Raw genomic sequence first — 54,988 nt, 5'->3', positions numbered from 1 at the left:
CGCCCATACGGTCAGCGCCATCCTGCATATGGCCGACGATCAACCTTATGAGTTCCAGCGCCTGCATGGCATGGGCGAAACTTTGCATCAGATCGTGATGAACAAACAGAACACCCGGTGCCGGATTTATGCGCCGGTCGGGGCGCATCGTGACCTGCTGGCATATCTAGTGCGACGCCTGTTGGAAAACGGAGCAAACTCGTCTTTCGTCAACCAGATCGTCGATGAAAACGTGCCCCCGGAAGAGGTCGCCGCAGATCCGTTTGTCACTGTACAGACGCCGCCGCCCGCCCTGCCGACAGGACCCGAGCTGTTTCAACCAGAACGCCCTAATTCCAAAGGGTTTGATCTGCACCACACGCCCACTCTGGATCGGATCGAGGCGGCGCGGGATGGGTTCCGGGCCTATCACTGGTTTGCTCAACCTCTATTGGCCGACAAGGCCAAACCAGAGGCCGAAGAACCTGTTACCAACCCGGCCAACCCGCAGGACCGGCCCGGTTCCGTTGCGCCAGCCAGCGCTGCGGATGCAGAGTTGGCCCTGGCCTCGGCCAACCCCTGGGACGCACCGGCTGCTGAGCGTTCGCGCGTTCTTAACGCTGCTGCCGATCTTTATGAAGCGAACTATGGCGAGCTTTTCGCCCTTCTTGCTCGCGAAGCCGGGAAATCCCTGCCTGACGCTGTGGCGGAACTGCGCGAGGCGGTGGACTTCCTACGGTATTACGCGGCCAACATTCCTGCGGCCAAGCCTGCGGGTATTTTCACCTGTATCAGCCCGTGGAACTTCCCTCTGGCCATTTTCTCAGGGCAGATCGCAGCGGCGCTGGCCACCGGAAATGCAGTGTTGGCCAAACCTGCGCCTCAGACGCCTTTGGTTGCACATCGCGCCATTCAATTGATGCACGAGGCGGGCGTACCGCGCGACGCACTGCAATTGCTGCCCGGTGGACCTGCTGTAGGCACGGCGCTGACGTCGGATGAACGCATTTCGGGTGTGGCCTTTACCGGGTCGACAGCCACCGCGCTAAAGATCAGGGCCGCGATGGCCGGGAACATGCGCCCCGGTACGCCGCTGATCGCGGAAACTGGCGGCTTGAACGCCATGATCATCGACAGCACGGCCCTGCCCGAACAAGCAGTACAATCAATCATCGAAAGCGCCTTTCAGTCGGCGGGTCAGCGTTGTTCAGCCCTGCGGTGTCTGTATCTGCAGGAAGACATCGCCGAAGACGTGCTGACAATGCTCAAAGGGGCAATGGACGCGCTGAGCATTGGAGATCCTTGGCTGATCTCAACCGATTGCGGCCCGGTCATCGACGAACAGGCCCGGCAAGGCATAGCTGATCACGTGGCCAAAGCGCGCAGCAAAGGGCGGGTTCTGAAAGAGCTTCCGCTGCCGCCCGAAGGCACTTTTGTTGCCCCTACCCTGATCGAGGTTTCTGGTATTGCCGCGCTGGAACGCGAGATTTTCGGTCCTGTGCTGCACGTGGCCCGATTCAAGGCGCAGGAGATCGACAAGGTCATCGCCGAAATAAACGCCACTGGATACGGGCTGACCTTTGGACTGCACACGCGCATCGACGACCGGGTGCAGCATGTGACCGAGGCGATCCATGCGGGCAACATCTATGTGAACCGCAACCAGATCGGCGCCATCGTTGGCTCTCAGCCCTTTGGGGGCGAAGGGCTTTCGGGCACCGGCCCCAAGGCGGGTGGGCCGAACTACATGGCCCGCTTCTGCGCGCCGGATCGTCAAAATACGGCGGATACCTGGGGTGCTGTAGCCGATTTGCCCGCCCCTCAAGGGCAGCCTGTGCCGGTCAAAACTCAATCCTTGCCCGGTCCCACAGGTGAATCAAACCGCCTGAGCGAATACCCACGCTCACCCTTGCTGTGTATGGGCCCTGGAGAGGCCGCCGCGCGTGCGCAGGCCGAGGCTGTTCAGGCGCTTGGCGGTACGGTCATTAAAGCGATCGGGATGCTGGACCTGCACCGGTTGGAAAACCTGACCGACATCTCAGGCGTGTTGTGGTGGGGGGATGACGAAACAGCCCGGCAGATCGAGCAGCATCTGGCGCGCCGCGACGGCCCAATTCTGCCGCTGATCCCCGGCAAGCCCGACCGTGCGCGGGTTCTGGGCGAACGTCATGTCTGCGTCGACACGACAGCTGCGGGCGGAAACGCTGCGTTGTTGGGAGGTGCGGCATAAGCTTGCATTGACGCTGGGCGCGCAAAAGCCCAGCGTCTCATCATGTTTCCGATCCGTGACCATAACCCTTCGGGGCGCACGCCTTACGTTGTATATGCCCTGATGGCCGCCAACATCCTGATCTTTCTCAGCTATGTGGGGATCATGGATGAAGGGCCGAAGATCAGCAGGCTGTTTTATGACTACGCCATCATCCCAGCGCGCGTCAGCGATGGGTTTGGGTTGGAAACCCTAGTAACATCCATGTTCCTGCACGGCGGCTGGATGCATCTGGCGGGAAACATGCTGTTCTTATGGATCTTCGGAGACAACCTGGAAGACGAGATGGGCCACCTGCCCTTCCTTCTGTTCTATCTGGCAGCTGGGATTGGCGCTGGCCTCATTCACATCATCACTGGGCCGGACTCTCAGGTGCCGACCGTCGGCGCCTCGGGCGCGATTGCAGGTGTGATGGGCGGGTATCTGCTGCTGTTTCCGAAAGCACGGGTGGATATCCTGCTGATCCTGATCGTCTATTTCAGGGTCTTCACCATTCCGGCCTTCATCATGCTGGGGATCTGGCTGGCGATACAGTTCTTTGGCAGCATCACCAGCAATCCAGACGAAGGCGGTATTGCCTATTGGGCCCATACCGGAGGCTTTGCCGTGGGTTTGATCCTGTGCATACCGCTTTGGCTGCGGCGTGGAGGCGCGCAGTTCTGGGACCGCACCCGCGGGCACCCGCCCCACCCGGAAGCGAAGTACAAGCTTTCGCGGTCACGTATTCCGCGTGTTCCGCGCCGGTAAAGTTAAGAGCGGCTCAGCCCCGGATCACTTTGGCGAACTGATCAAAGATCGGTTCGTTCGAGCAAATCACTTCACCATCCTCCAGCACATTGCCTTCGGGGTTCAGTGCCTGCACGAAGCCGCCTGCCTCTTTCACGATGATGATACCAGCCGCCAGATCCCATGCGTTCAGGCGGCGTTCCCAGAAACCTTCGTACCGGCCAGCGGCGACATACGCCATATCAAGCGCAGCAGCACCCCAGCGGCGCACACCGGCGCAAGCGGGCATCAAACGCGCCAGGTCTTGCAGGGTCGCGGGCAGATCCGAACGACCCCCAAAGGGCAGACCAGTCGCGAAGACCGACTCGATCATGCGGTGACGGCCCGACGCGCGAATGCGGGTGTCGTTCATCCATGCACCCTCGCCCTTCTCAGCAAAGAACATTTCATCCTTGGCAGCGTCATAGATCACACCGGCAACAATCTTGCCCTTGTGTTCAAGAGCGATTGAGATCGCCCAATGCGGCAGGCCGTGCAGGAAGTTGGTGGTGCCATCCAACGGATCGACAATCCAGCGGCGGGTCGGATCTTCGCCGTCAATCGCGCCACCTTCTTCGGCCAGCCAGCCATAGGTTGGACGCGCGCCCAGCAACTCTTCTTTCAGGATGGCTTCGGCTGCGATATCGGCCTTTGAGACGAAGTCTCCCGCGCCTTTCATCGACACCTGCAAATTCTCGACTTCACGGAAATCCTTGACCAAAGAACGCCCCGCTTTGCGCGCGGCTTTGATCATGATGTTGAGATTTGCACTGCCAACCATTGTCAAAAGGCTCCTGTCCGGTCAAACCGCGCGTATACTGCTGCAATGCGCCCTTGCCAAGAGGAATGATACGCATAACAGACCCCCGGAAAACGCCGTTACTGGGATTGCAGCTTGCGCGCCTCATCTCGGGCCAGTTTCACCAGTTCCTGAACGTAAGGTTTCTCAAGATCCTCCGACCGGATCGCAGCGTACAGGCGTCGCGTGATCCCTTCTTTTGTCAGGGGTCGGGTCACGTAATCCGAGTTATATTTCACCTCGCGCACAACCCAATCCGGCAGGACCGAAACCCCCCGGTTTGACGCGACCAGCAGCAGTATTACGGCGGTCAGTTCCACTTGGCGGATTATTGCGGGCTCAACCCGTGCAGGGATCAGCAACTGGCTGAACACATCCAGACGCGTGCGCTCGACCGGATAGGTGATCAGGGTTTGTCCCCGAAAATCTTCGGCCTCGATATACTCTTTTTCAGCCAGGGGATGGGTTGAAGCCGCCACAAAGACAGCGTTGTAGTCAAACAGCTCCACAAACTCGACACCCGGCAGGTCTTCGGGGTCGGACGAGACCACCAGATCTACCTCTTCCTTTTGCAAGGCCGGAAGCGCGTCAAAGGCCAGACCTGGGCGGATGTCCACATCGACATCGCCCCAAGACTTTCTGAAGGCTTCGAGCACCGGAAACAGCCATTCGAAACAGGCGTGGCATTCGATTGCGATATGCATCCGCCCGGTGCGCCCGTCCCTCAGCGAAGAAAATTCATGCTGAGCGGCCTCAACCTGCGGCAGGATCTGTTCAGCCAAGCGAAGCAAGCGCAACCCGGCGGCCGACAGTTTCATGGGTTTCGAGCGGCGCAGAAACAGTTCGACCCCCGCCTGATCCTCTAACCCTTTGATCTGATGGCTTAACGCAGACTGAGTGATGTTCAACTGGTCTGCTGCACGGGCCAGCCCACCGCATTCATGGATCGCTTTGATAGTACGCAGGTGCCGGAACTCAATGTGCATTTCGAACAGCATTCATGTTGTTGTTGAATAATATGAGTTTGTCTCACATTGCCCGCCATGGCACAAGAGGCTCAGATGATCCAGCGAGGCCGTTATGTCCAAACCTGAAATTTCCTTTGAGTTCTTTCCGCCCAAAACTCTGGAAGCCTCTTTTCGTCTTTGGGACACGGTTCAGACCTTGGCTCCATTGGACCCTCGCTTTGTTTCGGTCACCTATGGTGCAGGTGGCACGACACGTGAACTTACACGCGACGCGGTCTCGACCTTGCATAAGTCGTCAGGGTTGAACGTCGCTGCACATCTGACCTGCGTCGATGCCTCACGGCAGGAAACATTGGAGATCGCCGACACGTTTGCGCGCGCCGGTGTGCAGGACATTGTTGCCCTGCGCGGTGACCCGCCGAAGGGTCAGGACAAATTCGAACCCCACCCCGACGGATTTGCCAATTCGGTTGAGTTGATCGAAGCCCTGGCCGAAACCGAGATGTTCAGCATTCGCGTCGGCGCCTATCCAGACACTCACCCTGAGGCCGCAGATATGGCTGCGGATGTGGATTGGCTGAAGGCCAAGCTGGACGCTGGTGCTGATGAAGCTCTGACGCAGTTTTTCTTCGAGGCTGAAACCTTCTTTCGGTTCCGTGACGCCTGCGCCAAAGCGGGCATCGACAAGCCGATTGTGCCCGGCATTCTGCCGATCGAGAACTGGGCAGGTGCCCGCAATTTCGCCAAGCGCTGCGGTACACATATTCCTGTGTGGGTCGAAAACGCCTTTGAAAAAGCTGTGCGCGACGGGCGTGAAGATTTGCTGGCAACAGCGATCTGCACCGAGCTGTGTTCAGATTTGATCGATGGCGGCGTGGATAAGCTGCATTTCTACACCCTCAACCGCCCGGAACTGACGCGGGATGTATGTTTCGCACTCGGCATTACGCCGCAGGTTGAACTGGAAAACGTCGCCTAACATACCAAAATTTTCAATGATTCGCACGGGTTACGTTCACACTCAGGCGATTTTCATCCTACTTTGTGCAAACTGTTTCACACTCTCATAACCAAATTCACAGTTTTCGCGACAATTGAATCTCAAGATCCCAATTGTTATCCGCACCCCAGCAAATCCACCCCGAAATTTGACAAAACTATGTCCAGGGCGACACTTGGGGCGTGTAGTTTGTAATGAGTGTTTTGAGTATGGAACCTGTAGATAAAGTGCGTGCGCGCACCGATGCCCTTGCAGATTTGGGATTACCCCCATCTGCCAGTTCCCGCGAAATCCGAGAGGCGTGGCGACAGATCGCCTTTCATTCGCATCCCGATCACAGGGAAGGGGACAGTTCTGGGTTTTCACGCGCCAAGGCCGCCTATGACTTTCTGCGGAAAGAGGGTTTGGCAAAAAAAGGTGGGGGCAATGCTGGCCCGACTCAGCCGCGCCGTCCCCATTTGAAAAAGCGGATCATTGAACTTCCGCAGGAAGAAATTTCGGCCTGCAAGGCAATGCTAAGTCCCGATCAGGTGTTGTCACATCGACACGGCGAAGATGATACACCAGGCATACCCGAAGCGTGCGTATCGGACCATGTACCGGACGCAGTTGGCTGCTACGGTCGGCATTTGACCTACTTCGTCACCACGCCTGTGCATCATGGCGCAAATCGGGTGGCTCTACCGACCACGGTGCTAAGCGGTGCGCGACATACCGAGGCGGAGATCCTGAGCTTTCAGTCCAAGGATACCGGCGCCGGAGAGGTGGTGATCCCGGACACGATCCGTGAACGCAAATTTCCAGGGGCCAAGAGCGTGAAGATCCGGTTTGACGCCGATCAGGACATCCGGGATCTATTCTGGCTGGCGGGTTGATCGCAAAAAGCCCGGCTAAGGTAGCCGGGCTTTGAACTTTTCAAAGTCTCGTTGTCAGATCAGTTGGTAACAGGACCTTCCGAGGTGAATTTTGGGATAACATTGGTCGAGGCGTCCGAGGATTCGATGCCTGGCCAGTTGCCTTCTGCGATGTTGATGTTGCCCGGCACATCTTCTTCCCAGAAGCCAACAACCACATCGGTGATGTTAAGATAAAGCTTGTCATCGACGATGCGCCACAGGTTAGGGTTGGCTGGAACTTTACCGCCCTTGGACACACCATAAGCGCAGTGGCCATCATATTGCGGAGCATAATAGGCCGGGTTCTCAAGGAACTTGTCACGGTTTTCTTCAGTCGCGAAAGCCCAGGTTGCGCCGTTGTATTCTGCGGTTATATCAGCGTTTCCGCGCACACCTTCTGGCTGTGACTGGCCGATCGAAACCTGATCCAGGCTGCGATAGGCAACAACGTCATAGCCCGAAACCGCAAAACCGGTTCCATCAACATATTGAGGTCCGGCAAAAGCGGGTACCGCCAAGGCCATGGCTGCAGCGAAGGTCAATGCAAAGTGTTTCATGTGGTCTATCCTTTTCGTATCAACTGTGTCCGTGGAGCCGTCATGGCAGGTCTGCCAAGACAATATGCGATTCCCGCGCGGTTCGTAGTCCTCCTAACGCCCCTGTGACCCCGCACGGGAAAACGTGAGAGTTTGGTCGCGGATTGTTACAGAAAAAGCCTGAAGCACCGGGTTGGACTCGGCGATTTGCAATATTAGCTGTACGACAGCCATGGTATAGGCATGAAAGGCAAGAGATGAGCGACCAATCCCCCTACACCCCCCCAGCGGTCTGGACCTGGGACAGTAAAAGCGGCGGCCAGTTCGCCAATATCAACCGGCCGATTGCCGGTGCGACCCACGACAAAGACCTGCCTGTCGGACGCCACCCCCTGCAGCTGTATTCGCTGGCCACGCCCAACGGCGTGAAGGTCACTGTGATGCTGGAAGAGCTTTTGGCGCTAGGCCACGAGGGGGCCGAATACAACGCCTGGCTGATCAACATCGGTGAGGGTGATCAGTTTGGTTCGGGCTTTGTCGATGCCAACCCGAACTCAAAAATCCCCGCCCTTTGGGATCGGTCGGGCAAAGAGCCTGTTCGCGTGTTCGAAAGCGCCTCGATCCTGTTCCATCTGGCCGAAAAATTTGGAGCGTTCCTGCCCGCGTCCGGCCCTGAGCGGACCGAAGTGATGAATTGGGTGTTCTGGCAGATGGGCAGCGCGCCCTATCTGGGCGGCGGGTTCGGCCATTTCTACGCCTATGCACCCGAGAAATGGGAATACCCGATCAATCGTTTCGCGATGGAGACCAAGCGCCAGCTAGACGTTCTGGATCGGGAATTGGCGGATAAGACCTTCATCGCTGGAGACGAGTACACGATTGCCGACATGGCGATCTGGCCGTGGTATGGCCAGCTGGTTCTGGGTCGCCTCTACAGTTCTGCCGAGTTCCTGGATGTTGAATCATACAAGAACGTCATGCGTTGGGCCAAAGAGATTGACGCGCGTCCAGCAGTTCAGCGTGGTCGAATGGTCAACCGCGCCTTTGGCGAGCCGCACACGCAGCTTCACGAGCGCCATGACGCCAGCGATTTCGAAAACCGTACGCAGGACAAGTTGGAAGCGGCTGCGGAGTAACCGCATTCCAAGCGAAACACCACGCGGTGCAACGTGCGCCGCGTGTTTGCGTCTTGTCGGTTACTTCAGAATTGGCGGGTTGTCAGGGTTGCTGCCGGGGGCTTCCCGCATCGGCTCAGCCACCTGCGGCTGAGGCAGATCAAACCGAAGCCCCACTTTGGCCAGCAACGCGGCAGTGGGCGCACTGGCCGCGAAAAAACCAACATCCATTGCACCAGCCTCGATCCCGGAAAAGGTCAGCGCCTCGGACGCGGCCTTGGCCAACGCGGCCTCGGCCCCGTCAACTGCATCGACAAAGCCCAACATATGCCCCTGTGCGCCGGCCTCTGACTTGGTTGCAACCAAATAGGCGGCGCGCGCCAGCCCGCCCGCGGTTGCCAGTTTGGCATCCAAGGCGGTCAGCAAAGTATCGGGCAAGCCAGACGGCGGCATGAATTCAGCCAGCTTTTCCTCGACCTCTTGTGGATCGTGTTGCAGCGTTTCGGCCAGCCACTCCAATGCCTCTGCCGGCACCAGCATCGATGAAGGCGCGGTTTCCAGGTTCAGGCCCAGCCCAATCACCTGCCCTGCCAGCATCCCGGAAAGCACCCGCCCTGAAAGCGCCACGTAAGGTACAGGGCGACCTGCGAACTGCGCCAACCGTTCCTCTCGGTCAAAGGCCAGCACATAGCGCCCATCCGCTACGTCGAACAATTCGGGCGAGATATTCTCGTCCTTCGCTTCCTCGGTCAGCATCAGGAACAGCTCGCTGTCGGCAAGCCGCTCAAAGAAACGTAGCCGGGCGGCATCGTTTCGCGGATCCGCCTGCATCGCGGCATGTGCTGCGTCCAACGCCGTGGTTTCAGTCATTCAACACCTCTTGGACCCGCGCGCGCAGAACCGGCAAAAGCTCGGTCTCGAACCACGGGTTTTTCTTCAACCATGCCGTATTGCGCCAGGACGGATGTGGCAAGGCAAAGACCCGCGGCGCATGGTCCTGCCAGCCTTGCACGGTGCTTGTGACCGAACCTCGCGCACCAAGGTGATACTTGTGCGCATGACCACCAACCAAAACGGTCAGCGGCACCTGGCCCAAAACGCTCATCACCCGATCATGCCAGGTCTTTCGGCACACGGCGGGCGGCGGAAGGTCCGCGCTGCGTGCATCGTAACCGGGAAAGCAGAACGCCATAGGTACAATCGACACGCGGTCACGATCATAGAAGATCGTCTCATCAATCCCCAACCATTGCCGAAGCCTGTCACCTGACGGATCAGTAAAGGGCCGCCCCGACTCGTGCACTTTCGCACCTGGGGCCTGCCCTGCGATCAAAATGGGCGTACCAACGCGGAACCAAACAACCGGGCGGGGTTCATGGGCTGTTTCAGTCTGCGCAAACTTATCAGCACACAGTCGGCAAGCGCGAATTTCCTCGGCAAGGCTGTCCATCGGAATTCAAAACCTCTTGCGGCCCAAGTGTCACGATGGGGAACATAGGGTCCACCAGCCACACCGCCAATGCAGTTGTCACAGGTTTTACCGCAATGCATTGATCATTTGTTTCATAATTCGACATAATGTAGCCAACATGGATTGGTAAAAATAACCCTTTGCAGCCGTCTCAAAGAACGGCAACGCCACGGAACACGAGCAGCAGGCCCCGAATGTTAGAATTCGACAATGTCAGCAAGTCCTTCTGGACCGGAACACGCCGCAAGGTGATTCTGGATCAGGTCTCGTTCCGGGTCGAACTGGGTACGTCGCTGGGCGTTCTGGCCCCGAACGGCACCGGAAAAACCACGCTGATCAACATGATGGCCGGTTTGGAAAAACCTGACGAAGGCGTGATCCGTCGCGAATGTCGTGTGTCGTTTCCCATGGGGTTCACCGGTGGTGTGTCGGGAAAACTGTCCGCGCTGGAGAACGCGCGCTATATCGCCAAGATCTATGGCATGGACCCGGACTATGTCGAAGCCTATTGCAAATGGCTCTGCGGGTTGGGTGAGTATTTCGATCAGCCGCTTGCGACCTATTCTGCCGGGATGCGATCCCGGTTCACCTTTTCACTGATGCTGGCGCTGGATTTCGACATGTATCTGATCGACGAAGGGATGCCTGCGTCGACGGATGTCGAATTCAACGAAAAGGCCGGATCAATCCTGAAAGAAAAACTAAGGACCACAACGCTGGTCATCGTTTCGCACAGCTCGTCTGTGTTGGAAAAGTTTGCCCAGCAAGCCGCCGTTTTGCTGAACGGTCAATTGTACATGTTTGAATCCTTGGAAGAGGCTAAGCAGCTATATGACTACGAATCCCAAGGTTAGAAAGTATAGCGGGCACCGCAACCGGCCAAGCGAAGGTTCGGCTGAGGCGCGGGCCGATGCGATCTCGCGCATTCGCAATGCAACGCAAGGCCAGCCTTCTGTAGATGAAGCCCAGCCGGGCGCGCAGCTGGACGACATCAAACGTGAGGGCCTGACTGGCCGACAATTGCGCATCGCGCGCAGGCTGGCGCAGAAACATGGGCTGGCTGCGACCTCGGATTACGATGCCGTGCGCCTGCTGCGTCAGAAAGGCATCGACCCTTTCCAACGCACAAATCTTCTGGATCTTGCTGCGGCCAAGCCCTCTGCTCAGAACGAGAACAAGAACGCCAAAGACAAGGTCAGTATAAAACTGCCGCAGGCCGTAGGCGCGGAAAAATCCAACCTACCCGGACCCGAGCTCAGCCCCACTGAACGCCGCAACCTTGAGATTGGGGAAATACAGAAAGACATTGCCCGCAGACGTCGGCGCAAGCTGTTTGCCTTATTTGCGCGTCTGGCCGTTTTTGTTTTTCTGCCGACCTTTGTCGTGGGCTTCTATTTCTACCGCATCGCTACTCCGATGTACGCCAGCGATTCCGAGTTTTTGATCCTACAGGCCGATGGCGGGCCAGGCAGCGTCGGCGGCTTGTTGGCGGGAACCCAGTTTGCCACAACACAGGATTCGATTTCGGTACAGTCTTTCCTTGAATCGAAAGAGGCGCTGCTGCTGCTGGATCAGGACGCAGGATTTTCTGATGTCTTCAAACAAGATTGGATCGACCCGATCCAGAGACTGGCGCCCGATGCCTCGTTGGAAGACGCATACAAACTGTTCAAACGTATGATCACCATCGGCTATGACCCAACAGAAGGGGTCATCCGGATGGAAGTCGCCGCCCCGGATCCACAAACCTCTACCGAGTTTTCGGAACGTTTGATCTCCTATGCGGAAAACCGGGTGAACGCGCTGTCTGGGAAAAAGCGCGAAGACCAGATGCGCGACGCCATCCAAAGCTTTGAGTCCGCGCAGGAGGCGCGCAAACAAGCGCAGGAAGAACTGATTGAGCTTCAGCTTCAGGGCGCGGTTCTGGACCCAGAAAACGTGATCGCCAGCCTGAGAAGCCGAATTACCGAAATCGAAATATTGGTTCAAGACAAAGAGCTTGAGCTTGCCGCCCTGCTGGACAACCTTCGACCAAACAAAGCCAAAGTTGACGGGGTTGAGGCCGATATCGCCCGGTTGGAAAAAGTGCTGGAAGACCTGAATGCCGAAATGCTGGATGCCTCAGCCGGCGAAAACTCGCTGGCAAGGCTGAGCGTGCGCATACAGATCGCCCAGGCTGATCTGGCCGCCCGTGACATGATGCTGCAAACGGCAATGCAGCAAATGGAATCGACCCGATCCGAAGCCAACCGGCAAGTTCGGTACCTGACCGTTTCGGTGAACCCTATTCCCAGTCAGGAACCCACCTATCCGCGCAAGTTCGAAAATACGATTTTGGCATTCCTGTTATTTGCTGGTATCTACCTGATGATCTCGCTTACCGCGTCGGTCCTTCGTGAACAGGTATCCTCATAAGACCCATGAAACATGTAAAAATCTCCGACCTGACAGTCGGCAATGACCTTCCGCTGACCATCATCGCAGGCCCCTGCCAGCTTGAAACGGCAGACCACGCGCAAATGATTGCGGGCAAGATGAAAGAAGCCTGTGATGCGGCTGGGGCGCAATATGTGTTCAAGGCGTCTTATGACAAAGCGAACCGGACGTCACTGTCAGGCAAGCGTGGCATGGGAATCGATGCGGGCCTGCAGGTTCTGGATGACATTCGCAAAACGATGGGCATCCCGGTCCTGACAGATGTTCACACCGAAGCACAATGCGCTATCGCCGCCGAGGCGGTGGACGTCCTGCAAATCCCAGCCTTCCTGTGCCGTCAGACAGACATGCTGCTGGCCGCTGGTGAAACCGGCAGGGCCGTCAATGTCAAGAAAGGTCAATTCCTGGCCCCTTGGGAGATGACGAATATCGTCGACAAGGTCGAAAGCACGGGAAACCAGAACATTCTGCTGACCGAGCGTGGCACGTCGTTTGGATACAACACCTTGGTCGCAGACATGCGCGGCCTGCCCCAAATGGCAAAAACCGGCTATCCGGTTGTCATGGATGCGACCCATTCGGTCCAGCAACCCGGTGGAAAAGGCGGTTCGTCCGGCGGACAGCGCGAGTTCGCGCCCGTGATGGCCCGGGCGGCTGTTTCATTGGGAATTGGCGCAGTTTTTATTGAAACGCATCAAGAACCTGACACAGCGCCGTCTGACGGCCCAAACATGATCCCATTGGACCAAATGCCCCAACTTATTGACACATTGATGCGTTTTGATGCGCTGGCCAAAGCGAATCCTATTCAGATTTAACGATTGAGACCTGTTATGACCAAACCCCTCCCCGAGGTGACACCCAACACCTGGAGCTTTCTGCGCGACGCGATGATCAAACCCACCGGGTTTCGCGAATATGATGCCCGCTGGAAATACCCCGAAGAGATCAACTTGCCCGGCATGACTGCACTGGGCTTAGGGCTGGGCACCCAGATACGCAGGCGCGGCATTGAGCCCGTGATCGCCGTTGGCAACGACTATCGCGATTATTCGTTGGCGATCAAAAATGCTTTGATCCTTGGCCTGATGCAGGCCGGTATCCGCGTTAAGGATATTGGCCCCGCGCTCAGCCCGATGGCTTATTTCGCGCAGTTTCATCTTGATGTGCCTGCCGTTGCGATGGTCACGGCCAGCCACAACCCAAACGGCTGGACCGGTGTGAAAATGGGTTTTGATCGCCCTCTGACCCATGGCCCGGACGAAATGTCGGAACTGCGCGATATCGTGCTGAACGGTGAAGGCCAACAGCACGAAGGTGGATCATACGAATTCGTCGAAGGCGTGAAGGAAGCTTACATCGATGACCTCGTCGGTGATTTCAAAATGTCCCGCCCGCTGAAGGTGGTCTGTGCCACTGGTAATGGCACCGCCTCGGCCTTTGCGCCTGAGATTTTCGAGCGGATCGGGGTCGAGGTCGTACCCAGCCACAACCGGCTGGACTATACCTTCCCTCATTACAACCCGAACCCCGAAGCGATGGAGATGTTGCACGACATGTCCGCCAGGGTGAAATCCAGCGGTGCCGATCTGGCGCTTGGGTTTGACGGGGACGGCGACCGTTGCGGTGTCGTCGATGACGAGGGTGAAGAGATTTTCGCAGACAAGGTGGGCGTGATCATGGCCCGCGATCTGGCCAAGCTGTATCCGGGATCGACTTTTGTCGCGGATGTGAAATCCACCGGCTTGTTTGCCAGTGACCCCGAATTGAAGGCTTTGGATGTCAAAGCGGATTACTGGAAAACCGGCCACAGCCACATGAAACGACGCGTTAAAGAAATTGGCGCATTGGCCGGGTTCGAAAAGTCCGGCCACTACTTTCTGGCCGAGCCCGTTGGGCGTGGCTATGACTGCGGTATGCGCGTGGCGGTCGAGATCTGCAAGCTAATGGACCGCAACCCGGATCAAAGCATGTCGGACCTGCGCAAAGCGCTGCCAAAAACCTGGTCAACCCCGACCATGTCACCTTATGCCTCTGACACCGAGAAATACGATATCCTTCAGCGCTTGGTCGACAAGCTGGTTGCCAAAGGCGAAGCGAGCGAAACCTTTGCGGGCCGCGCTATCAAGGAGGTTGTTACAGTCAACGGCGCGCGCGTTATTCTGGACAACGGCAGTTGGGGGTTGGTGCGGGCATCGTCCAACACCCCCAATCTGGTGGTTGTTTGCGAAAGCAGCGAAAGCGAAGCTGAGATGCGCGCGATCTTTGCCGATATCGATGCCGTCATCCGAACCGAGCCGGGTGTTGGTGATTACGACCAGACCATCTGAATGTATCGGCTTGGAGCATCATCGTGCTCCAAGCCAAGCAAGCTCAATCTCCGCCAAGCAGCTTGAGCAGACCTTTCTTCGCCTCGTCTTCCAGCTTCTTCTTAAGCGCATCTTCGATTTGATTGCTGTCGGTGATGGTTGTATCCAACTCACTCCCAACCTTCTCAAATACCTTCTGCTTGGCATCGTCTTCCAGTTCCTTGACCTTCACATCTGCCGCCGCCTCGATGACCTTGGTCAGGTCCGGCTTGATCGACGGGTTGCTCCACGGACCAACAATACGAACCGGCACCGAGATACCCTGTCCGGAATTGGCCCGAAGCGCTACGGGCGTGAAAAGGTAATCAATATCCCGCGCGCCGAGCCCAACTTGGCCCGCCCCATCAGCGCGATAGTTCTTCAGCGACATCAGCAGGTCATTGTTCGTCAGAACACCCTGATCCATTGTGAAGCTGCCCGTCAGGCTGTTGAAAACTGTTGTTCCGCCCGATCCGGTTCCTCGCCCCATAAGCCGATCCAGATCGAATCCGGAAATCACCCCTGACCCGACATCCAGATTCCCCTTACCGCTGAGAGAGCGCATGATTTGATCCTCAGACTGGCCAACGCCCAGAAACTCCAGACTGCCCGCAGCCGAGCCGGACAGGCGTTCAACCCCGGCAAGCGTGGTCAGCGCCTGTTTCAGATCAATCCCGCTGGCCGTGATATTGCCGCCTACGGACAAGCCATTGCGATTGTTGGCAACCACCTGGCCGTTCAACTGACCTGCAAACAATGTGGCCGGATGCATTTCCAGAACTGCGCGTGATCGGTCCAAAGACAGGGTCAGATCACTTTTGCCAAAAGTCATTCCCGGAACTGCGATCGAGTTTGCAGTCAGACGGATCTTACCGTTCGCCAGCGCCAGAACGGATGCATCAATAGGCTCTTGCGACCACCCGTCCACTTCAGGTGCACTCGACTTAGACGTGCCGCCCTTGGTGGGTTCAGATTCAGAAATCCGCGAAAGATCAAAATCACCTGTAACGAGTCGCGCCACGATCTTTGGTGGATCCGAGATGGCGATGTCCGCCTCGCTTTTGAAACGGTTGTTATCCAGCTGTGCGGTCATATCCCACAAAGAAATCCGCCCATCTTGCGTATAGGTCATGTGCGCAACGATGTTGGCCTTTCGGCCCAGCCCCGGTGGAATATACACACCGGCCTGCCCAAATGCGGCAAACATCCTTTCGCTGTCCAGGGCCACAACTTTGGTGGTTCCGTCCATTTCACCAGCCAGATTGACGCGCCCGTCAAACCCGATCTCGCCCCCCGGCGCAGTCAAAGACAGTTCCAGCGCCGTAACGTCGCCATCGGAAAAGGCAGGCAGGTCCGGGATTTTCAAGTCTACTTCAACGGCTCCGCCAGGCACGGCCATTGTGGCTTGCATGATCATGGGAGATGTGACCTCGGGCCAGCTTGCGGCCAGTGTCACACCAGAAAAATCCATCTGGGTGGCGCCGTTCTCAACGTAAATTAGCCGCGCGTTGGTCAGCTCTAGCTGATCCAAAGTAACCTCACCTGTCGCCTCGTTGGTCCCGGCGGACTCGGTCTTATTTGTGGTCGAAGCAGGTGCAGAGGTGCCAAACTCCCAATTCACCTGGCCTTCAGATGTTTCCAGACGCAACACGGGATTGTCTGCAAAAACACGTTTGATTCGCAGATCGCCGTTCCACAACGCGGCGGCGTCCACGCCAACGGCAAGACTGTCGGCGCTCAGCATCGGCCCGGACTCTGCCCAGCTTGCGTTGCCGAACTGTACCGGACCTGTTTCCATCCCCAGCACAGGCCAAAAGGACAGACGCACGTCGCCGCTCAGCGTCAGGTCGCGCCCGGTTTGCGCCTTCACCTGCTCGGCCAGAATCGCACCCAGTTTGTCACCCGGCATCAGCAAAAGCGCGCCGATGACCAGGCCCAGAACTGCGACCACAACAAAAAGGATGCGCATCAGCCATTTCATAATCTGCTCTCCGCCTTTTGGCTTATCATTGCCGTGATCATTCAAATCACACGTCACATTTGCAAGGGGAAGCGTTCCCCACTATATGCCGCGCCATGACAACGAACCCGCCAAACCTCCGCCCCGACCTGGCGCCCGCCGCCCGGATCACCGAGACACCCCGTTCCGACCAGCCGACCATCGGCATGGTGTCGCTGGGTTGCCCCAAGGCATTGGTGGACAGCGAACGCATCCTGACCCGGCTTCGCGCCGAAGGATACGGCATTTCACCCGATTATGCCGGGGCTGATGCCGTCATTGTGAACACCTGCGGATTTCTGGACAGCGCCAAGGCAGAATCGCTGGACGCGATCGGAGAGGCCCTGGTCGAAAACGGTAAAGTCATCGTCACAGGATGCCTGGGGGCAGAACCGGATTACATCCGGGAACATCATCCCCGCATTATGGCCGTCACCGGACCGCATCAATACGAACAAGTATTGGATGCGGTGCATGTTGCGGTACCACCCGCGCCCGATCCTTTTGTCGATCTACTTCCAGCCAGCAGCGTGCAATTGACCCCGCGCCACTACAGCTATCTGAAGATCTCGGAAGGCTGTAACCATAAATGCAAGTTCTGCATCATCCCAGATATGCGCGGGAAACTGGCCAGCCGCCCGGCCCATGCGGTTATGCGCGAGGCGGAGAAGCTGGTCGATAACGGTGTGCGCGAGCTGCTGGTGATCTCGCAGGACACATCGGCCTATGGGCTGGACCGGAAATATGATGTGAACCCGTGGAAAGACCGCGATTTGCGCAGCCATATCACCGATCTGGCGCGGGAGTTGGGACAGTTGGAGGCATGGGTGCGCCTGCATTATGTTTACCCCTACCCGCATGTGCGCGAGTTGATCCCACTGATGGCGGATGCAGGCTGCAATGTGCTGCCCTATCTGGATATTCCCTTCCAGCACGCTCACCCAGACGTTTTGAAACGTATGGCCCGCCCGGCCGCCGCAGCCAAAACGCTGGACGAAATCCGGGCCTGGCGCGAGATTTGCCCGGACATCACCCTGCGGTCGACCTTTATTGTCGGTTATCCGGGTGAGACCGAAGCTGAATTCCAAACTCTGCTGGACTGGATGGACGAAGCGCAACTGGATCGCGTCGGCTGCTTTCAGTATGAAAATGTTGAGGGCGCGCGGTCGAACGACCTGCCCGATCACGTCCCGGCAGATATCAAGCAAGAGCGCTGGGATCGTTTCATGGAAAAGGCTCAGGCGATATCCGAGGCCAAACTAGCCGCCAAAGTCGGGCAGACGCTGCAGGTGATCGTGGACGACGTCGATGGCGAGGCCGCGACCTGCCGCACTAAAGCAGACGCACCAGAGATCGACGGAAACTTGTTCATTGACGAAGGTTTCGAAGACCTCAAACCAGGGGACATTGTCACAGTCGAAGTGGACGAAGCCGGGGAATACGATTTGTGGGGGAAACCTGTGTAACCCCTGAAACCTCAGTAGTCACACGCCACATGGGCAAAGCGTGAAGTGAGTTTATTGGCCTAATACGCCGCCACGCCCGATCTTAGACGGAAAGCCAAATACGGAGGTTTTCATGTCTTCTGCCTTTAGACTTAGCTTAAACAGCGTGGTTTTTCTGTTGGCTACGCAGTTTTTGGCGACGCCCGGTTATGCGCAGGCCATTTATGTCGGATCAATGAGCTTCATCGCGGCAGGCGGCAAGCAACCAAGCTTGCACAAACACGGTCAAATCAAGATCAAGCGGTATTACCTGGCCCCAAAAGCCAAGGTACGCCCCAAGGTTCATCGCAAAAGATCACGACCAACCCTTGGCAACTACACACCAAAGCGGCGCGTGTTCGGGCATATTCCCTACACGTCGATCAAGCGGCACAAATTAAAACCGCATCGGTTCAAATACCCCTACCGTTTCAAGAAGTACTGACCCACCGCGAAACGCGCGCCAACAGGCATATCGGTAGATACAGGCAAGAAAAAGCCGCCATGAAAGGCGGCGGCAAATGCAAAATGGTGCAGGCGGCCCGGTCTTGGACCGCCTGCGAATAGCTTATTGAGTAACCGGGTTACAGACAGTCTGGCCTGCTTCGGTTGTCGCCAGCTCATACCCACCTGGGCAGCTGGGGGTGCCGGCTTTGTCATAGCTGGGCTGGACGTATACAGGTGTCGGTTCTTCCTGCTGCGCGCAGGCAGTCAGGATCAGAGCAAATGCGCCAACGGCAGCGAGTTTCAGTTTCATGTCCGTCAATCCTCTATTACTTTTCTGATATTGCCCAACTTTTCGGGGCCGTATTCAGAATACGGGTAGAACCTCGATCTGGCAACTGAATCGATCACGACTTTGTGAGTCAGGGCGATTCCATGCCAGTTTTGCCTTTAGGAAAAGCAATTTACTGGGTCGAACCTACCTTTTTGACTGCACTGCTCTAAAGTGTGTCACAACATCAGCCAAAGACGGAGAAGCCACATGTCAGACGCCCCAAGCATTGCCCAGAAATCGCCGATTCCGGTCGAGGTTGTCGAAGGGAAGACCTATTTTTGGTGCTCATGTGGAAAGTCTTCTCGACAACCGTTTTGTGATGGATCCCACAAGGGCAGTGCGTTTGAACCCGTGAAATATACGGCGGATACCAGTAAAAAGGTCTTCTTTTGCGGCTGCAAACACAGCGCGAAACGACCTTTGTGCGACGGCAGCCACAGTAAGCTGTGATCAGGTTTTCAAACCATTCAAGGTGTTGGCATTTGCACAAAAATCCGGGGCGCTGTTGGCCAGCATCTGCTGCTCGGCCAGCCACAATGCACATTGGCCCTCGCAATTTGAAGCCCGGCACCTTGTGACAAGTTCCGAATAACCTTCTGGCGTCAGGCGACCGTCCGCCATTGCCTCGGTCAGTGAAATGCCCATGCATCGCGAGACAGATCGCGTCAGCCAAAAGTGCTTTTCAATCTCACCCAAGGGAACCTGTGCCATCATGCGTCCTCCAATTGCTGCGCTTTCAGTGCAGCGAATCGGTCCCGGTTAGGGCAGGTACTAGGCGCTTGATCGACTTGGTCCCGCTGCTCCAGCCACTCTGGGCAATCATGCGCCCAAGCACAGCCACGGCATTGTTGTACGATCTCAGCCCATTCTTCGTGGTTCAGATGGCCCTTGCGATAAGCCCCGACCAGGTCTGTGCCGGTGGCTTGCCCCATCCGCAGCACAAGCCGCAAATGAGTCATGATGTTGCCCAGACGTGACATGGCATGACCTCCGGGTTAAGGCATGAGTTTATGGAGCAATTCCTGGTTTCGGCAGTATTCGGGCGCCCGCCGCGCGGTTGTGGCCTGGCTCAACAGAGACCGGCAGTGTTGCGGGTTTGGGCAGTCGGTGCATCTTAGGACTGCTTCGGAAATCTGATCCACGGAAACCGAACCGCCAATGGCCGCTTCTTCAAGGTCGATGTCCAGCATTCTGGCCATATCGTCCACCAAACCGGCGTGCAGCCTCAAGGTGTTTCGAGTGGGCATGGTGTTTTCCTTTCCCTTTCGCGCTTTGCCAAAAAGGGTAGTGGAATTGCACCTTGAAACATTGACACAGGTCAAGATTGGACGCCGATGTGATCCAGATAGGCCCGGGTGGCATCCTGAACCCGGCGAAATCGATCCCCGCCCAGCTTCTTGCCGCCATACCACCGCGTGACGATGATCACGTGGTTCTGCAGGCCTGCCCGTTCGATCATACGCAGGATCACCATTCCAGCCCCGCTTTCCCCATCATCTGCCTTGAGCGCACCGGTCGGCAGAGTTGCCGCCCAGGTGTTGTGGGTTGCCTTGGCATAGCTTTTGTCCGACTTCAGGTCATCCAGCACGGCATCGATTTCAGCCCGAGATGCCACGGGCGCCCCTGAAACCGCATATTTCGAGCCTCGGTCTGTCAAGATCATCCCCAAACGCACAAGATCGGTCATTGTGTCAGGCCCAGCTTTGCCGCGGTTTCGATCACAATCTGAACACGCTGTGCATTTGGCGGGTGGGTTCCTAGGAACGTGTCGCCGGGATCTGGAATTCGTTCAAAGAACTTTGCCCCAATCAGAGGATTATACCCAGCATTATAGGTTATGATCGTACCCAACTGGTCTGCCTCTAGCTCGAAATCCTTCACGTAAGCCTGAATGCCGACCTTGGCCCCCTGCTTTTGCGCCGCTTCTATGGCCGCTGCATCGCCGCCGCGCAATCGCTCGCGCCTGCCAAACTCCGCGGCGCTGGCGCTGGCGTTTTCGCTTTGCCGGGCGATATGCCCCAGCACGTGATGGGCCGCTTCGTGGCCCATAACAAAGGCAAGTTCATCGGCGTTTTGCGCGGATCGGATCATAGACTGAGTGAAGATGATTACCGGCTGCCCATTCTCATCGAGTGTTTGGAACGCGTTGGCCTGCGCGCGCGGGTTAAGATCAACAAATATCCTGAACTCGCAATTCTTTCGTCCGGGTTGCTTTAGGCATTGATTACGCGCCTCGGCGCCGATGGCCTGACTGACCTGCTGAAAGGTCTGAACCTCGGCACGGGAACCAGGCTCGTCCCTCAGCCAATCTTCGGATGTTTGCACACGCAGTGTATCCTGCGCACAGGCCGCAAGCAGCAGGGACAACAGTAAAACAAAGCATCTGCGCATGGTGTTTCCTTTGGGCCATTCGGGCCGTCATTTCAACATAGTATGCCCCTTCAGCCGATGCCACAGCCCACAGCGGAAGGAACGGCTTGCATTGCATCCCGGTGGCTTGCACTGTGGTCACATGTTTTCGATTGAGCATGAATTCGACTCGACGGTCATTACGCTTGTGGACGAAGGTGAGAAACCTTTGCAGGAAGATGTCGTGATCAACAATTTCGCTGAATGTGTCACGCTGGAGCAGCTGGATCCACGCACCGAACAGGTTCAAAAGATCACGCTGTCACCGGAACAGGTACGTGACCTAGCTGCCGCGCTGGACTTGCCCGAAGGCGTTTATCAGATTCGCGAAACCGGACCTCAGGGGTCATAGACAAAGACCTTATTGCGCGCGGTCTGCCCCTGTTGCAGTCTCAACGTTGAAGGCGCAGCGCCAAGACAGCTGGCAAGCAACTGCAGAACCGCCTGGTTGGCTTTGCCGTGCTCGGGCGCAGCGGTCACGAATACCCTGATCTGATCATCTTCGCTGATCACCCGATCCCGCGCTGCCTTGGGCGTCACCTTCACGTTCAATGTTGCCCCGGCCTGTGCGAGCGACTTGAGATCAGGCAAGTCACGCAGGTTGGATTTCGCCATTGTCATCCCTTTTTCTTCAAAGTCTTGCATGACGGGCACCAGAATGAAAATGATCCACGCAACGCATCGGCGCACCCTTGAAACAGGCGAGTTGCCGACCAACATACAACGTCGTGATGTAAAGAAGGTTAACATATGTCCCTGAAGAACCCCGCCGCTCTGGAGTTTTTACAGGCGCGCCGGTCCCGGCCCGCCAAAACACTGATTGCACCGGCCCCGACACGGGACGAACTGCTGCCTCTGCTGACCGCCGCCGCGCGCAGCCCCGATCATGGCAAACTTGAGCCCTGGCGCTTTGTCGTTTTGGAAAAAGGTGCCATGTCACGCCTGGCGGCAATGACCGAGGCGTGTGGTCAAAAGCTGGGCAAAAGCAGCGAAGACATCGCCAAGGCACGCAGCCAGTTTGATATGGGGCACTTGGCGGTGGCCGTGATTGAAGTGCAAAAACCGTCCGAAAAAATCCCCGCTATTGAGCAAACCTATTCGGCTGGCGCAGTCTGTCTGGCCCTGCTGAATGCTGCGCTGGCGGCAGGTTGGGGCGCAAACTGGCTGTCTGGCTGGCAAACGCATGACCGCGACTTCTGCGCTGAAGCCTTTGGACTTGCCGAGAATGAACGTGTGGCCGGGCTGATCCATATCGCGACCGAAGGATCGGTACCGCCCGAACGTCCCCGACCCGACGTGGCTGCTTTGACGGAATGGATCACCGAATGATCATCCTGAATGCCTTTTTCAACGCACTCGGACAGATCGGCGATCCGAAGTTCCGGGGTGTTCTGCTGCGCGGCGTTGGTTTGACGATCCTGCTCCTGATTGCCGCCTGCGCTGGGGCGATCTGGTTGATCAACTGGTTGTCCGGAAATGAAATTTCCCTGCCCTTCATCGGCGCTGTGCCCTGGCTGAACGACGTTTTGAATTATTCCGGCATCGTATTGGTCCTGATTCTGCCGGTTTTCCTGATGGTACCTGTGGCCTCGGCGATCACCTCGATTTTTCTGGATGAGGTGGCACAGGCGGTCGAGGACAAGCATTTTCCATCCCTGCAGCCCGCACGGCGTATTCCGGTGTCGGAGGCGGTACTTGACGGTCTCAGCTTTCTTGGCGTGCTCATTGTCGCCAACCTGCTGGCGCTGATCCTCTATGCAATTTTCACACCGCTCGCGCCCTTTATCTTCTGGGCGATGAACGGGTTCCTGCTGGGTCGAGAGTATTTCACGCTGGCCGCTATTCGCAGGGTCGGGCGCGACGGAGCGCGCAAGCTACGTGCCAAACATGCAACAACCATCTGGGTGGCAGGCACCTTGATGGCAATTCCACTGTCCGTACCGCTGGTCAATCTGGTGATTCCAATTATAGGTGCAGCCACGTTCACCCACATTTATCACGCGGTGTCAGGCCCAAGGGCCTGACATTGGGTCAGCGGGGCTCTAGCTGGTTCAACCAGTCGAAATCCCGGACCGAGATCAATCCCGATAAAATAATACCCGCAATGATGGCCCACAAAACCACGGAAATGCCGGTTGTGATCCACATCTTTTTCTTCATGTGGTGCACTTCCGGCGCGCCAGCATGGGTGCCAGGGACAATATCACCCAGATCGCCTTGTGTTTTTATGCGAACGGGCAGAACGATCAGCAGCGTCAGAAACCAGATGACTGCGAAAAGTACAAGTGCGGCAGTAATGGTCATTTCAAACCCTCCGGGGTTTGGGGTGTTACACCTGCTCCAGCTCGACGAGGCAGCCGTTGAAATCCTTGGGATGCAGGAACAGCACGGGCTTGCCATGCGCACCGATCTTGGGCTCGCCTGATCCCAGAACACGGGCACCTGTTTCTTTCAGGTGGTCGCGCGCTGCGATAATGTCTTCGACCTCGTAACACACATGATGGATGCCGCCGGCAGGGTTCTTTTCCAGAAACCCGTTTATCGGGCTGTCATCACCCAGCGGGTAAAGCAGCTCGATCTTGGTATTGGGCAATTCGATAAACACAACCGTGACACCGTGATCCGGCTCATCTTGCGGTGCGCCGACCTTGGCGCCCAGTGCATTGCGGTATTGCTCGGACGCCGCCTCAAGATCCGGTACGGCGATGGCGACGTGGTTCAGGCGTCCAATCATGTCTCACTCCTATGTCCTGCTTTTCATGGGTTATGGGGGCTGTTTCGTGAAAGGACAAGTGCGCCAAATCGCGCGTTAACGTCGTGTTAGCCAGAAGTTCCTAGCGTGAAGCATCTGCTGGATAGGAGAGCTGCCATGGACGATTCGGGCCTACTTGCCACCACCACCGTCACGCCCACCGCAACGCGGCCTTTGCTGGGTCAGACCATTTTGGTTGTTGAAGACAGCCGCTACGCTTGCGACGCGATCCGCCTGATGTGCCTGCACAGCGGTGCACGCATTCGCCGCGCGGATTGTTTGAAATCGGCCCGACGACACCTTCAGATCTATCGCCCCTCGGTCATACTTATCGATATGGGCCTTCCAGATGGGTGCGGGGCCGACCTAATTTCTGAGCTGGCCGAAGCAACACCCCGTATCGGTGTCATTATGGGCCTGTCAGGCAACGATACCTACGAAAGTAGCGCTCTGGCCGCCGGAGCAGACGGGTTTTTGTCCAAGCCGATCAAATCAATGGCTTATTTTCAGAAATCCATTCTGGAACGCCTACCCGAAGACCGGCGACCAAGCGGCTTACATGCGATCCGGGATGAGGTTATCGAACCTGATCCAATGGCCTATCAGGACGACATGGCCCATATCGCCGATGTTCTGACAGGACCCAACGACCATCACACTCTGGATTATGCCGCCCAATTCCTGCAGGGCGTCGCACGGGAAGCCGGGGATAACCCTCTGGCAGAAGCTGCGCGTAAACTTGCTTGGTCCCGCGCAAACGGCGCGCCCTTTACCGTACAGGCGGCGCAAGTCGCTGGGATGGTTCAGTCTCGCCTGGAACAGCGAGAGGCGATCTGAAAATGGTGACGGCCTACTTCATAACCGCAACGCTCGTGTGCCTTTGGGCATATCTTCAGACACGTCATGCTGCCCGCAGTATTCGGGTCAACCGAGATCATCTGGAAAACCCACTGGACTAACAGACGGAACGTTTCCAATCGCCAAACGAAAACCGCCCGCTTGATGCGGGCGATTTTTCTTAGTCCTGAGGGATAATGCGTAGACCAAGCTCCATCAACTGATCCGAAGTAGGATCAGAGGGCGCATCCATCATCAGATCTTCGGCACGCTGGTTCATCGGGAACATCATGACTTCGCGGATATTGGCTTCGTCCGCCAACAGCATGACAATCCGGTCAATGCCCGCAGCACAGCCACCGTGCGGCGGTGCGCCGTAGTGGAAAGCGTTGAACAGAGCGCCGAAGCGGGATTTGACCTCATCCTCGCCGTACCCCGCCAGTTCAAAGGCTTTCAGCATGATTTCAGGCTTGTGGTTCCGGATCGCGCCGGACACCAGCTCGTACCCGTTACAGGCCAGATCGTACTGGTATCCGCGCACGTCCAGAGGATCACCATTCAGCGCATCCATGCCACCCTGCGGCATCGAGAACGGGTTATGTTCAAAATCGATCGCGCCGGTTTCTTCGTCCTGCTCGTAGATCGGGAAATCCACGATCCAGGCAAAAGCAAAGCGGTCTTTCTCGGTCAGGTTCAGTTCTTCACCGATCACATCGCGCGCTTTGCCAGCGACCTTTTCGAAGGCTTTCGGCTTGCCACCCAGGAAGAACGCGGCATCGCCCACGCCTAAACCCAGTTGCTGACGGATCGCTTCTGTACGCTCGGGGCCGATGTTCTTGGCCAGAGGACCAGCGGCTTCCATGCCTTCGCCCTGATCGCGCCAGAAGATATACCCCATCCCCGGCAGACCCTCTTTCTGGGCGAACGCGTTCATGCGGTCACAGAATTTACGGCTGCCGCCGGTCGGCGCGGGGATGGCGCGGATTTCGGTGCCGTCCTGCTCCAACAGTTTTGCGAAGATTGCAAAACCAGACCCGCGGAAGTGGTCCGAGACCACTTGCATTTTAATGGGGTTCCGCAGGTCGGGCTTGTCGGTGCCGTACCACAGCGCTGCGTCCTTGTAGGAAATCTGCGGCCACTCCTGATCGACTTTGCGGCCGCCTCCGAACTCTTCAAACACGCCGGTCAGAACGGGCTGGATCGTGTCGAACACATCCTGCTGCTCGACAAAGGACATCTCAAGATCCAGCTGGTAGAAATCGGTGGGCGAGCGGTCTGCGCGCGGGTCTTCGTCACGGAAGCAGGGCGCGATCTGGAAATACTTGTCGAAACCCGACACCATGATCAGCTGTTTGAACTGCTGCGGGGCCTGCGGCAGGGCGTAGAATTTGCCGGGATGCAGACGCGACGGTACCAGAAAGTCACGCGCGCCTTCGGGCGAGGATGCAGTGATGATCGGCGTCTGATACTCGCGGAAGCCCTGATCCCACATACGTTTACGCATGGATGCCACAACATCCGAACGCAGGGTCATGTTGCGCTGCATCGCCTCGCGGCGCAGGTCCAGATAGCGATAGCGCAGGCGCGTTTCCTCGGGGTATTCCTGATCGCCAAACACCATCAGCGGCAGTTCGTCGGCCGCACCCAGAACCTCTAGCTCTCGCACGTAAACCTCGATCTCACCGGTCGGCAGTTTCGGGTTCACCAATTCGACATCGCGCGCCTTGACGGTGCCATCAATGCGAATACACCACTCGGACCGGACCTTCTCCAGCTCGGCAAAGGCCGCGCTGTCGCCGTCGCACAGAACCTGAGTTACCCCGAAATGGTCGCGCAGGTCGATGAACAGCACGCCGCCGTGATCTCGAACCCGATGCACCCATCCGGACAGGCGGACAGTTTCACCGACATTTGCGGCGGTCAGAGCGGCGCAGGTGTGGCTGCGATAGGCGTGCATGGATCATATCCCTTCGGGCGCAGAATTCGTCGCGCCGATACACCCTGTCAGGCCCGGAAAGTCAAGGCGGGTCGCCTCGTCAAAACGGCCTTTGCACGTTGCCCGAGTAGAAATAGACACCCAGCCCAACCGCAAAGATGATATTGCCCGCAATCGCGTGCAGCAGAACTGCGTAGAAGAATGAGCCGCGCTGCCGGTAAGCCCATGTAAACAGAAGCCCGCCCGCTAAGGTCATGAAGGCAACAATCCAGCTCCAATACATAAGATGCGCGAACGAGAATATCGCCGCATTCAGCAGATAGGCCGCGCGCCCCTTTGGCAGGATCGCGTGGTACCGGCGAAAGAACAGAGGGCGGAACAACAGCTCTTGCGGCAAAGCCGACAAAAGCGGATAGCCAACCCAGATGAAGGCCAGCATATCAGGCCGATGGATTGCCAAGAAAAACGCGGCGTCCGGGCGCGTCATCTGGATTAGCCCTACGCAGAAAACCGTCACTACTACGGTGAACAGCAACACCTCGCGCAAAGACCAATTGGCCCATTCATAACGCAGTTCGGCCCAGTGAAAGCCAGGTGTCTGATGCAGCAAAACGATGCCCAGCCCGGTCAGCGCGAACAGCGCCGGAAACATCCAGTTAGGCGGAAAGAGTACGGCAATCAACAGTGGCAGTCCGATATAGAAAAGGCCAAATTCCAGCCTCAGCCGCGGCAGCGCAACCGGCGGTCCGATCATCGTGCTGTCTTTAGTCACGTGTCTATCAGCTCCACCCGGATCAGCCCGCGCAATGAATTGCCTACATAAACAGTTTGCGCGTTTTTCAGGTCGGTCAAGGTCAGCACGGCCTCGGTCACTGTTTCTTTATCCAGCAGTTCTTCGCGCAAAATGCCCGGCAACAGCCCGCAGGACAGCGTAGGTGTCTGGAACCGACCATCGGGCATCTTGGCAAACAGGTTCGTGATCGTCCCCTCGCACAGCTCGCCTAGTTCGTTCAGGAACAGCAACTCATCTATACCTGCCGGCAGAGCCGCCCGTGCCGAGTCGTAAAGCGCACGGTGGGTGGTCTTGTGCCGCAACCAAAGGTCGTTGGACGCCAAACGGTTCTCGGATACGGCCACGCGCCAAACCGGTGGATTCTCAGCCAAGGCACCAATGGTCAAGTCAAACGCACCAGCAGAGTCCAGCGTCAATCGGCAGCGCAGCGCGGTTTCGCCTTTTGCGGCGGTCAGCGCGGCTACGGCTTCTTCCAAGTCAAAAGGAAACCCAAAGACCCGTGCCGTGCGGGCCATACGAGCCAGATGGCGGCCCTGCCGCACGAATCCCTCGTCTGGCCGGAAGGCCAGGGTTTCGATCAGGCGGAAATCAGGCTCATTTGCCGGGCAAAGCGGGCTTTCCATAGCGCCTCCTCGTATTCTGAAGGGGCAGTACTGTCCCAAACGAGGCCACCACCCACATTCAGCGTGGCGCGATCATCCTCAAGCATCAGGGTGCGGATGGCCACGTTGAACTCGGACCGGCCATCCGGCGCGGCCCATCCAATGGTGCCACAATAGATGTCTCGCGGCCAGGGTTCCAGCTCGGCCAGAATTTCCATCGCGCGTATCTTGGGGGCGCCTGTAATCGATCCGCACGGGAACAACGCTGTCAGAATCTCACCCAGCCCCACGTATTTGTGCAACTGAGCACGCACCAGAGAGACCATCTGGTGCACAGTGGCGTAGGTCTCGACCTTGAACAGCTCGGGCACATGCACCGATCCGGGAAGCGCCACGCGGCTGATATCGTTGCGCAGCAGATCAACGATCATCAGATTCTCGGCACGGTTCTTTTCATCCGAGGTCAGAAAGGCCCGACGCAGTGCGTCTTCTTCCAGGTCATCGCTGCGCGGCTGTGTGCCCTTCATCGGACGGGTTTCAATCTTGCCACCTTCGTCCGTGCGGAAGAACAGTTCGGGCGACCGGCTGAGCAGATCCGGCAACCCGTCCTGCTGCACCAGCGCGCCATGCCCCACCGGTTGCCCGGCGACCAGCGCCGCATAAAGCGATTCACTTTCGCCTGAAACCGTCAGGTCAATGGGAAAGGTCAGGTTGGCCTGATAGATATCGCCTGCGCCGATAGCATCGTGCACGGCGCGGAATGCCTGAGTATAGCGCGCCTCATCCCAGCGCGGTTGAAAGTCGCTGACCTCGCCGCTGGACATTGGCAACGCTGCGCGATCCGGCGCGTCGTACACCCCAAAGCACAGCAAAGGCAGACGGCGGTCCTTGGGCAACAGGTTCAGCAGCCGGGGTTCCAACGCGTAACCAAGCTCATAGCTCGCATAGCCCGCCACCCAGGCACCGTTCACGCGCGCCTCATCCAGCGCCGCCAGAGCCTGGGGCACCTCTTCCGCCACATCCGCGCGGATGATCTGAGACGGGCGCTGAAACCGGGTGCCACGCCCGGCCGGTCCCTGATCGAAACGAATACGCACTTGCATCCTCAATTGCCGTAAGGGGCCGTATAGAGGATACTCCGCCAAGTGAAAGAGGGGAAAGCGGCAATTTCGCCCCTGTTTCCGATACCCCTTGAACCTTTTTGCGCGGTCCCTATAACGCAGGACAATTTGGGCACTGGGGCGGTGCCCTGACTCGCGGACAATCGAAGGAACAAGGCCAATGCCGAGAAGAACCGACATCCAGTCGATCATGATCATCGGGGCGGGCCCCATTGTTATCGGCCAGGCCTGCGAATTCGACTACTCCGGCGCTCAGGCGTGTAAAGCCCTGCGCGAGGAAGGCTACCGGGTCATTCTGGTGAATTCGAACCCTGCGACGATCATGACCGATCCCGGTCTGGCAGATGCCACCTATATCGAACCGATCACCCCCGAAGTTGTCGCTAAGATCATCGAAAAGGAACGCCCTGATGCTCTGCTGCCCACCATGGGTGGTCAGACCGGCCTGAACACATCGCTCGCACTGGAAGAGATGGGTGTGCTGGACAAGTTTGGTGTCGAGATGATCGGCGCCAAGCGTGACGCCATCGAAATGGCCGAAGACCGCAAACTGTTCCGCGAGGCAATGGACCGGCTGGGTCTTGAGAACCCCAAAGCGACGATCGTGACCGCACCTAAGAAAGAAGACGGTTCTGCCGATCTGGAGGCAGGTGTGCAAATGGCGCTGGACGAGCTGGAAGAGATCGGCTTGCCCGCGATCATCCGCCCTGCCTTTACCTTGGGCGGCACAGGTGGCGGTGTGGCCTATAACCGCGAGGATTACATCCATTTCTGCCGTTCGGGCATGGACGCCTCGCCGGTGAACCAAATTCTTGTCGATGAAAGCCTACTGGGCTGGAAAGAGTATGAGATGGAGGTGGTGCGCGACACCGCTGACAACGCCATCATCGTTTGCTCCATCGAAAACGTCGATCCGATGGGTGTGCATACCGGTGACTCGATCACCGTGGCCCCTGCCCTGACGCTGACCGACAAGGAATACCAGATCATGCGCAACGGCTCGATCGCCGTTCTGCGCGAGATTGGGGTCGAGACCGGCGGGTCGAACGTGCAATGGGCGATCAACCCTGATGACGGCCGCATGGTCGTAATCGAGATGAACCCGCGCGTGTCACGCTCTTCGGCGCTGGCGTCCAAGGCAACCGGTTTCCCGATTGCCAAGATCGCCGCGAAGCTGGCCGTCGGATATACTCTGGACGAGTTGGACAATGACATCACCAAGGTTACGCCAGCGTCGTTCGAGCCGACAATCGACTATGTCGTTACCAAGATCCCGAAATTCGCGTTCGAGAAGTTCCCGGGGTCCGAGCCCTACCTGACCACCGCCATGAAATCGGTGGGTGAAGCGATGTCCATCGGTCGCACCATCCACGAATCGATGCAAAAGGCGCTGGCTTCGATGGAATCAGGCCTGACAGGCTTTGACGAGATCGAAATCCCCGGCCTGAACGTGGGCGTGTGGGAGGAAGCCGACGACAAAGCCGCTGTGATCAAGGCGATCAGCCAGCAAACGCCAGACCGTCTGCGCACCATTGCACAAGCGATGCGTCATGGTCTGACTGACGACGAGATTTTCGGTGTGACCAAATTCGACCCCTGGTTCTTGGCCCGCATCCGCGAGATCATTGACGCCGAGCGTCAGGTTCGCAGGGACGGCCTGCCCGTCACCGAAGACGGTATCCGCAAGCTGAAAATGCTGGGCTTCACCGATGCCCGTTTGGGCAATCTGACCGGCCGTGACGAAGACAACGTCCGCCGCGCCCGCCGCAATCTGGGCGTCAACGCCGTGTTCAAACGCATCGACACCTGCGCCGCCGAATTCGAAGCTCAGACGCCTTACATGTACTCGACCTATGAGGCCCCGATGATGGGCGAGGTCGAATGCGAAGCTCGCCCGAGCGACCGTAAAAAGGTCGTCATTCTCGGCGGCGGCCCGAACCGTATCGGTCAGGGTATCGAGTTCGATTATTGCTGTTGTCACGCCTGTTTCGCGCTGACCGAGGCGGGCTATGAAACCATCATGGTCAACTGCAACCCCGAGACGGTCTCGACCGACTATGACACCTCGGACCGTCTGTATTTCGAGCCTCTGACGTTTGAGCACGTCATGGAAATCCTGACCAAAGAGCAGGAAAACGGCACGCTGCACGGTGTGATCGTTCAGTTCGGTGGTCAAACCCCGCTAAAACTGGCGAACGCGCTTGAGGCTGAAGGTATTCCGATTCTTGGCACCACCCCGGACGCCATCGACCTGGCCGAAGACCGCGAACGGTTCCAGGCGCTGGTCAACGAACTGGGCCTGAAGCAGCCCAAGAACGGCATCGCGGCGACTGACGAACAAGCGCTCGATATCGCTGAAGAAATCGGCTTCCCACTGGTCATTCGCCCCTCTTATGTCTTGGGTGGCCGAGCGATGGAAATCGTCCGCGATATGGATCAGCTGAAACGGTACATCAACGAGGCCGTAGTGGTTTCGGGTGACAGCCCCGTTCTGCTCGACAGTTATCTGGCTGGCGCGGTGGAGCTGGATGTCGACGCGCTGTGCGACGGTACTGACGTCCACGTCGCCGGCATCATGCAGCACATCGAAGAGGCAGGCGTTCACTCGGGTGACTCCGCCTGTTCACTGCCGCCCTATTCGCTGTCCAAAGAGATTATCGACCAGATCAAGGATCAGGCGTTCAAGCTGGCCAAAGCGTTGAACGTTGTTGGTCTGATGAATGTGCAGTTCGCGATCAAAGACGATGAGATCTATCTGATCGAAGTGAACCCGCGCGCTTCACGCACCGTGCCATTTGTCGCCAAGGCGACCGACAGCGCGATTGCCTCGATCGCAGCGCGCGTCATGGCAGGTGAGAAACTGGCCAACTTCCCGATGCGCCCTGCCTACAAGGAAGGTCAGGACACCAAGATCGCCGACCAGATGACGCTGGCCGACCCGGATATGCCGTGGTTCTCGGTGAAAGAGGCTGTGATGCCCTTCGCTCGCTTCCCTGGCGTAGACACCATTTTGGGCCCGGAAATGCGTTCGACCGGTGAAGTCATGGGCTGGGACCGCGACTTCCCGCGCGCTTTCCTGAAGGCGCAGATGGGCGCGGGGATGGTGCTGCCGTCGTCGGGCCGTGCGTTCATTTCAATCAAGGATGCCGACAAGGGCTACGCCATGCAGGAAGCGGCGCAGGTTCTGGTGGATCAGGGCTTTACCCTGGTGGCCACGCGTGGCACCCAAAGCTGGCTGGACGAGCAAGGCGTTGCCTGTGACGTTGTGAACAAGGTCTACGAAGGCCGCCCGGACGTTGTGGACATGCTGAAAGACGGTCAGGTGCAGTTGGTGATGAACACCACCGAAGGCGCGCAGGCGGTCGAAGACAGCAAGGCCATCCGGTCCATCGCGCTATATGACAAGATCCCTTATTTCACCACCGCCGCCGGAGCGAACGCCGCTGCGCTTGCGATCAAGGCGCAGGCCGAAGGGGATGTAGAGGTAAAGTCGCTGCAGGGCTGAAACTGCCCTGCGCACCCAGCCCTCACACGTTCAAAAACTTCAGCGCGTCAGCTTCGATCGAGTTTGTGCGGTTGGTCCAGCCTTTGCCGAATTTCGGGAAATGGGGCAGGCTCTGATAGTAGTTCAGCCGCAGTTCGCTAAAGCGTCGAATGATATGGGCGGGATCCACGGCCTTGACTGCGGCAAGCGTTATTGGGCCAACTTGGCCATCCTGTGCCACACCGACGATTCGCTGCAAGAGTTTGCCGGATCGGCTTGTTCCCGCATTCACGCCAAAGTCGAACGCAACCAGATCAACGCCCGCCGGAAGATCGTCGCAACTGAGTGCGTTCCAGTAGTTTGCCCGGTATATTTGTTTGGCTTCTTCGACGCTGAGATCCTTTACGTCTTTCTTGGTAATCGGTGCCTTCCGCCAGGATTTCAAAGTATCGAATGTAATGCCCATGTTCGTGGCGCCGCCGGGGTCGTCCGGATCATCGACATAGCCGCCTTCTTTGCTGAGGATGATATCCACGCAGCGGGGAAAATTGTTTTCATTGGCAAACTTCTTCTCTTCCTGCGGCGCAATCACGGTTGGAACTGCCGCGGGCTGATTTGACTTGACCGTATTGACCAGCATCCGGGTGCGCTGTTCTTCTGCTTCGAACTGCTGAGCCTGGGCCTTGAAGTTGTTGATGTCCTTCTGCTTGGACCCTTGCGACGACCCCAGCCAGAAACTGACAACCGTGGCAAAAGCAGCGGTGAGCGCGCCGATCACAATGTTGATTATCTGAAACAGGCGTTCCCCGAATGGGTTATCGGGCCCGCTACTGAACGCTGGCAGGTTCTTTCCCATCAGCAAAAGTCCAAGCACGACAAAGAAGCCCAGAATTATGACGATGGAAATTATGGGTTGCGCCCAGGCCAGCTTGCTTCCGGTTTCTGCAAGTTGGGCGAACCGCCCGCGCGCGTCCTGCGTATCTGCGATTTCCTCTTTGAACACGTTAAATTGCTGCTGCTGATCTTCTTTGTTTGCATCAAGCTTGGCTTGCATAACGCTCAGCGCATGAGTCTGGTTCTTCTCCAGTTGCGCAAGCTCGAAAGCGCGTTGCTCAGCTTCTTCTTTTGCCGCGATCTCGGCAAGCTTCATCCGCAGGTCTGCAGCAATTTGCGGATCCTTGGCCAGAATGTCCGCAACTTCTTCCGGGTCTTCTTTCTTTGTGGTTTCCTTGACTGCACTGATTACTGCGTCTGACACGGTATCAACTGACTGCCTGTGCTTCGCACTCAGCACAGATTTCAGGATTTCGGGCAGGATGTTGGACGCTAAAACGATTAAAGGGCTCATACCAAAACTTCCCCCAAAGTATGTGAATAAACTTATAAAAGGGAACTATAACACAACCGCGCGAAAAAGTCGCTTTCCAGCGCATGTTTACCCCGAATGCGCAGGTCCCAGACAATCTGCGGGGCTGGTCGCCTACCGGCTTCAAGTTGCAAACCCGCGTGGTTCAGGCGGCCTTGCCCAAAACCAACGTGTGGCTTTGGGCATGGACCAGATTATGCAGATTTAGGCCACGACGGTTTCCGATTTTGCCTCTTCCCGCTTAAAGAAAAGCAGGTAGAACACCGGCGCGGCGACCATGGTCAGGGCGGTGGCAAAGGCCAAACCGCCCATGATCGTCACCGCCATCGACACAAAGAACGCATCCGTCAGCAGCGGCGCCATGCCCAGAATGGTGGTGACCGCCGCCAGCATCACGGGGCGCAAACGGGATACCGACGCATCAACGATAGACTCGCGTAGGGGTTTGCCCGTGGCGCGGACAAGGTCAATCTCTTCCACCAAAACAATGCCGTTCTTGATCAGCATGCCCGACAGGCTGAGCAGGCCAAGAAGTGCGGTAAACGTAAAGGGCAAGCCGGTTCCCAACAGGCCAATCACCACGCCATTCACCGACATCGGCACCAGCAGCCAGATGATGATCGGCTGGCGGATTGCGTTGAACAGCAGGACCGAGATCAGCACCATGATCAGCAGGCTCAGCGGCAATTGCTTGCCCAGGCTTTCCTGCGCATCGCGTGAGTTTTCAAACTCCCCGCCCCATTCCATCTTGTATCCGGGGGGCAGCTCGATAGCCTCGATGGCGTCGCGGATTTCGGCATGGACCTGCGCGGCCGTCAGGTCGGGTGGGATGTCCGCGCCGACTGTGATGGTCAGAACCCGGTCACGACGATGCACCAGTGTATTGAGCGATTTGTACTCGAAGCCGTCGACCATCTGTTCGATGGGCACAAACTTCTCGGACTGATCCGAATACACCACCTGATCGACGATTGAATAATCCCCATCCGCCGGTCGGCGCAGGATGATCGGGATCAAACGGTCTCGTTCACGCAACACACCACCCGTGATGCCGTCGGTCGAGAATTGCAGCGTGGCGGCGATATCTTCGCGCGTGACACCTGCGGTCTGCGCCCGTTCCGTGGCATAGATCGGCTGCACCGCCAACTCTTGTTCACGCCAGTCGTGGTGAACAAGCAGCGCGTTGGGCGACGCCGCTGCCATACGCTGAACCGCCTCGTCGGCAAGCTGACGCAAAACAACCGGGTCACTGCCCGAGAACCGGGCCTGAATCGGGTCTCCACCACCGGGGCCAAAGACCAGACGCTTTGTGCCGAACTCACCTTCGGGGAACTCAACAGACCCGAACGCTTCCAGATCCGCTTGCAATGCCGGGATGTCATTCAGGCTTTCGGTGCGAATGATCATATGCCCATAACTCGGGTTCGGTTTCTCCGCCGAATAGGTCAGCATGAAACGTGTGGCTCCCTGTCCAACGAAAGTTGTGACGGAAACCACGTCTTCGCGTTCAGCCAACCATTCTTCGAACACCGCCATATCCTTTGCCGTACGCGCAATCGGTGTGCCCTGAGGCAGCTTGTAATGGACAAAGAACAAAGGCGTGTTCGAGTTGGGAAAGAACTGCTGTTTCATCAGCCCAAACCCGGCGTAACACACCACCGTTACTCCAATGAGACCTGCGACAACCAGCCAGCGGAAGCGCAGCGCAAATCGTAGGATCGCGCCGTAGACGCGGAACAGAATGCCTCCGTAAGCATCAATTTCACCTTCTTTGCCTTGCTTGAAGAAGTAGTGCCCAAGCAAAGGTGTCACGGTGATAGCCAGTATCCAGCTAAGCAGCAGCGAAATGCCGATCACCGCAAACAGCGAGAACAGAAATTCACCCGTTGCATCCGGGCTGAGGCCGATCCCTGCAAAGGCCATGATACCGATTACGGTGGCCCCCAGCAGCGGGATCTGGGTTTTCGATGCAACATCTTCGGCAGCATCGCGCGAGGATTTACCGCGCAACATCGCGATTTGCATCCCTTCGGCCACCACGATGGCGTTGTCCACCAGCATCCCCATGGCGATTATCAAGGCCCCAAGCGAAATGCGCTCCATCTCAATCGAGAAAAGCGACATGAACAAGAGCGTACCCACCACGGTCAGTAACAGGGTTGAGCCCACAACAATGGCCGCACGCCACCCCATGAAGATACCCAGCACGGCAACCACGATGGCCACCGACATGGCAAGGTTCACAAGGAAATCGTTCGAGGCCTGCTCGACCACAACGTGTTGCTGGTAGATCGGCAGGATATCGACACCGAAGGGGATATTGGTGTTCAGGTCGGCGAATTTGGCATCGACCCGCTTGCCAACTTCGACGATGTTTTCCGTTGAAAGCCCGGCGATGCCAAGGGTAAAGGCTTCGGTCCCGTTATAGCGGATCACGATATCGGGATCGTTTTGGCGGGCACGATACACGTCGGACATATCAAAGAGGTTGATCACCTGCCCCTGTGAGCCAACCGACAAACCGGCGATGGCCGACACGCTGTCGGACCCTTCAGCCGTCAAAATAGGTGTCCGACCGTTTTCCGAACGCAGGGAACCCGAAGAATTTACTGAATCCGCATTGGCAATGGCCTCGTTGATCGCTTGAAGCGGGACGTTCTGGTTTACCGAGATCGCCAGATCAGGTTCCACAAAAATCGCTTCGTTGGGCAGGCCCTGTACTTCAACATCCGCCACACCTTCCACGGCCAACAATTCTCGCCGCAGGAACGTGGCCAGATCATGCTTTTCGGCGTCCGAGAAGCCCTCTGCAGTGACGGCATAGAAAAGGCCAAAAACATCGCCAAATCCGTCATTTACAAAAGGCTGGCCAACGCCAGACGGCAAACTTCGGGCGGCGTCGCGCACCTTGGCCCGCAAGCGGGTCCAGATGTCTGGTAGTTCGGAGCCGTCATATGTTGACTTGATCTCAACCTCGATCAGCGATTGCTCGGGTTGGTTGACCGAGGTGATAACGTCCACCTCACCCATTTGCTGAATGGCGGATTCAAGCGGTTCCGAGACCTCCAGCGCCACCTGTTCCGCTGTGGCACCGGGGTATTGCGTGGCTATAACAGCGTTTTTGATCGTGAAGGCCGGGTCTTCCAACCGGCCCAGCGACAGAAAACCCCAAATGCCACCAAAGAGGGCTATGAGTATGATCAGCCATGTGTATAGCGGCCGATCAATCGAGGCACGAGCGATGTTCATCTGTCAGCACCTCAGTTCGCGAAACCAGTGAACCGGCGCACGGCCTGACCGTCTGCCAGTGCAGCGCCGCCAGCCACGACCACTTCGTCACCATCGGACAAGCCCGTTAGCACCCGAACATCGCCAGTTTGCGTGGGTTCAATGGTCACAAGAACGCGACGAACGGTGCCTTCGTCGGCGCCGGCCGGGGAAAATACCATAACGCTCAGCTCACCCGTCGCATCAGCGACTATTGCTGTCGCCGGCACGATGATGCCTGTACGCTCGTCCTGAACCTGTACGTTGACAGTGACCGACGAGCCAGGGAGGATTTGCAGCCCCTCGGGCGGGGTCAAACCAAACTGGATGCGGAAAGTTTGTCCAACGCTTGAGGTTTCAGCGTCGAATTCACGAATTTCCAGTGGGAAAACCTCGTCACTAACAGGGAATCTGGCGGTGATCGTGATATCGTCGTTCTGGCCTGAGCGCTGAAATAGAATTTCAGGAACATCCACCTCGATCCGTAGTTCGGACATGTCATGGATACGGACAATGGGGGTGCCTGCAGAGACGGTGGTGTAAGCCTCGACCGCACGGCTTGAAACCAGCGCGTCAAAGGGCGCGGTTAGTGTCGCGTGCTCAAGATCGTATTCCGCGTCGCGCAAAGTGATTGCGGCTAGTTGCGCTTCGGTTTCGGCGTCATCCACAGTCACTTGGCTGGCGGTTGTCCCCCTAAGGCGCGACAGGCGCGCGACGGTACGGTCGGCCTGTTCCTTTTGCAGCCGGGCCCGGTTGAGGCGCAGCTCAAATGGCTCCTGATCCAGTCGCGCGATCAGGCCATCCTTGGGGATCACAAAACCTTCGTTGATGGGCATCTCGACGATCTGGCCTGCCACCTGAAAGGCCAGATCAACAGTCTGACGCGCAGCGACGCGGCCAAAGAATTGGCGGGTGAACCCAGGAGCCGTTTCGCGCACCTCAATGAGTTTCACCGGTTTCGGGGTGTCTTGAGCGGCAATTGGGCTTGCCAGAACGGCCATTGCAAGGCCGATAGAGGTCAGGAGTTTCATTTCTTCAATCCCTCGGGAATTCCCGTTTTCAACACGTTGTCACGGATTTTGCGCGCCAGTCGCGCGAATTCGGCTGTTTCTTCTTTGTCCAGACCAGAGGCTCTGTGAAAAAGATCTCCGGCCTCGGCCACCAGCATGTTGCGGGCCTCTTCACCTTGCTCGGTCAACACCAGCAACCACGCCCGGCGGTCTTCGGGGTCACGTTTGCGCGTCAGATAGCCTGCTTTTTCAAGGGAATCCGCAGTGGCCGTGATCGTTGACGGCAGACTCAGCATGTCTGTGGCCAGCACCCCCATGCGCTTTGGCTGATCCAACTTGATCAGCATGTGGCATTCGGGATGGCTTAGGTCCGTTTCGATACATTCAAATGTCTCTTCCAGTTTCCAATACAAAGCATACACCCCCATGATCGCCTGGATCTCGGGGCTGAGACGGCCAAGTCTGGTGCTGATATCGTCTGTCATTAGGAATCTCCGCGCGCGTTACGGGGCGATATACTTCAATTTATGAACTATTCAAGATATGAAGCGGCTCTTCCCCGTGCATTCCCTTGGGTCAACATACCTTGATCAAATGACACCATGACTGCATTTTGGGCAGATCCGAAACATTCAGGGCCCGCCATGTATACCCCCGCCATCACCGGTACCGGTGTCTTCACGCCAGAAAACATCATCACCAACGCCGAGCTTGTCGAAGCATTCAACGCTTATGCCGACAAACAGAACGCGAAGAACGCCGAGGCCATCGCAGCAGGTCAGATCGAGCCGATGCAGCATTCGTCTGAGGAGTTCATCGTAAAGGCCTCGGGGATCGAGAACCGCTATGTGATGGACAAGGCCGGGGTGTTGGACCCCGATATAATGCACCCGTCGCTGCGTCAGCGCAGTGATGACGAGCCCGGGATCATGACCGAGATGGCGATCGATGCCTGCAACAAGGCGCTGGCGCAGGCGGGGCGCACGGCGGCGGATGTTGATCTGGTGATCTGCGCGGCTTCGAACCATGAGCGTGCCTATCCTGCGATTGCAATCGAGATCCAGCAAGAGATGGGCATCGACGGATTTGGCTTTGACATGAACGTTGCCTGCTCCTCGGCCACTTTTGGCATACAGGCGGCGGCGGACATGGTGAGGTCTGGATCGGTGCGAGCGGCGCTGGTGGTCAACCCCGAGATCTGCTCGGGTCATCTGGAATGGAGGGACCGCGATTGCCACTTCATTTTTGGCGACGTGGCGACGGCAACCCTGATCGAACGGATAGAAGAGGCGCAAGGCCCACATTTCGAAATCCTCTCGACCCGTTGCGCCACAGCGTTTTCCAACAATATCCGCAACAACAACGGCTTCCTGCGCCGCTCACGCCCGGATGGTCTGATCGACCGGCGCGACATGCAATTCATGCAGAACGGGCGAAAAGTGTTCAAAGAAGTTCTGCCGATGGTCAGCAAGCACATCAGTGACCACATGGAAGCGGAAGGGATCGAAAACACCGACCTGAAACGCCTTTGGTTGCATCAGGCCAACAAGACCATGAACGATTTCATTGGCAAGAAGGTTTTGGGCCGCACGCCCGAGACCGGTGAGCAACCAAACATCCTTCAGGATTACGCCAACACCTCTTCCGCCGGGTCGATCATCGCGTTCTCAAAATATTCCGATGACCTGCAAGAAGGTGACCTAGGTCTGATCTGTTCTTTTGGAGCCGGGTATTCGGTTGGATCGGTCATCGTGAAGCGCCACGCCTGACCAGCACCTATTTTTCGGCAGTCACTTTGAACATTCGGAACGCGTCGCTGGGCGCGCCCGGAATGCTGCTGAGGTAGTTCGGGACCTCGCCTTCAACCAGCCTGGTTTGCAAACCCTTGCTGCCCGACGCCCAGGCCCAGAACTCAGCCCGGGGCGCGGAAGCACAAAGCATAATGTAGTCGACGCCCAGCGCGCCCAATCGCGGCGCGATTTCAGACGCATTGGATCGGAACAGGTCGATCTGCGCCAGAATCCCTGCCTGATTCCGGTGATAATTTCCGCCCAGAACCGAATGATCCGTGTAGCGCAGAACATGCGCAGCAAAGTCGAAATCAACAAGAATCATGCCGCTGGGCAGATCTTGCAGGGCGGCGTAGGCTTGCGGTGCGCGACAAGACGCACCTGTATCAGATGTGTCCTGCCCTACGGCTGCGGCCGTGGCCGAATAAGCGGGCCCGGAAAGCGACCCGATCTGCCTTTCCAGACTGATACCCGCCTTGGGTGAGGCACAGATTACAAATGCCACCATTGCCAACCCTGTGATCACTCGGCGATCCTGCGCATAAGAACAATAAAGCACGCGAAGAATCTGCGCCTGAACCGCCACAAGCGAAACACTGAGGAAGGTCATCATTCGTGTCTGATAAAGGAAGACGAAGAACCCTACCGCAATCAAAACCAGAAACAAGGTATAGTCCAACCCAGCACGTGATTTGACGGCGAAAGCAAGTGCTGCACCCATCGTAAGCATAGACATGGCCATCAGAGCCAGGGCTTCACCCCTGTGCCGCTCTAACACAACCGAGATATTCTGGGCTTCGGCCACCTGGCTCAGCCAGTAGTCCCGCATGTCCTGAGGCAACGCGTCAATTGGATTGCTGAGGCAATGGGGCGCAAAGGCAAAGGCAACGGCCAGCGTCATGATGCCAACACCAAGACAGGCCCCGAACCGGCCCGGCATTGACCAGCCAGAGCCGATCCAGGCCGCAGCCAAAAGCCCAAGAGCAGCAGCAGTTGCAGGTAAGGCCACACTGAGGGTCAGAGCGTCGCAGCTTGGGTAAAGAAACCCGTCGCGCCCGGTCGTCGCCAGGCTGGTCAACGCAAGAGTAAAGACCAAGGCAACACCGAAGCTTATGGTGCGGTGGCGCGCGGAAGCACCGTTGCAAATCCAGTCGATGGCGCAAAACACCGCGATCAGGGCGATCTGAAGAATCGACTCGGTTCCAACGGACACTGAAAGGGCTAGGCAGACACCCAGCATCCAGGCGGCATAGCGCCTTTCTTTGCGTAAGACAAAAAACGCTAGTGCCACAGCAAAGAGAAGAATTTGTAGGTTGTGGTGATCGAACGAGAAATAGTCGAACTTCCGCGAATGTTCGAGCGTCAGCACTCCGATAACCAAGGCCGAGATTGCGCCCTCGCGCCGCCCTAGCACTCCGCCAGTGACCGCGAAGGCCCACAGGGTCAGGGCAGCCAACGAGGCGGGCCAGACAAATGCCGTGATCTGCAAGGCGGTTTCAGCTGGCAGGACCGCACGAAGCGCGACGTATAGCCCGGCAATCGGGGCATCGACCAGGCGGGACCAATGCATCAAGGTACCCTCGTCGGGACCCAGGCGATGCTGATACGTGTCGAACCAGCCTTGTCCGGCCAGCAAATCTCGCACACCGACCAAGCGCATCACATCATCAGACCCTTCGTAATAGCCGCTGAGCGTCATCAGGATCGCAAGTGCCGCACAGGCGCATAGAAAACCCCAACGAACCACCGGGTCCGTATGACTCCTGTAACGCTGTTGCGATGGGTGCATGCTTTTGGGTCCTCAACGGAATTGTCTGCGCGGTGAGCCTATCGCACGGACGTGACTTTATTGAGGCAGGCGGCGCGATCTGGAACCTTGCTCTGACCGCTGGTCTGTGTCGCGCCACACAAACGACCCGACCGGCGAAAATTAGCTGGAATTGGCCACGACGACAGCGGAAAAGTGACTTAACTGACGCTTTCTTCTTCCAGGTGAAGCTTCATCTCGATCAGGACCTGTTGCAACAAACTGGTTTCTTTCAACAGCCGCTTGGCCTCGTTAACGGTAATGATACCGTCTTCTATGGCCGCCTGATATTCAGTCATCAGCATCGCAAACCGCTGGCTGAGCGCGATCACGTCCGAGTTTACACCACCAGTGCGCGGTTCTTCCGAATTGCGGTCGGTATAAGACAAGGTGATGTTCTTCAGATCCGCCAAGGCCGACGTGACATGCGGATAAGTTGCCGCGTTTTCAAGACGGGCTACGGCGTCCACAGGCATGAACCTGTCTGCGTGTTCGGCATTGTCGGAATAGTACCGGCCCAATGTGGCTTTGGATTTCCCCGTAATTTCACATGCGGCTTCGATTCCGACGTCTTTGACCAATGCTTCTGTATGCTTTTTCAGATAGGCCCCAATATCTGCCATTGTTTTACCTTTGTTACCTGCAATCGCCTGCCCGGTGTCCAAACGGGGGAAAGCGCCGGGAAATTTCCCATAACAGATTCATAATTGAAATGTCATACATTGGCTATCCCTCAGATATGCGAGGGATTTCGTGAGTGAGTGGCGGCAGTTCATGCCGGTAATGAGTGATTGCGAGGTGGTATTGTTTGGGCCTCGCTCCGTTTTGGCCACATGTTGGCCGACGGCGTCGCTGTTGCAGATGTGGGGGTTCCATCCCCTAGAGCGTAGCTCGGCCCCTGCAAAAGCAACGGCGACGTCGCTTCCGTAAAAAGCGATTGCCGTCTTGTTCATAATCTCCAAGCGTTTTAGACCCCGGTCATGGCAAAGCTGTATTTCAACTATTCGACCATGAACGCGGGTAAATCGACCGTGTTGTTACAAGCCTCGCACAACTATCGCGAGCGCGGGATGCAGACTTATCTGATGACCGCCGCCATTGATGGGCGCGCAGGTGCCGGGCGGATTGCATCGCGCATCGGTATTTCTGAACAGGCTGATATGTTCCGGCCCGATGACGATGTCTTTGCCATGATCGAAAACCGCCTGAACCAGGGCCGGGTTGCTTGCGTTTTCATCGACGAAGCTCAGTTTTTGTCGGATGATCAGGTCTGGCAATTGGCACGTGCCGTGGATGATCTGGATGTACCGGTATTGGCCTACGGGCTGCGGGTGGATTTTCGTGGCAAACTTTTTCCCGGATCTGCCGCTCTGCTGGCCCTAGCCGACGAAATGCGCGAGGTGCGCACCATCTGCAAATGCGGCCGCAAAGCCACAATGGTGATTCGTCAGGACGAAAACGGCAATGCCATTACCGAAGGTGCCCAGGTGCAGATCGGCGGGAACGAAACCTATGTCTCGCTCTGCCGTAAGCATTGGCGCGAGGCCGTGGGCGACTAAACCGGGTTGGGCAGCGCCCTGCCCGCCACATGAGCCACCACGTTATCAAGCGCCATATGGCCCATACTGCTGCGCACTTCTTCGGTTGCTGTGCCGAGATGAGGCAGCAGGGTGACATTCTCCATATTACAGAGGGCCTGAGGTACTTTGGGTTCGAACTCGTAAACGTCCAGCCCGGCTCCTGCGATCTGACCCGATTGAAGCGCCGAGATCAGGGCCGCTTCGTCCACGACCTCGCCCCGCGCAATGTTGACCAGAATAGCCCCAGAGTTCATCGCCTTAAGAACTTGCGCATTTATCAAATGGCGAGTTTCCGCGCCGCCGGGAACCGCGAGCACGAGGAAATCGATGGAAGCCGCCAGTTTGTGCAGGTCAGGTGAGAACTCTGCCGGGAAGTCCAGATCTTTGACGCTGCGGGACTGATAGGCCACCTGCATGCCAAAGCCGAAATGACAACGACGCGCGATGGCTTGCCCGATGCGGCCCATACCAACGATACCAACACGCTTACCTGTCACGTGATGCCCAAGCATCTGCGTCGGGTGCCAACCCTGCCACTGGCCCGATCGGACCAGCCGCTCGCCTTCGCCTGCGCGACGCGCCGTGGTCAGCAGCAGGGTCATAGCGATATCTGCGGTTGCATCGGTGACCGCGCCAGGCGTGTTGGTCACCTCAATCCCTGCCGCGCGCGCGGCCTCGACGTCGATATGATTGTAACCAACGCCGAAATTGGCCAGTAGCTTGCAGCGCACTGTACCGACACCTGCAAAAACCTGCGCCGAGAACAAATCGCCCAGTGTTGGCACAACAACGTCAAATTCCGTCAAAGCAGACAACATTTCCCGCCGCGACATGGGCAGAGTGTTTTCACGTATCTCCACGTCGAACTCGGTACGGGCGCGGGCCTCGACCGCCGGTGTCATTGGGCGCGTGATCAGCAGTTTCATCAGTGCATCCGTCCGCCAGTTGGAACTTTGCCATCCGGTCCGATCAGAACGATCTCGCCGTTTTCATCAGGCAGGCCCAGCACCAGAACTTCAGACATGAACTTACCGATCTGGCGCGGCGGGAAATTGACAACCGCCATGACCTGCTTGCCCACCAGAGCCGACGGATCGTAATGCGCCGTGATCTGAGCCGAGGTTTTGCGCTCGCCAATTTCCTCACCGAAGTCGATCCACATCTTGATCGCGGGCTTGCGGGCCTCGGGATAGGGTTCGGCGCGGATCACCTCGCCCACACGGATGTCGACCTTGAGAAAGTCGTCGAATGAAATCTCACTCACGTGACAGCTCCTTGGATCGGTCGGTTGCCGCCTTTACGGCGCGGTGCAGCAGATCGGGGAATCCCTGCTCATCATGCATCAAAACTTCAAGAGCGGCCTGCGTGGTACCGTTTGGAGAGGTCACGTTGATGCGCAGTTGCGTTGGGTCATCCTCGGCGACCTTGGCCAATGCACCGGCCCCCGCCACCGTGGACTTTGCCAGTTTCATTGCCAGTTCCGCAGGCAAGCCCTGCGCCTGTCCGGCGGCGGCTAGCGTTTCAATCAGGTGGAAAACATAGGCCGGGCCAGAGCCGCTGAGGCCGGTCACGGCGTCCATCTGCGCCTCATTGTCCAGACGAACGGTCTCACCCACCGCCGACAGCAGGTTTTCAGCCAATGTCAGATCATCACCAGAAGCGTGGTTGTTGCCGATCAGTGCCGTGATACCCTGGCGGATCGCTGCTGGCGTGTTGGGCATCGCGCGAATGATGGGCGTGTCGCTGCCCAGAACGGATTCAAATGTGGCAATCGATGTGCCTGCGGCTACCGAAACAAACAGGCTTTTACCACCGCCCAGCGCCTGAATGGCTGGCAAAGCTTCACCCATCATTTGGGGTTTAACGGCGACAAGTACCACGGCGGGCGCTTCGGGCAGTGGGGTGTTGATGTTGACGCCTTGCGCTTTCAACCAGTCTGACGGGTACGGATCGATCACCCAAACGGACGCTGGCGGAAGGCCTTGTTCCAGCCATCCCGCCAGCATTGCGGACCCCATCTTTCCGCACCCCAGAAGCACAAGCCCCTGTTCGGCCACACGTGTAATGTCCATTTGCCCCTCCCGCGTTACATATCGGTTTGGGGCAAAGCTTTACGCCCGGCCGTAAGCCTCTGCAATGGCCACTTGCATGGCTTCTTCTGGCTCTCGATTACCCCAGGTCACCAGTTGGATCGCCGGATAATACCGCTCGGCGCTCATGACGGCGGCGGTGATCATCGTGTTGATCTGATCCGCGCTGGCTGTCTGTCCCCCTGCAAGAACCAGACCATAGCGGTAGACCATCAGCTTCTGGTTTGCCCAATAGGTAAAGGCACCTGCCCAGCACTGGTCATTCATCTTGTTGAGCAACTCATAGAGCTGCATTTCACGCTCTGTCGGCGGCTCCATCTCAAAAGAGCACACCATGCGCAGCGTTTCGTCATAGTTGGACCAGGCCAGAGTGATCGAATAGGTCCGCCACTGTCCTTCGACAGCCATGGCGATCTGATCGTCTCCTATACGATCAAAATCCCAGTCATGGTGTTCCGCCAGGTGTTCAACAATGTCGATCGGATGAATGTCTTCTTCGAGATACTGCTCGGAAAGGGCCATAATGCCACCTCACTAATCTCTAGCAATTTGGGGCTGGCAGCGCCCCAGCGCTAGTTGCCTGCTCTACAAGCCGGGCTTCCCCCGTGGGCCTGTACTAAATATGGTGCGATGTGGCGTGAGTTCTGGCAACCCTATTTCTTGGGGATAACAGCAATAAGTTGTGGACAGTCGGCAACGGCGATCAAAATATTGGCGCTCGCACCAGCTTTGTCTTGATTAAATTCTGCGATGCGTCAAAATACACATCACCGCACAATCCGGGCTGGATTGCGCGGCTTTAAGCTTTGCCCTGATAATTTGGAAACGGGAAACGCCGGGGCGTTATTTGTCCAGTTTCGCCTCAAGCGCTGCGATGCGGGCCTCAAGCGCTGCGTTTTCTTCGCGCGCTTTCTGGGCCATGGCGCGGACAGCGTCGAATTCTTCGCGGGTGACGAAATCGCGGTCGGCCAGCCAGCGGTCGATCATCGACTTCATCGCGTTCTCGGCCTCTTCCCGCGCGCCTTGCGCCACGCCCATGGCGTTAGTCATCAGTTGGGACACGTCGTCCAGGATCTTGTTGCGGGTCTGCATGTGTACACTCCGGTCTCACGGTTTATCTGTATATGGGCAAAGAATGGCGCAGGCTCAAGGTTGACTTGCCCTGCAAACCCCGGGCAATGAGACGCACATGCAGGCTGTTCTGAATTTCCCCGATCTGTCGCCCGAATTGTTCTTGATCTCACTGTTCGGGATGGAGTTCGCGTTAAGGTGGTATGCGCTGGCCTATATTGCCGGAATTCTGATCGCCTGGCGACTTGCCGTTGTGGCGCTGCGGCGTCCTGCCCTATGGCCCGCAGATACCCCTCCGATGAAACCGGATCAGCTGGAGGATCTGGTCACCTGGATCATTCTGGGCGTGATTCTGGGTGGCAGGCTTGGCTTTGTGCTGTTTTATCAGCCGGCCTATTACTTATCGAACCCTTTAGAGATTCTGAAAGTCTGGCAAGGCGGCATGGCCTTTCATGGCGGCCTGCTGGGCGTTATCCTCGCGTCCTACATGTTTGCCCGCCGACATCAGATCCCCACCCTGTCACTGGGCGATCTGGTCGCCTACACCGTTCCGCCCGGCCTGCTATTGGGGCGGCTGGCCAACTTCGTCAATGCGGAACTGTGGGGCCGACCAAGTGAGCTACCTTGGGCCGTGATTTTCCCCGGCTTCGCCGCACAGGATTGCCCCGGCGTGGTTGCGGGAATGTGCGCAAGGCACCCGTCACAACTGTATGAAGCCGCGCTTGAAGGCGTGTTGTTGGGCGCATTGCTGCTGTGGCTGGTCTATCGCAGAGGGGCCTTTAAAAAACCGGGCATGATCATGGGCCTGTTTCTGGCGGGATATGGCGCGTCGCGTTTTATTGTCGAGTTCTTCCGTCAACCGGATGCTCAGTTCGTGTCACCCGGCAACCCGCTGGGGCTGGCCTGGCATGTGGGCGGCTATGGCCTGACCATGGGTCAAATCCTGTCATTGCCGATGATCGCGATTGGCCTTTGGTTTGCGCTGCGCGCGCGGCGGGCGGCATGACCCTAACCGATCATCTGGTCGCCCGCATCCGGCAGGATGGGCCGATGAGCGTGGCAGACTACATGGCCGAATGCCTGTTGCACCCCACGCTGGGCTACTACACAACCCGCGATCCACTCGGGACCAAGGGGGATTTCACCACCGCGCCCGAGATCAGCCAGATGTTTGGAGAACTGATCGGCCTGTCCTTGGCGCAATGCTGGATGGATCAGGGAAAGCCTACGCCGTTTACCTTGTGCGAGCTGGGTCCGGGGCGCGGCACACTTATGGCCGACATTCTACGCGCGACGCGGGGTGTACCCGGGTTCCACGATGCCGCAAGAGTGACACTGGTCGAGGTCTCACCGGCGTTGAAACAGCTGCAGGCCGAGACCCTGAAGGATTACGCGCCGACCTGGATAGACAGCGTCGCAGACCTGCCGGACCAGCCTCTGTTCTTGGTGGCAAACGAATTCTTTGATGCCCTGCCTATTCGTCAGTTTCTGCGTGATGGCGACGGGTGGAGTGAACGCTTGGTGGGTGAGCGGGACGGCGCGCTACTGTTTGGGCGGGGCCCAATCGGACCGCAAGCAGCGTTGAAGGACAGGCTTGCGGACACTAAAGACGGTGATCTGATCGAGCTATGTGCGGCAGCGATTCCCATTTTGACCGTGATTGCTGGCCGGATCGCCAGCCATGGTGGTGCGGCTCTGATCGTCGATTATGGCGACTGGCATTCGCTGGGCGACACGTTGCAGGCCCTGCAAAACCACGAACGCACTGAACCTCTGGCGGCACCGGGTCAGGCCGATCTGACTGCACATGTGGATTTTGAGCCTTTGGCCGAAACAACTCTTGCCTGTGGGTGTCGCCATACACGCGTGACACCTCAGGGCGTGTTTCTGGAGCGGCTTGGCATCACAGCGCGCGCGCAGGCACTGTCCAAGGCGCTGAGCGGTTCTGAGCTGGATGTATTGATTGCCGCGCATCGCCGGTTGACGCACCCGGATGAAATGGGAAATCTGTTCAAAGTGATGGGCCTTTTCCCGGCCTATGCCGCCCCACCGCCAGGATTAGAACCATGACATTGGAAATTCTAACCTCAGACTTGCTGTCGCCTTTGCGCCACGGGTTCTTCACCCGTCGCGGCGGGGCCTCGTCCGGGATATTTGACGGGCTGAATTGCGGCTACGGCTCATCCGATCAATCCGAGGTCGTGGCGCTGAACCGCAAGCGGGTGGCTGACGCAATGGATGTCGCACCCGAAGCCATGATCGGGGTGCATCAGGTCCATTCGCCCGAGGTTCTGACCGTAGACGGCCCGATTATCGGCGACAGACCAAAAGCCGATGCCATCGTCACTGCAACCCCTGGTCTTGCCCTGACGATTCTGACGGCGGATTGTCAGCCCGTCTTGTTTGCCGACCCGGATGCGAATGTAATCGGTGCAGCCCATGCGGGCTGGCGCGGGGCGTTGGACGGTGTACTGGAGGCTACGCTGGCCGCCATGGAGGCTTTAGGGGCCAAACGCAACAACGTCAGAGCCGTGATCGGCCCGAGTATTTCGCAACGCGCTTATGAAGTGGGCCCCGAGTTTCTGGACGCTTTCATAGCGGAATCCCCCGATAACGCCCGGTTCTTTGCCAATGGCCAGGATGACCGGCTGCAATTCGACTTGCCCGCCTTTGGCCTGAACCGGTTGCGGTCGGCTGGCGTTGGGCAGGCGGAGTGGACACGGCATTGCACATATTCGGACTCTGACCGGTTCTATTCCTATCGTCGCGCGACACATGCGAAAGAGGCCGATTACGGCCGGCTTATCTCGGTCATAAAACTGTGATTCAGCCCCAGATTTAGACACCCCGCCTCTTTTCCGCCACATTTGTTGTGTTTACCGGACCCAAGAATCGTAACGAGTTTTGCCAGCCATCAGATGGCTATCTGACGCTCCTTTTTTGAGCGCTGGCGTGTTGAGTGAAAGGACTGTGCATCTTTATCTCTTGTCTGCAAAACATCCCGGATAAGCCTTATCCCTGCCGCAAATCGGCGTCACAAAAGGTTCATGAAGGATGCGGGAATGACCTTCCCGAGCAATGCAGGACCAGAATTATGAAATCCAAATCCCGCTTTCTCAAAGCCATGGTTGCCGCCACTCGGGACCAGAAGCTGGAAATGCCATGGAAACGGGTATCAAGCCATTCTGCCAGAGTTGCCAGCCGCATTGCGGTTCGGCGCTGAAGCAGGATCACCCCAAGACCAAGCTGCCGGTCTGAAGACGGGGTAAGCGCGCAGCGGGCATGCTCCGGCCCGATGTTGCGTAAGTCGTAGGTAAAAATTTACGACTTTTTTCAGGAGTTTGTGTGTGTGCGGGCAATTTTCGCCCGTGAAGTACGAGTTTGTCTGGGGGGTCAATGTGTTGACCATTGGAACGCGAGATTTAGTCGCCATGCGGGGCCAGAACGGTCACCGTCCAACGGTCTTCCATTCGTTTCAAGACAAAGAACCTGTTCGTCAGGTGGGCCTGTACGGGGGTACGCCAGGCCTGTTCGGACATTTGAGGGGACGGAATATTTATGACTATTCCTAATTCATTGGCCCGAGCGGCCAGAAATGCCATCGAAACGTCGGCTATGCTGCGGGAAGCACCGCGACCGGTCGCGAAACCCAAGGCGCAATTGCGCCGCTACGAAGTCAGCAGCCTGCTGCCAAACGGCGACGTGGCTCAGACCCGTCACATCGCGCCCGCTCTGCCGATGTTCGAAGACGCCTTTTGCGCTTTTTCGCGTGGGTCGTTGGTTGAAACGGAACATGGGCCAATGGCGATCGAGGACCTGATGCCAGGGGACACGGTTCTGACGCAAGATGGCAGCTCGCAAACGGTGCTATGGAAAGGGTCAGTCACTCTGATCCCTGGGCGCGAAGATTCTCGCGGTCGCACACGCCCGTTAACGCGGATCATGGCAGATACATTCGGAATGCAAAAACCGATGTCAGGTGTAATCGCCGGACCCGCAGCGCGAATCGTGGGCGCTCCGGCGCATTTGCGGCACCTGCACGGCGGGGAACCGATTCTCACGCCAGTTTCTGAATTTCAGGACGGGATGGGTGTAATTGAAACAATGCCTCCAACGCCTGTCGAACTGTTTCACATTTGCCTGAAACGGCATTCCGTTATTCGTGTAGATGGTTTACAGTTCGAAACATATCACCCAGGTGTGAACGCGGTTCGCATGATCAGCCATTCGTTGCGGTCGATTTATCTGAACCTGTTCGCTCACATCGAGTCGCTCAACGATTTCGGTCCGCTGCTGATGCCACGCGCCGGAGACGGAGAGATCGACGCGATGTCGGCCTGAGTGTGATAATGGGTACTGCATTATGGGGGGCATCATGCAGCTGGTATTAAGTTGGGTTCTATCCCTTGCGGTGGCTGCAATGCTGCCACCAATCACCGCACAGCCGAAACGTGTGGGCGTTACGCCATCCGGTTCATGCGTTCTTCCAGAACGTCGAACGGCACGCCTGGCTCGTCTTTTGCGCCGCGGATGACAAGCGAAGTCTTGACGCTGGCCACGTTGGGCGTGGTCAGCAGTTCACCGGTCAAGAATTGCTGAAAACTGCTGAGATCGGGTGCCACGCATTTCAGGATGAAGTCGACCTCGCCATTCAGCATGTGGCATTCCCGGACCAGCGGCCATTCGCGGCAGCGTTCTTCGAACGCGCGCAGCTCGGCTTCAGCCTGGCTGTCCAGACCGACCATGGCAAAGACTTGCACCTCAAAGCCCAACTCGCGTGAATTGACGTCGGCGTGATACCCGGTGATATAGCCGGATTCCTCAAGTGTGCGCACCCGACGCAGACACGGCGGCGCCGAAATGCCGACCCGTTTCGCCAGTTCAACGTTAGTCATGCGACCGTCTGCCTGCAATTCCGCCAGAATCTTGCGATCAATGTCATCCAGCCGAGTCGTGACCATAGAATGCTCCTGGTTTTTCGGTTCTTATATCAGCCCCCTAAGCGCGCGCAATAATGTTTCGCACATGCGCAATTTTCTTTGTTTTCTAATCACTCAATTGCTCAATGTGCAGCGTAGGGGATCACAATCAGGATGGGGGTTTAAGCCGGGTCAGTCGATCGCTATATCGGGGCGACGGGCTAAACGCCCAATTCAGGCAATTCGAGCGGGGACAGCATGGCCGACACACGACACACTAAGGTTCTGATCATCGGGTCAGGACCTGCAGGATACACCGCAGGGGTTTACGCCAGCCGCGCCATGCTAGAACCCATTCTAGTTCAGGGGATCGAACCTGGCGGTCAGCTGACTACAACGACCGAGGTCGAGAACTGGCCCGGCGACACCGAGGTTCAGGGCCCGGACCTGATGGTGCGCATGCAGGACCATGCCAAGGCAATGGGCTGTGAGGTGATCGGCGACATCATCAGCGATCTGGATGTCAGCCAGCGCCCGTTTACCGCCAAGGGCGACAGCGGCACGACTTACACCGCAGACGCGGTTATTCTGGCCACTGGTGCGCGTGCGAAATGGCTTGGCCTACCGTCCGAAGAGAAATTCAAAGGCTTTGGCGTCTCGGCCTGTGCCACCTGCGACGGGTTCTTCTATCGGGGACAGGAAATCGTGGTCATCGGTGGCGGCAACACAGCTGTGGAAGAAGCTATGTTCCTGACCAACTTCGCCAGCAAGGTGACCTTGATCCACCGCCGGGATGAATTGCGGGCCGAAAAGATCCTGCAAGACCGGCTGATGAAAAATGAAAAGATCGAACCGTTGTGGTTCCACGAATTGGACGAAGTGATCGGAACGGACGCGCCTTTGGGTGTGGAAGGCGTTCGCGTCAAGCACGTCAAAACCGGCGAGATCACGGAAATCCCTTGCAAGGGTGTTTTTGTCGCCATAGGCCACGCCCCTGCGAACGAGCTGGTCAAGGAGACGCTGGAAACCCATATGGGCGGCTATGTCGTCACCAAGCCGGGCACAACTGAAACGTCGGTTCCCGGCGTGTTTGCCGCAGGTGATCTGACAGACCATGTTTACCGTCAGGCCGTCACAAGCGCTGGCATGGGCTGTATGGCCGCACTGGATGCCGAACGTTTTCTGGCAGAAAACGAATAGTAACGATTTTTGGTCCCCGGCACGGGTCGGGGACTACGCCCCTCCGCCTTGACCCTTTCACAGTGCCGTATCAGGATTGCTGCAGAACGGGCGAAACACGGGTGAGCTTTTGAACAACGCTCTTTGGCGCGGCGGGTGGGCAACCCGACTTCGGATCGGCAGCGGCCTGATCCTGTTTGTTTTCGCGTTTTTTCACTTCATCAACATTGGCCTTGGCCTGTTTCACACCGATTATCTGCACGGAATGCAAGACGGTCGGAAAGAGGTGACGCGCCACGACGCCATGAGCGTGCTTCTCTACGCGGCGCTGTTCGTTCATGCCGGTCTTGCCCTGGTATCTATCGCGCAGCGCAGGACATTGCGCATGCCATTCAGCACAGCACTTCAGGTGGTGTTGGGCCTGCTGATCCCTTTGCAGCTGATCTCGCACATCATTCACACCCGGGTCGCGCATGAGGTTTATGACGTCAATGACGAGATGGGATACATCATCATCCTGATGTGGCCCAGCATTGCGGTCTGGATGCAAAGCGCGCTACTGCTGGTTGTCTGGGTGCATGGCTGCATCGGCCTGCACATGTGGCTGCGGTTGACAAAATGGTGGTCGCGTACTGCACCTTACCTGATCGGCGTTGCCGTCTTTGTGCCTCTGTTCGCGCTGGCTGGCCTTCTGACCGAAGGCCGTCGCATCTGGGCCGACTTCGCCGACGAGTTTCTGCGCGAGCAGTATATCGAGCACTACAACTGGCCGTCTCCCGAAGCTTTTCAAACCCTGTTCAGCGTCAAGGACAATGCCCTGATGGCCTTTTGGCTGGCACTTGGCGCAACAGGTCTGATTTTCATCGGACGCAAACTCTGGCGACGCAGGCATTCGGTGCGCGTTTCCTATGCCCTAGGTCCGGATGTAGTCGCGGAAAAGGGAATGACGCTGCTTGAGATTTCCCAAGCCAACGGCGTGCCCCATGCGGCCCTATGCGGCGGTAAAGGACGCTGCACCACATGCCGCGTCATTGTCGAGGATGGCGGTAACGCGCTGCCGCCACCCAGCGACGTCGAGGCGCGCAGTCTGGCCGCTGTCGGCGCGTCTCCCCAGACGCGGCTGGCCTGTCAGATCCGCCCAACCGAGCCGACCACCGTCTTTCGTGTTTTCCGGCCGGATGGCGGCCGCATCCGTGGACACGCCAGCCAAGGAGAGGAACGCCAACTGGCGGTGTTGTTTCTGGATATGCGCGGCTTTACCGCCCGCACGACGGGGCAGTTGCCCTACGACATCGTGTTTCTGCTCAACCGATTCTTTGATGCGGTGGTGCCAGCCATTACAGACGAAGGCGGCATCGTGGACAAATATATGGGCGATGGTTTGTTGGCGGTTTTCGAGAAACGCGATTCTGCGGCCTCTGCTCGCGCTGGGTTAAGTGCGGCGATAGCGATCAGCCGGGCGCTGGATCTGTTCAACCAACAGCTTGAGGCTGAAGGAAGCCCCGGAATTCGCATCGGAATGGGCCTGCATCTTGGCGACCTGGTTCTTGGTGAAATCGGCGCACAAGGACATGCCGCAAAAACAATCATCGGCGATGCGGTCAATGTAGCCAGCCGCCTTGAGAGCGAAACCAAAGCTCTAGGAGTTGAACTGATGGTTTCTAACGAATTACTGCGCGCCGCAGATGTAGATGTGGCGCAAGCAGATATCCGAGCTCTCGAGCTGCGTGGCGTCTCAGCGCCGATTCCTGCTCTGCCAGTGATGCGCGCCTCGCAACTAGAGCCAAACGTACAAAAACAGGAACAGTCATACTCTGCGTGAGGGAATTAATTCCATTCCATAGAACCATGTTACACGGCGTGCTTCCATGTCAGAAATCTCTTCCAATTCGGAAAAAATCAGCGCATATCCTCCTTTGTTTCATTGACGCCGGTGGACTTTGCCTAACAGTCGGTGCAAATGCACCGAAAATGCCACTACCCACTGGCTAACCAACACTGCGATAAGAGTATTCCAATGACGATGTTAAGTAATCTGGCCCCAATCCCGGAACTTTATGTGTCCTATGAGTCTGCTCAGAAACTTAAGTTCGAAGCTTCTGATCTGACCAGCCATGACCTGAGCCCGCGTC

At 57.3% G+C, this 54,988-nt stretch carries 57 protein-coding genes (1 of these 57 cut by a window edge); 26 read left to right on the top strand and 31 right to left on the bottom strand.

The window, feature by feature from the left end; genetic code table 11:
• Together putA and GOV89_RS15590 are read left to right on the top strand one after the other, a co-directional pair.
• A protein-coding gene (gene putA, locus GOV89_RS15595; protein ID WP_171238555.1) for a bifunctional proline dehydrogenase/L-glutamate gamma-semialdehyde dehydrogenase PutA crosses the window boundary here: on the top strand, positions 1-2,209 show its 3' portion. 1,190 nt of this gene lie to the left of the window's left edge; the window shows 2,209 of its 3,399 coding nt (coding positions 1,191-3,399); the start codon falls outside the window, past its left edge; the stop codon is at positions 2,207-2,209.
• Between the two features lie 42 nt (positions 2,210-2,251).
• A complete protein-coding gene (locus GOV89_RS15590) occupies positions 2,252-2,995 on the top strand; it encodes a rhomboid family intramembrane serine protease (protein ID WP_171238554.1) in 744 nt (247 codons plus the stop codon).
• A gap of 13 nt (positions 2,996-3,008) precedes the next feature.
• Here the strand turns inward: GOV89_RS15590 and GOV89_RS15585 are convergent, their stop codons facing one another.
• Positions 3,009-3,794, bottom strand: coding sequence for an inositol monophosphatase family protein (locus GOV89_RS15585; protein WP_171238553.1), 786 nt, complete (start codon positions 3,792-3,794; stop codon positions 3,009-3,011).
• Positions 3,795-3,892: 98 nt separating this feature from the next.
• A complete protein-coding gene (locus tag GOV89_RS15580; RefSeq protein WP_171238660.1) occupies positions 3,893-4,798 on the bottom strand; it encodes a LysR family transcriptional regulator in 906 nt (301 codons plus the stop codon).
• A gap of 94 nt (positions 4,799-4,892) precedes the next feature.
• Here GOV89_RS15580 and metF point away from each other — a divergent pair, with 94 nt between their 5' ends.
• Together metF and GOV89_RS15570 are read left to right on the top strand one after the other, a co-directional pair.
• A complete protein-coding gene (metF, locus tag GOV89_RS15575) occupies positions 4,893-5,759 on the top strand; it encodes a methylenetetrahydrofolate reductase [NAD(P)H] (RefSeq protein WP_171176043.1) in 867 nt (288 codons plus the stop codon).
• 230 nt (positions 5,760-5,989) lie between these two features.
• Positions 5,990-6,655, top strand: coding sequence for a J domain-containing protein (locus GOV89_RS15570; RefSeq protein WP_171238552.1), 666 nt, complete (start codon positions 5,990-5,992; stop codon positions 6,653-6,655).
• 59 nt (positions 6,656-6,714) lie between these two features.
• On the opposite strand, the gene GOV89_RS15565 is transcribed toward GOV89_RS15570, so the two are convergent.
• Positions 6,715-7,233 (bottom strand): YHS domain-containing (seleno)protein, encoded by a 519-nt coding sequence (locus GOV89_RS15565; RefSeq protein ID WP_171238551.1) that lies wholly within the window; start codon positions 7,231-7,233, stop codon positions 6,715-6,717.
• A 236-nt stretch (positions 7,234-7,469) separates the two neighbouring features.
• Between GOV89_RS15565 and yghU the strand changes: the two genes are divergently transcribed.
• A complete protein-coding gene (gene yghU / locus GOV89_RS15560; RefSeq protein WP_171238550.1) occupies positions 7,470-8,348 on the top strand; it encodes a glutathione-dependent disulfide-bond oxidoreductase in 879 nt (292 codons plus the stop codon).
• Positions 8,349-8,408: 60 nt separating this feature from the next.
• On the opposite strand, the gene GOV89_RS15555 is transcribed toward yghU, so the two are convergent.
• Complete coding sequence (locus GOV89_RS15555) at positions 8,409-9,197, bottom strand: SseB family protein (protein ID WP_171176051.1); 789 nt, start codon at positions 9,195-9,197, stop codon at positions 8,409-8,411.
• Entirely contained in the window at positions 9,190-9,777 is a 588-nt protein-coding gene (locus tag GOV89_RS15550) for a uracil-DNA glycosylase family protein (protein ID WP_171176053.1), read from the bottom strand. Before GOV89_RS15550 ends, GOV89_RS15555 begins: the two co-directional genes overlap by 8 nt.
• A 215-nt stretch (positions 9,778-9,992) precedes the next feature.
• Between GOV89_RS15550 and GOV89_RS15545 the strand changes: the two genes are divergently transcribed.
• Genes GOV89_RS15545 through GOV89_RS15530 form a run of 4 tightly spaced genes read left to right on the top strand, consistent with a single transcriptional unit; the run spans position 9,993 to position 14,564 of the window.
• Positions 9,993-10,652 carry an ABC transporter ATP-binding protein gene (locus GOV89_RS15545; protein WP_171176054.1) on the top strand — a complete coding sequence of 220 codons (660 nt, stop codon included), beginning with the start codon at positions 9,993-9,995 and terminating at the stop codon, positions 10,650-10,652.
• Positions 10,630-12,213, top strand: coding sequence for a capsule biosynthesis protein (locus GOV89_RS15540; protein ID WP_171238549.1), 1,584 nt, complete (start codon positions 10,630-10,632; stop codon positions 12,211-12,213). The genes GOV89_RS15545 and GOV89_RS15540 overlap by 23 nt, the downstream gene beginning before the upstream one ends.
• A gap of 5 nt (positions 12,214-12,218) precedes the next feature.
• The gene (gene kdsA, locus GOV89_RS15535) at positions 12,219-13,052 is read left to right on the top strand and encodes a 3-deoxy-8-phosphooctulonate synthase (protein WP_171176058.1); all 834 of its coding nucleotides are present in this window, start codon (positions 12,219-12,221) and stop codon (positions 13,050-13,052) included.
• Positions 13,053-13,067: 15 nt separating this feature from the next.
• Positions 13,068-14,564, top strand: coding sequence for a phosphomannomutase/phosphoglucomutase (locus GOV89_RS15530; RefSeq protein WP_171238548.1), 1,497 nt, complete (start codon positions 13,068-13,070; stop codon positions 14,562-14,564).
• A 43-nt stretch (positions 14,565-14,607) separates the two neighbouring features.
• On the opposite strand, the gene GOV89_RS15525 is transcribed toward GOV89_RS15530, so the two are convergent.
• Positions 14,608-16,563 carry an AsmA family protein gene (locus tag GOV89_RS15525; RefSeq protein ID WP_171238547.1) on the bottom strand — a complete coding sequence of 652 codons (1,956 nt, stop codon included), beginning with the start codon at positions 16,561-16,563 and terminating at the stop codon, positions 14,608-14,610.
• 95 nt (positions 16,564-16,658) lie between these two features.
• Here GOV89_RS15525 and rimO point away from each other — a divergent pair, with 95 nt between their 5' ends.
• Positions 16,659-18,047, top strand: coding sequence for a 30S ribosomal protein S12 methylthiotransferase RimO (rimO, locus tag GOV89_RS15520; RefSeq protein WP_171238546.1), 1,389 nt, complete (start codon positions 16,659-16,661; stop codon positions 18,045-18,047).
• A 112-nt stretch (positions 18,048-18,159) separates the two neighbouring features.
• A complete protein-coding gene (locus GOV89_RS15515; RefSeq protein WP_171238545.1) occupies positions 18,160-18,510 on the top strand; it encodes a hypothetical protein in 351 nt (116 codons plus the stop codon).
• A gap of 123 nt (positions 18,511-18,633) precedes the next feature.
• On the opposite strand, the gene GOV89_RS15510 is transcribed toward GOV89_RS15515, so the two are convergent.
• On the bottom strand, positions 18,634-18,822 hold the full coding sequence (locus GOV89_RS15510; RefSeq protein WP_170346096.1) for a hypothetical protein: 189 nt from the start codon (positions 18,820-18,822) through the stop codon (positions 18,634-18,636).
• 228 nt (positions 18,823-19,050) lie between these two features.
• Between GOV89_RS15510 and GOV89_RS15505 the strand changes: the two genes are divergently transcribed.
• Positions 19,051-19,293 carry a CDGSH iron-sulfur domain-containing protein gene (locus tag GOV89_RS15505; protein WP_171235633.1) on the top strand — a complete coding sequence of 81 codons (243 nt, stop codon included), beginning with the start codon at positions 19,051-19,053 and terminating at the stop codon, positions 19,291-19,293.
• On the opposite strand, the gene GOV89_RS15500 is transcribed toward GOV89_RS15505, so the two are convergent.
• From GOV89_RS15500 to GOV89_RS15480, 5 genes are all read right to left on the bottom strand, one after another.
• Entirely contained in the window at positions 19,294-19,557 is a 264-nt protein-coding gene (locus GOV89_RS15500) for a DUF6455 family protein (RefSeq protein WP_254451537.1), read from the bottom strand.
• On the bottom strand, positions 19,554-19,823 hold the full coding sequence (locus GOV89_RS15495) for a DUF6455 family protein (protein WP_171238544.1): 270 nt from the start codon (positions 19,821-19,823) through the stop codon (positions 19,554-19,556). The genes GOV89_RS15500 and GOV89_RS15495 overlap by 4 nt, the downstream gene beginning before the upstream one ends.
• Positions 19,824-19,838: 15 nt before the next feature.
• Positions 19,839-20,090 (bottom strand): DUF6455 family protein, encoded by a 252-nt coding sequence (locus tag GOV89_RS15490; protein WP_171176082.1) that lies wholly within the window; start codon positions 20,088-20,090, stop codon positions 19,839-19,841.
• A 71-nt stretch (positions 20,091-20,161) separates the two neighbouring features.
• Positions 20,162-20,530, bottom strand: coding sequence for a YigZ family protein (locus GOV89_RS15485; RefSeq protein ID WP_171176084.1), 369 nt, complete (start codon positions 20,528-20,530; stop codon positions 20,162-20,164).
• Entirely contained in the window at positions 20,527-21,234 is a 708-nt protein-coding gene (locus tag GOV89_RS15480; RefSeq protein WP_171238543.1) for a M48 family metallopeptidase, read from the bottom strand. Before GOV89_RS15480 ends, GOV89_RS15485 begins: the two co-directional genes overlap by 4 nt.
• A 121-nt stretch (positions 21,235-21,355) precedes the next feature.
• Between GOV89_RS15480 and GOV89_RS15475 the strand changes: the two genes are divergently transcribed.
• Complete coding sequence (locus GOV89_RS15475) at positions 21,356-21,604, top strand: hypothetical protein (RefSeq protein WP_050604775.1); 249 nt, start codon at positions 21,356-21,358, stop codon at positions 21,602-21,604.
• Here GOV89_RS15475 and GOV89_RS15470 read toward each other — a convergent pair.
• On the bottom strand, positions 21,592-21,897 hold the full coding sequence (locus GOV89_RS15470) for a DUF167 domain-containing protein (protein WP_253284466.1): 306 nt from the start codon (positions 21,895-21,897) through the stop codon (positions 21,592-21,594). The genes GOV89_RS15475 and GOV89_RS15470 overlap by 13 nt on opposite strands.
• 105 nt (positions 21,898-22,002) lie before the next feature.
• Between GOV89_RS15470 and GOV89_RS15465 the strand changes: the two genes are divergently transcribed.
• Both GOV89_RS15465 and GOV89_RS15460 read left to right on the top strand, forming a co-directional pair.
• Complete coding sequence (locus GOV89_RS15465; RefSeq protein ID WP_171238542.1) at positions 22,003-22,581, top strand: nitroreductase family protein; 579 nt, start codon at positions 22,003-22,005, stop codon at positions 22,579-22,581.
• Complete coding sequence (locus GOV89_RS15460; protein ID WP_171176090.1) at positions 22,578-23,276, top strand: EI24 domain-containing protein; 699 nt, start codon at positions 22,578-22,580, stop codon at positions 23,274-23,276. Before GOV89_RS15465 ends, GOV89_RS15460 begins: the two co-directional genes overlap by 4 nt.
• 7 nt (positions 23,277-23,283) lie before the next feature.
• Here the strand turns inward: GOV89_RS15460 and GOV89_RS15455 are convergent, their stop codons facing one another.
• Both GOV89_RS15455 and mce read right to left on the bottom strand, forming a co-directional pair.
• Entirely contained in the window at positions 23,284-23,556 is a 273-nt protein-coding gene (locus GOV89_RS15455; RefSeq protein WP_171091626.1) for a DUF1467 family protein, read from the bottom strand.
• Positions 23,557-23,581: 25 nt separating this feature from the next.
• Entirely contained in the window at positions 23,582-23,986 is a 405-nt protein-coding gene (gene mce / locus GOV89_RS15450) for a methylmalonyl-CoA epimerase (RefSeq protein ID WP_109313240.1), read from the bottom strand.
• A gap of 135 nt (positions 23,987-24,121) precedes the next feature.
• On the opposite strand from mce, the gene GOV89_RS15445 reads away from it, so the two are divergent.
• Entirely contained in the window at positions 24,122-24,841 is a 720-nt protein-coding gene (locus GOV89_RS15445; protein WP_171238541.1) for a response regulator, read from the top strand.
• A 181-nt stretch (positions 24,842-25,022) separates the two neighbouring features.
• Here GOV89_RS15445 and aspS read toward each other — a convergent pair whose 3' ends face one another.
• The 4 genes from aspS to GOV89_RS15425 all read right to left on the bottom strand — a co-directional run bounded on the left by aspS (position 25,023) and on the right by GOV89_RS15425 (position 29,275).
• Positions 25,023-26,798, bottom strand: a complete 1,776-nt coding sequence (aspS, locus tag GOV89_RS15440) for an aspartate--tRNA ligase (RefSeq protein ID WP_171238540.1) — start codon at positions 26,796-26,798, stop codon at positions 25,023-25,025.
• A 79-nt stretch (positions 26,799-26,877) separates the two neighbouring features.
• Positions 26,878-27,549 (bottom strand): CPBP family intramembrane glutamic endopeptidase, encoded by a 672-nt coding sequence (locus GOV89_RS15435; protein ID WP_348540087.1) that lies wholly within the window; start codon positions 27,547-27,549, stop codon positions 26,878-26,880.
• Entirely contained in the window at positions 27,546-28,193 is a 648-nt protein-coding gene (locus GOV89_RS15430; protein WP_171176097.1) for an aminotransferase class IV family protein, read from the bottom strand. The genes GOV89_RS15435 and GOV89_RS15430 overlap by 4 nt, the downstream gene beginning before the upstream one ends.
• Positions 28,148-29,275: an aminodeoxychorismate synthase component I gene (locus GOV89_RS15425; RefSeq protein WP_171235624.1), complete on the bottom strand. Its 1,128-nt coding sequence runs from the start codon at positions 29,273-29,275 to the stop codon at positions 28,148-28,150. Before GOV89_RS15425 ends, GOV89_RS15430 begins: the two co-directional genes overlap by 46 nt.
• Before the next feature lie 178 nt (positions 29,276-29,453).
• Here GOV89_RS15425 and carB point away from each other — a divergent pair, with 178 nt between their 5' ends.
• On the top strand, positions 29,454-32,798 hold the full coding sequence (gene carB, locus GOV89_RS15420) for a carbamoyl-phosphate synthase large subunit (RefSeq protein WP_171176108.1): 3,345 nt from the start codon (positions 29,454-29,456) through the stop codon (positions 32,796-32,798).
• A 22-nt stretch (positions 32,799-32,820) separates the two neighbouring features.
• Here carB and GOV89_RS15415 read toward each other — a convergent pair whose 3' ends face one another.
• From GOV89_RS15415 to GOV89_RS15400, 4 genes are all read right to left on the bottom strand, one after another.
• On the bottom strand, positions 32,821-34,125 hold the full coding sequence (locus GOV89_RS15415) for a glycoside hydrolase family 108 protein (RefSeq protein WP_171238539.1): 1,305 nt from the start codon (positions 34,123-34,125) through the stop codon (positions 32,821-32,823).
• 222 nt (positions 34,126-34,347) lie between these two features.
• Positions 34,348-37,392: an efflux RND transporter permease subunit gene (locus GOV89_RS15410; protein WP_171238538.1), complete on the bottom strand. Its 3,045-nt coding sequence runs from the start codon at positions 37,390-37,392 to the stop codon at positions 34,348-34,350.
• An 11-nt stretch (positions 37,393-37,403) separates the two neighbouring features.
• Entirely contained in the window at positions 37,404-38,441 is a 1,038-nt protein-coding gene (locus GOV89_RS15405; RefSeq protein ID WP_171238537.1) for an efflux RND transporter periplasmic adaptor subunit, read from the bottom strand.
• Positions 38,438-38,905, bottom strand: coding sequence for a MarR family winged helix-turn-helix transcriptional regulator (locus GOV89_RS15400; protein ID WP_171238536.1), 468 nt, complete (start codon positions 38,903-38,905; stop codon positions 38,438-38,440). Before GOV89_RS15400 ends, GOV89_RS15405 begins: the two co-directional genes overlap by 4 nt.
• A gap of 159 nt (positions 38,906-39,064) precedes the next feature.
• Here GOV89_RS15400 and GOV89_RS15395 point away from each other — a divergent pair, with 159 nt between their 5' ends.
• A complete protein-coding gene (locus tag GOV89_RS15395; protein WP_171238535.1) occupies positions 39,065-40,189 on the top strand; it encodes a beta-ketoacyl-ACP synthase III in 1,125 nt (374 codons plus the stop codon).
• 7 nt (positions 40,190-40,196) lie between these two features.
• On the opposite strand, the gene GOV89_RS15390 is transcribed toward GOV89_RS15395, so the two are convergent.
• Positions 40,197-41,999: a hypothetical protein gene (locus GOV89_RS15390; RefSeq protein WP_171238534.1), complete on the bottom strand. Its 1,803-nt coding sequence runs from the start codon at positions 41,997-41,999 to the stop codon at positions 40,197-40,199.
• A 179-nt stretch (positions 42,000-42,178) separates the two neighbouring features.
• Positions 42,179-42,640: a hypothetical protein gene (locus GOV89_RS15385; protein ID WP_171176122.1), complete on the bottom strand. Its 462-nt coding sequence runs from the start codon at positions 42,638-42,640 to the stop codon at positions 42,179-42,181.
• Between the two features lie 357 nt (positions 42,641-42,997).
• Here GOV89_RS15385 and GOV89_RS15380 point away from each other — a divergent pair, with 357 nt between their 5' ends.
• On the top strand, positions 42,998-43,576 hold the full coding sequence (locus GOV89_RS15380) for a thymidine kinase (RefSeq protein ID WP_171235615.1): 579 nt from the start codon (positions 42,998-43,000) through the stop codon (positions 43,574-43,576).
• Here the strand turns inward: GOV89_RS15380 and GOV89_RS15375 are convergent.
• The 5 genes from GOV89_RS15375 to GOV89_RS15355 all read right to left on the bottom strand — a co-directional run bounded on the left by GOV89_RS15375 (position 43,573) and on the right by GOV89_RS15355 (position 46,779).
• Positions 43,573-44,523, bottom strand: coding sequence for a D-glycerate dehydrogenase (locus tag GOV89_RS15375; RefSeq protein ID WP_171238533.1), 951 nt, complete (start codon positions 44,521-44,523; stop codon positions 43,573-43,575). The genes GOV89_RS15380 and GOV89_RS15375 overlap by 4 nt on opposite strands.
• Entirely contained in the window at positions 44,523-44,861 is a 339-nt protein-coding gene (locus tag GOV89_RS15370) for a tRNA-binding protein (RefSeq protein WP_171176128.1), read from the bottom strand. Before GOV89_RS15370 ends, GOV89_RS15375 begins: the two co-directional genes overlap by 1 nt.
• Positions 44,854-45,669, bottom strand: a complete 816-nt coding sequence (gene proC, locus GOV89_RS15365) for a pyrroline-5-carboxylate reductase (protein WP_171238532.1) — start codon at positions 45,667-45,669, stop codon at positions 44,854-44,856. The genes GOV89_RS15370 and proC overlap by 8 nt, the downstream gene beginning before the upstream one ends.
• A gap of 39 nt (positions 45,670-45,708) precedes the next feature.
• On the bottom strand, positions 45,709-46,209 hold the full coding sequence (locus tag GOV89_RS15360; RefSeq protein WP_171176132.1) for a YbjN domain-containing protein: 501 nt from the start codon (positions 46,207-46,209) through the stop codon (positions 45,709-45,711).
• A gap of 321 nt (positions 46,210-46,530) precedes the next feature.
• The gene (locus GOV89_RS15355; protein ID WP_050604795.1) at positions 46,531-46,779 is read right to left on the bottom strand and encodes an accessory factor UbiK family protein; all 249 of its coding nucleotides are present in this window, start codon (positions 46,777-46,779) and stop codon (positions 46,531-46,533) included.
• Between the two features lie 97 nt (positions 46,780-46,876).
• Here GOV89_RS15355 and lgt point away from each other — a divergent pair, with 97 nt between their 5' ends.
• The 5 genes from lgt to GOV89_RS15335 all read left to right on the top strand — a co-directional run bounded on the left by lgt (position 46,877) and on the right by GOV89_RS15335 (position 51,099).
• Entirely contained in the window at positions 46,877-47,764 is an 888-nt protein-coding gene (gene lgt / locus GOV89_RS15350) for a prolipoprotein diacylglyceryl transferase (protein ID WP_171238531.1), read from the top strand.
• On the top strand, positions 47,761-48,828 hold the full coding sequence (locus GOV89_RS15345; protein WP_171238530.1) for a class I SAM-dependent methyltransferase: 1,068 nt from the start codon (positions 47,761-47,763) through the stop codon (positions 48,826-48,828). The genes lgt and GOV89_RS15345 overlap by 4 nt, the downstream gene beginning before the upstream one ends.
• Positions 48,825-49,583, top strand: coding sequence for a peptidoglycan editing factor PgeF (pgeF, locus tag GOV89_RS15340; RefSeq protein ID WP_171176138.1), 759 nt, complete (start codon positions 48,825-48,827; stop codon positions 49,581-49,583). The genes GOV89_RS15345 and pgeF overlap by 4 nt, the downstream gene beginning before the upstream one ends.
• Positions 49,584-49,852: 269 nt before the next feature.
• Positions 49,853-49,981 carry a hypothetical protein gene (locus GOV89_RS22990; RefSeq protein WP_256368551.1) on the top strand — a complete coding sequence of 43 codons (129 nt, stop codon included), beginning with the start codon at positions 49,853-49,855 and terminating at the stop codon, positions 49,979-49,981.
• A 335-nt stretch (positions 49,982-50,316) separates the two neighbouring features.
• The gene (locus GOV89_RS15335) at positions 50,317-51,099 is read left to right on the top strand and encodes a Hint domain-containing protein (RefSeq protein WP_171176140.1); all 783 of its coding nucleotides are present in this window, start codon (positions 50,317-50,319) and stop codon (positions 51,097-51,099) included.
• A 119-nt stretch (positions 51,100-51,218) separates the two neighbouring features.
• Here the strand turns inward: GOV89_RS15335 and GOV89_RS15330 are convergent, their stop codons facing one another.
• Positions 51,219-51,719, bottom strand: coding sequence for an Lrp/AsnC family transcriptional regulator (locus GOV89_RS15330; protein ID WP_171176142.1), 501 nt, complete (start codon positions 51,717-51,719; stop codon positions 51,219-51,221).
• Positions 51,720-51,935: 216 nt separating this feature from the next.
• Here GOV89_RS15330 and trxB point away from each other — a divergent pair, with 216 nt between their 5' ends.
• Both trxB and GOV89_RS15320 read left to right on the top strand, forming a co-directional pair.
• Positions 51,936-52,877: a thioredoxin-disulfide reductase gene (gene trxB, locus GOV89_RS15325; RefSeq protein ID WP_171238529.1), complete on the top strand. Its 942-nt coding sequence runs from the start codon at positions 51,936-51,938 to the stop codon at positions 52,875-52,877.
• Positions 52,878-52,986: 109 nt separating this feature from the next.
• Positions 52,987-54,678, top strand: a complete 1,692-nt coding sequence (locus GOV89_RS15320) for an adenylate/guanylate cyclase domain-containing protein (RefSeq protein WP_171238528.1) — start codon at positions 52,987-52,989, stop codon at positions 54,676-54,678.
• Positions 54,679-54,988 lie beyond the last annotated feature (310 nt).

It is taken from the genome of Ruegeria sp. HKCCA5763, from assembly GCF_013034545.1.
Lineage (GTDB): Bacteria > Pseudomonadota > Alphaproteobacteria > Rhodobacterales > Rhodobacteraceae > Ruegeria.
This window is presented reverse-complemented; position numbering and strand designations above follow the sequence as displayed.

What these genes read in the sequence shown, in the direction of transcription:
- GOV89_RS15590 (WP_171238554.1), top strand. Translation starts at nt 2,252, where the DNA reads ATGTTTCCGATCCGTGACCATAACCCTTCGGGGCGCACGCCTTACGTT.
- GOV89_RS15585 (WP_171238553.1), bottom strand. Translation starts at nt 3,794, where the DNA reads ATGGTTGGCAGTGCAAATCTCAACATCATGATCAAAGCCGCGCGCAAA.
- GOV89_RS15580 (WP_171238660.1), bottom strand. Translation starts at nt 4,798, where the DNA reads ATGCACATTGAGTTCCGGCACCTGCGTACTATCAAAGCGATCCATGAA.
- metF (WP_171176043.1), top strand. Translation starts at nt 4,893, where the DNA reads ATGTCCAAACCTGAAATTTCCTTTGAGTTCTTTCCGCCCAAAACTCTG.
- GOV89_RS15570 (WP_171238552.1), top strand. Translation starts at nt 5,990, where the DNA reads ATGGAACCTGTAGATAAAGTGCGTGCGCGCACCGATGCCCTTGCAGAT.
- GOV89_RS15565 (WP_171238551.1), bottom strand. Translation starts at nt 7,233, where the DNA reads ATGAAACACTTTGCATTGACCTTCGCTGCAGCCATGGCCTTGGCGGTA.
- yghU (WP_171238550.1), top strand. Translation starts at nt 7,470, where the DNA reads ATGAGCGACCAATCCCCCTACACCCCCCCAGCGGTCTGGACCTGGGAC.
- GOV89_RS15555 (WP_171176051.1), bottom strand. Translation starts at nt 9,197, where the DNA reads ATGACTGAAACCACGGCGTTGGACGCAGCACATGCCGCGATGCAGGCG.
- GOV89_RS15550 (WP_171176053.1), bottom strand. Translation starts at nt 9,777, where the DNA reads ATGGACAGCCTTGCCGAGGAAATTCGCGCTTGCCGACTGTGTGCTGAT.
- GOV89_RS15545 (WP_171176054.1), top strand. Translation starts at nt 9,993, where the DNA reads ATGTTAGAATTCGACAATGTCAGCAAGTCCTTCTGGACCGGAACACGC.
- GOV89_RS15540 (WP_171238549.1), top strand. Translation starts at nt 10,630, where the DNA reads ATGACTACGAATCCCAAGGTTAGAAAGTATAGCGGGCACCGCAACCGG.
- kdsA (WP_171176058.1), top strand. Translation starts at nt 12,219, where the DNA reads ATGAAACATGTAAAAATCTCCGACCTGACAGTCGGCAATGACCTTCCG.
- GOV89_RS15530 (WP_171238548.1), top strand. Translation starts at nt 13,068, where the DNA reads ATGACCAAACCCCTCCCCGAGGTGACACCCAACACCTGGAGCTTTCTG.
- GOV89_RS15525 (WP_171238547.1), bottom strand. Translation starts at nt 16,563, where the DNA reads ATGAAATGGCTGATGCGCATCCTTTTTGTTGTGGTCGCAGTTCTGGGC.
- rimO (WP_171238546.1), top strand. Translation starts at nt 16,659, where the DNA reads ATGACAACGAACCCGCCAAACCTCCGCCCCGACCTGGCGCCCGCCGCC.
- GOV89_RS15515 (WP_171238545.1), top strand. Translation starts at nt 18,160, where the DNA reads ATGTCTTCTGCCTTTAGACTTAGCTTAAACAGCGTGGTTTTTCTGTTG.
- GOV89_RS15510 (WP_170346096.1), bottom strand. Translation starts at nt 18,822, where the DNA reads ATGAAACTGAAACTCGCTGCCGTTGGCGCATTTGCTCTGATCCTGACT.
- GOV89_RS15505 (WP_171235633.1), top strand. Translation starts at nt 19,051, where the DNA reads ATGTCAGACGCCCCAAGCATTGCCCAGAAATCGCCGATTCCGGTCGAG.
- GOV89_RS15500 (WP_254451537.1), bottom strand. Translation starts at nt 19,557, where the DNA reads ATGATGGCACAGGTTCCCTTGGGTGAGATTGAAAAGCACTTTTGGCTG.
- GOV89_RS15495 (WP_171238544.1), bottom strand. Translation starts at nt 19,823, where the DNA reads ATGTCACGTCTGGGCAACATCATGACTCATTTGCGGCTTGTGCTGCGG.
- GOV89_RS15490 (WP_171176082.1), bottom strand. Translation starts at nt 20,090, where the DNA reads ATGCCCACTCGAAACACCTTGAGGCTGCACGCCGGTTTGGTGGACGAT.
- GOV89_RS15485 (WP_171176084.1), bottom strand. Translation starts at nt 20,530, where the DNA reads ATGACCGATCTTGTGCGTTTGGGGATGATCTTGACAGACCGAGGCTCG.
- GOV89_RS15480 (WP_171238543.1), bottom strand. Translation starts at nt 21,234, where the DNA reads ATGCGCAGATGCTTTGTTTTACTGTTGTCCCTGCTGCTTGCGGCCTGT.
- GOV89_RS15475 (WP_050604775.1), top strand. Translation starts at nt 21,356, where the DNA reads ATGTTTTCGATTGAGCATGAATTCGACTCGACGGTCATTACGCTTGTG.
- GOV89_RS15470 (WP_253284466.1), bottom strand. Translation starts at nt 21,897, where the DNA reads ATGCAAGACTTTGAAGAAAAAGGGATGACAATGGCGAAATCCAACCTG.
- GOV89_RS15465 (WP_171238542.1), top strand. Translation starts at nt 22,003, where the DNA reads ATGTCCCTGAAGAACCCCGCCGCTCTGGAGTTTTTACAGGCGCGCCGG.
- GOV89_RS15460 (WP_171176090.1), top strand. Translation starts at nt 22,578, where the DNA reads ATGATCATCCTGAATGCCTTTTTCAACGCACTCGGACAGATCGGCGAT.
- GOV89_RS15455 (WP_171091626.1), bottom strand. Translation starts at nt 23,556, where the DNA reads ATGACCATTACTGCCGCACTTGTACTTTTCGCAGTCATCTGGTTTCTG.
- mce (WP_109313240.1), bottom strand. Translation starts at nt 23,986, where the DNA reads ATGATTGGACGCCTGAACCACGTCGCCATCGCCGTACCGGATCTTGAG.
- GOV89_RS15445 (WP_171238541.1), top strand. Translation starts at nt 24,122, where the DNA reads ATGGACGATTCGGGCCTACTTGCCACCACCACCGTCACGCCCACCGCA.
- aspS (WP_171238540.1), bottom strand. Translation starts at nt 26,798, where the DNA reads ATGCACGCCTATCGCAGCCACACCTGCGCCGCTCTGACCGCCGCAAAT.
- GOV89_RS15430 (WP_171176097.1), bottom strand. Translation starts at nt 28,193, where the DNA reads ATGGAAAGCCCGCTTTGCCCGGCAAATGAGCCTGATTTCCGCCTGATC.
- GOV89_RS15425 (WP_171235624.1), bottom strand. Translation starts at nt 29,275, where the DNA reads ATGCAAGTGCGTATTCGTTTCGATCAGGGACCGGCCGGGCGTGGCACC.
- carB (WP_171176108.1), top strand. Translation starts at nt 29,454, where the DNA reads ATGCCGAGAAGAACCGACATCCAGTCGATCATGATCATCGGGGCGGGC.
- GOV89_RS15415 (WP_171238539.1), bottom strand. Translation starts at nt 34,125, where the DNA reads ATGAGCCCTTTAATCGTTTTAGCGTCCAACATCCTGCCCGAAATCCTG.
- GOV89_RS15410 (WP_171238538.1), bottom strand. Translation starts at nt 37,392, where the DNA reads ATGAACATCGCTCGTGCCTCGATTGATCGGCCGCTATACACATGGCTG.
- GOV89_RS15405 (WP_171238537.1), bottom strand. Translation starts at nt 38,441, where the DNA reads ATGAAACTCCTGACCTCTATCGGCCTTGCAATGGCCGTTCTGGCAAGC.
- GOV89_RS15400 (WP_171238536.1), bottom strand. Translation starts at nt 38,905, where the DNA reads ATGACAGACGATATCAGCACCAGACTTGGCCGTCTCAGCCCCGAGATC.
- GOV89_RS15395 (WP_171238535.1), top strand. Translation starts at nt 39,065, where the DNA reads ATGTATACCCCCGCCATCACCGGTACCGGTGTCTTCACGCCAGAAAAC.
- GOV89_RS15390 (WP_171238534.1), bottom strand. Translation starts at nt 41,999, where the DNA reads ATGCACCCATCGCAACAGCGTTACAGGAGTCATACGGACCCGGTGGTT.
- GOV89_RS15385 (WP_171176122.1), bottom strand. Translation starts at nt 42,640, where the DNA reads ATGGCAGATATTGGGGCCTATCTGAAAAAGCATACAGAAGCATTGGTC.
- GOV89_RS15380 (WP_171235615.1), top strand. Translation starts at nt 42,998, where the DNA reads ATGGCAAAGCTGTATTTCAACTATTCGACCATGAACGCGGGTAAATCG.
- GOV89_RS15375 (WP_171238533.1), bottom strand. Translation starts at nt 44,523, where the DNA reads ATGAAACTGCTGATCACGCGCCCAATGACACCGGCGGTCGAGGCCCGC.
- proC (WP_171238532.1), bottom strand. Translation starts at nt 45,669, where the DNA reads ATGGACATTACACGTGTGGCCGAACAGGGGCTTGTGCTTCTGGGGTGC.
- GOV89_RS15360 (WP_171176132.1), bottom strand. Translation starts at nt 46,209, where the DNA reads ATGGCCCTTTCCGAGCAGTATCTCGAAGAAGACATTCATCCGATCGAC.
- GOV89_RS15355 (WP_050604795.1), bottom strand. Translation starts at nt 46,779, where the DNA reads ATGCAGACCCGCAACAAGATCCTGGACGACGTGTCCCAACTGATGACT.
- lgt (WP_171238531.1), top strand. Translation starts at nt 46,877, where the DNA reads ATGCAGGCTGTTCTGAATTTCCCCGATCTGTCGCCCGAATTGTTCTTG.
- GOV89_RS15345 (WP_171238530.1), top strand. Translation starts at nt 47,761, where the DNA reads ATGACCCTAACCGATCATCTGGTCGCCCGCATCCGGCAGGATGGGCCG.
- pgeF (WP_171176138.1), top strand. Translation starts at nt 48,825, where the DNA reads ATGACATTGGAAATTCTAACCTCAGACTTGCTGTCGCCTTTGCGCCAC.
- GOV89_RS22990 (WP_256368551.1), top strand. Translation starts at nt 49,853, where the DNA reads ATGAAATCCAAATCCCGCTTTCTCAAAGCCATGGTTGCCGCCACTCGG.
- GOV89_RS15335 (WP_171176140.1), top strand. Translation starts at nt 50,317, where the DNA reads ATGACTATTCCTAATTCATTGGCCCGAGCGGCCAGAAATGCCATCGAA.
- GOV89_RS15330 (WP_171176142.1), bottom strand. Translation starts at nt 51,719, where the DNA reads ATGGTCACGACTCGGCTGGATGACATTGATCGCAAGATTCTGGCGGAA.
- trxB (WP_171238529.1), top strand. Translation starts at nt 51,936, where the DNA reads ATGGCCGACACACGACACACTAAGGTTCTGATCATCGGGTCAGGACCT.